At 59.8% G+C, this 55410-nt stretch carries 56 protein-coding genes and 1 riboswitch (1 of these 57 only partly in view); of the genes, 33 read left to right on the top strand and 23 right to left on the bottom strand.

The genetic code is table 11. The features are described 5' to 3' along the window. Positions 1 to 197: 197 nt before the first annotated feature. Complete coding sequence (locus tag JIN78_RS00005; RefSeq protein WP_200389861.1) at positions 198 to 539, bottom strand: hypothetical protein; 342 nt, start codon at positions 537 to 539, stop codon at positions 198 to 200. A gap of 279 nt (positions 540 to 818) precedes the next feature. Beyond that, positions 819 to 1262, bottom strand: a complete 444-nt coding sequence (locus tag JIN78_RS00010; protein ID WP_200389862.1) for a hypothetical protein — start codon at positions 1260 to 1262, stop codon at positions 819 to 821. Positions 1263 to 1354: 92 nt separating this feature from the next. Between JIN78_RS00010 and JIN78_RS00015 the strand changes: the two genes are divergently transcribed. Next, positions 1355 to 1642 carry a hypothetical protein gene (locus tag JIN78_RS00015; RefSeq protein ID WP_200389863.1) on the top strand — a complete coding sequence of 96 codons (288 nt, stop codon included), beginning with the start codon at positions 1355 to 1357 and terminating at the stop codon, positions 1640 to 1642. 99 nt (positions 1643 to 1741) lie between these two features. Here JIN78_RS00015 and JIN78_RS00020 read toward each other — a convergent pair whose 3' ends face one another. Then, positions 1742 to 5437, bottom strand: coding sequence for an Ig-like domain-containing protein (locus tag JIN78_RS00020; protein WP_200389864.1), 3696 nt, complete (start codon positions 5435 to 5437; stop codon positions 1742 to 1744). 204 nt (positions 5438 to 5641) lie between these two features. Here JIN78_RS00020 and JIN78_RS00025 point away from each other — a divergent pair, with 204 nt between their 5' ends. Then, on the top strand, positions 5642 to 6256 hold the full coding sequence (locus JIN78_RS00025; protein ID WP_200389865.1) for a DUF4126 domain-containing protein: 615 nt from the start codon (positions 5642 to 5644) through the stop codon (positions 6254 to 6256). A gap of 61 nt (positions 6257 to 6317) precedes the next feature. On the opposite strand, the gene JIN78_RS00030 is transcribed toward JIN78_RS00025, so the two are convergent. Beyond that, positions 6318 to 7007 carry a YiaD family glycine zipper/OmpA-like lipoprotein gene (locus JIN78_RS00030; protein ID WP_200389866.1) on the bottom strand — a complete coding sequence of 230 codons (690 nt, stop codon included), beginning with the start codon at positions 7005 to 7007 and terminating at the stop codon, positions 6318 to 6320. A 111-nt stretch (positions 7008 to 7118) separates the two neighbouring features. Here JIN78_RS00030 and JIN78_RS00035 point away from each other — a divergent pair, with 111 nt between their 5' ends. The 3 genes from JIN78_RS00035 to JIN78_RS00045 all read left to right on the top strand — a co-directional run bounded on the left by JIN78_RS00035 (position 7119) and on the right by JIN78_RS00045 (position 8844). Beyond that, positions 7119 to 7643, top strand: coding sequence for an NADPH-dependent FMN reductase (locus JIN78_RS00035; RefSeq protein ID WP_200389867.1), 525 nt, complete (start codon positions 7119 to 7121; stop codon positions 7641 to 7643). 191 nt (positions 7644 to 7834) lie between these two features. Further along, positions 7835 to 8284, top strand: a complete 450-nt coding sequence (locus JIN78_RS00040; RefSeq protein WP_200389868.1) for a DUF2383 domain-containing protein — start codon at positions 7835 to 7837, stop codon at positions 8282 to 8284. A gap of 137 nt (positions 8285 to 8421) precedes the next feature. Further along, entirely contained in the window at positions 8422 to 8844 is a 423-nt protein-coding gene (locus JIN78_RS00045) for a PEP-CTERM sorting domain-containing protein (protein ID WP_200389869.1), read from the top strand. Between the two features lie 30 nt (positions 8845 to 8874). Here JIN78_RS00045 and JIN78_RS00050 read toward each other — a convergent pair whose 3' ends face one another. Next, positions 8875 to 10230 (bottom strand): sigma-54 dependent transcriptional regulator, encoded by a 1356-nt coding sequence (locus JIN78_RS00050; RefSeq protein ID WP_200389870.1) that lies wholly within the window; start codon positions 10228 to 10230, stop codon positions 8875 to 8877. A gap of 73 nt (positions 10231 to 10303) precedes the next feature. On the opposite strand from JIN78_RS00050, the gene gmk reads away from it, so the two are divergent. The 3 genes from gmk (at position 10304) to JIN78_RS00065 (ending at position 12316) form a co-directional block, all read left to right on the top strand. Further along, positions 10304 to 10900: a guanylate kinase gene (gene gmk, locus JIN78_RS00055; protein ID WP_200389871.1), complete on the top strand. Its 597-nt coding sequence runs from the start codon at positions 10304 to 10306 to the stop codon at positions 10898 to 10900. A gap of 7 nt (positions 10901 to 10907) precedes the next feature. Next, complete coding sequence (locus tag JIN78_RS00060; RefSeq protein ID WP_200389872.1) at positions 10908 to 11438, top strand: flavoprotein; 531 nt, start codon at positions 10908 to 10910, stop codon at positions 11436 to 11438. 239 nt (positions 11439 to 11677) lie between these two features. Beyond that, positions 11678 to 12316: a phosphopantothenoylcysteine decarboxylase domain-containing protein gene (locus JIN78_RS00065; RefSeq protein WP_200389873.1), complete on the top strand. Its 639-nt coding sequence runs from the start codon at positions 11678 to 11680 to the stop codon at positions 12314 to 12316. On the opposite strand, the gene JIN78_RS00070 is transcribed toward JIN78_RS00065, so the two are convergent. Further along, positions 12304 to 13809: a trypsin-like peptidase domain-containing protein gene (locus JIN78_RS00070; protein WP_200389874.1), complete on the bottom strand. Its 1506-nt coding sequence runs from the start codon at positions 13807 to 13809 to the stop codon at positions 12304 to 12306. The two genes, JIN78_RS00065 and JIN78_RS00070, sit on opposite strands and share 13 nt — an antisense overlap. Positions 13810 to 13933: 124 nt before the next feature. On the opposite strand from JIN78_RS00070, the gene ffh reads away from it, so the two are divergent. Both ffh and JIN78_RS00080 read left to right on the top strand, forming a co-directional pair. Beyond that, complete coding sequence (gene ffh / locus JIN78_RS00075; RefSeq protein WP_200389875.1) at positions 13934 to 15352, top strand: signal recognition particle protein; 1419 nt, start codon at positions 13934 to 13936, stop codon at positions 15350 to 15352. Positions 15353 to 15471: 119 nt separating this feature from the next. Continuing rightward, a complete protein-coding gene (locus JIN78_RS00080; protein WP_200389876.1) occupies positions 15472 to 15912 on the top strand; it encodes a DUF5069 domain-containing protein in 441 nt (146 codons plus the stop codon). Between the two features lie 185 nt (positions 15913 to 16097). Here JIN78_RS00080 and JIN78_RS00085 read toward each other — a convergent pair whose 3' ends face one another. Together JIN78_RS00085 and dgt are read right to left on the bottom strand one after the other, a co-directional pair. Then, positions 16098 to 16589 carry a hypothetical protein gene (locus tag JIN78_RS00085; RefSeq protein ID WP_200389877.1) on the bottom strand — a complete coding sequence of 164 codons (492 nt, stop codon included), beginning with the start codon at positions 16587 to 16589 and terminating at the stop codon, positions 16098 to 16100. Positions 16590 to 16598: 9 nt separating this feature from the next. Next, positions 16599 to 17381: a dGTP triphosphohydrolase gene (gene dgt / locus JIN78_RS00090; RefSeq protein ID WP_200389878.1), complete on the bottom strand. Its 783-nt coding sequence runs from the start codon at positions 17379 to 17381 to the stop codon at positions 16599 to 16601. Positions 17382 to 17479: 98 nt separating this feature from the next. On the opposite strand from dgt, the gene pdxA reads away from it, so the two are divergent. The 5 genes from pdxA to JIN78_RS00115 all read left to right on the top strand — a co-directional run bounded on the left by pdxA (position 17480) and on the right by JIN78_RS00115 (position 21175). Then, positions 17480 to 18460, top strand: coding sequence for a 4-hydroxythreonine-4-phosphate dehydrogenase PdxA (pdxA, locus tag JIN78_RS00095; protein ID WP_200389879.1), 981 nt, complete (start codon positions 17480 to 17482; stop codon positions 18458 to 18460). Between the two features lie 203 nt (positions 18461 to 18663). Then, positions 18664 to 19221, top strand: a complete 558-nt coding sequence (locus JIN78_RS00100) for a hypothetical protein (RefSeq protein ID WP_200389880.1) — start codon at positions 18664 to 18666, stop codon at positions 19219 to 19221. 110 nt (positions 19222 to 19331) lie between these two features. Continuing rightward, positions 19332 to 19874, top strand: coding sequence for a hypothetical protein (locus JIN78_RS00105; protein ID WP_200389881.1), 543 nt, complete (start codon positions 19332 to 19334; stop codon positions 19872 to 19874). A gap of 101 nt (positions 19875 to 19975) precedes the next feature. Continuing rightward, a complete protein-coding gene (locus tag JIN78_RS00110; protein ID WP_200389882.1) occupies positions 19976 to 20359 on the top strand; it encodes a hypothetical protein in 384 nt (127 codons plus the stop codon). 360 nt (positions 20360 to 20719) lie between these two features. Next, positions 20720 to 21175, top strand: a complete 456-nt coding sequence (locus JIN78_RS00115) for a hypothetical protein (protein WP_200389883.1) — start codon at positions 20720 to 20722, stop codon at positions 21173 to 21175. A 69-nt stretch (positions 21176 to 21244) separates the two neighbouring features. On the opposite strand, the gene JIN78_RS00120 is transcribed toward JIN78_RS00115, so the two are convergent. Then, the gene (locus JIN78_RS00120) at positions 21245 to 22927 is read right to left on the bottom strand and encodes a PQQ-dependent sugar dehydrogenase (RefSeq protein ID WP_200389884.1); all 1683 of its coding nucleotides are present in this window, start codon (positions 22925 to 22927) and stop codon (positions 21245 to 21247) included. Positions 22928 to 23061: 134 nt separating this feature from the next. Between JIN78_RS00120 and JIN78_RS00125 the strand changes: the two genes are divergently transcribed. After that, positions 23062 to 24909: a sulfatase-like hydrolase/transferase gene (locus JIN78_RS00125; RefSeq protein WP_200389885.1), complete on the top strand. Its 1848-nt coding sequence runs from the start codon at positions 23062 to 23064 to the stop codon at positions 24907 to 24909. A gap of 48 nt (positions 24910 to 24957) precedes the next feature. Then, positions 24958 to 25419: a C1orf50 family protein gene (locus JIN78_RS00130; RefSeq protein ID WP_200389886.1), complete on the top strand. Its 462-nt coding sequence runs from the start codon at positions 24958 to 24960 to the stop codon at positions 25417 to 25419. Between the two features lie 18 nt (positions 25420 to 25437). On the opposite strand, the gene JIN78_RS00135 is transcribed toward JIN78_RS00130, so the two are convergent. Beyond that, positions 25438 to 26259: a hypothetical protein gene (locus JIN78_RS00135; protein WP_200389887.1), complete on the bottom strand. Its 822-nt coding sequence runs from the start codon at positions 26257 to 26259 to the stop codon at positions 25438 to 25440. A gap of 193 nt (positions 26260 to 26452) precedes the next feature. Here JIN78_RS00135 and JIN78_RS00140 point away from each other — a divergent pair, with 193 nt between their 5' ends. The 5 genes from JIN78_RS00140 to JIN78_RS00160 all read left to right on the top strand — a co-directional run bounded on the left by JIN78_RS00140 (position 26453) and on the right by JIN78_RS00160 (position 30052). Next, entirely contained in the window at positions 26453 to 26977 is a 525-nt protein-coding gene (locus tag JIN78_RS00140) for a gamma carbonic anhydrase family protein (protein WP_200389888.1), read from the top strand. Between the two features lie 21 nt (positions 26978 to 26998). After that, positions 26999 to 27472, top strand: a complete 474-nt coding sequence (locus JIN78_RS00145; protein WP_200389889.1) for a bifunctional nuclease family protein — start codon at positions 26999 to 27001, stop codon at positions 27470 to 27472. Between the two features lie 139 nt (positions 27473 to 27611). Continuing rightward, positions 27612 to 28820 carry a M29 family metallopeptidase gene (locus tag JIN78_RS00150; protein WP_200389890.1) on the top strand — a complete coding sequence of 403 codons (1209 nt, stop codon included), beginning with the start codon at positions 27612 to 27614 and terminating at the stop codon, positions 28818 to 28820. A 116-nt stretch (positions 28821 to 28936) separates the two neighbouring features. Next, the gene (locus tag JIN78_RS00155) at positions 28937 to 29320 is read left to right on the top strand and encodes a cupin domain-containing protein (RefSeq protein ID WP_200389891.1); all 384 of its coding nucleotides are present in this window, start codon (positions 28937 to 28939) and stop codon (positions 29318 to 29320) included. Between the two features lie 9 nt (positions 29321 to 29329). Next, positions 29330 to 30052 carry a methyltransferase domain-containing protein gene (locus JIN78_RS00160; RefSeq protein ID WP_200389892.1) on the top strand — a complete coding sequence of 241 codons (723 nt, stop codon included), beginning with the start codon at positions 29330 to 29332 and terminating at the stop codon, positions 30050 to 30052. A gap of 46 nt (positions 30053 to 30098) precedes the next feature. Here the strand turns inward: JIN78_RS00160 and JIN78_RS00165 are convergent, their stop codons facing one another. From JIN78_RS00165 to JIN78_RS00175, 3 genes are read right to left on the bottom strand one after another with little or no spacing between them, the layout of a single operon-like run. Further along, the gene (locus JIN78_RS00165; RefSeq protein WP_234037683.1) at positions 30099 to 30680 is read right to left on the bottom strand and encodes a ribonuclease H-like domain-containing protein; all 582 of its coding nucleotides are present in this window, start codon (positions 30678 to 30680) and stop codon (positions 30099 to 30101) included. A 15-nt stretch (positions 30681 to 30695) separates the two neighbouring features. Then, entirely contained in the window at positions 30696 to 31607 is a 912-nt protein-coding gene (locus JIN78_RS00170; protein ID WP_200389893.1) for an RDD family protein, read from the bottom strand. A 14-nt stretch (positions 31608 to 31621) separates the two neighbouring features. After that, the gene (locus JIN78_RS00175) at positions 31622 to 33205 is read right to left on the bottom strand and encodes an FtsX-like permease family protein (protein WP_200389894.1); all 1584 of its coding nucleotides are present in this window, start codon (positions 33203 to 33205) and stop codon (positions 31622 to 31624) included. A gap of 153 nt (positions 33206 to 33358) precedes the next feature. Between JIN78_RS00175 and JIN78_RS00180 the strand changes: the two genes are divergently transcribed. The 3 genes from JIN78_RS00180 to JIN78_RS00190 all read left to right on the top strand — a co-directional run bounded on the left by JIN78_RS00180 (position 33359) and on the right by JIN78_RS00190 (position 37813). Further along, complete coding sequence (locus tag JIN78_RS00180; RefSeq protein ID WP_200389895.1) at positions 33359 to 34174, top strand: PEP-CTERM sorting domain-containing protein; 816 nt, start codon at positions 33359 to 33361, stop codon at positions 34172 to 34174. Between the two features lie 120 nt (positions 34175 to 34294). Further along, positions 34295 to 37180, top strand: a complete 2886-nt coding sequence (locus tag JIN78_RS00185) for a hypothetical protein (protein ID WP_200389896.1) — start codon at positions 34295 to 34297, stop codon at positions 37178 to 37180. 6 nt (positions 37181 to 37186) lie between these two features. Continuing rightward, positions 37187 to 37813: a c-type cytochrome gene (locus tag JIN78_RS00190; RefSeq protein WP_200389897.1), complete on the top strand. Its 627-nt coding sequence runs from the start codon at positions 37187 to 37189 to the stop codon at positions 37811 to 37813. A gap of 81 nt (positions 37814 to 37894) precedes the next feature. On the opposite strand, the gene JIN78_RS00195 is transcribed toward JIN78_RS00190, so the two are convergent. From JIN78_RS00195 to JIN78_RS00205, 3 genes are read right to left on the bottom strand one after another with little or no spacing between them, the layout of a single operon-like run. After that, positions 37895 to 38776, bottom strand: coding sequence for a hypothetical protein (locus JIN78_RS00195; protein ID WP_200389898.1), 882 nt, complete (start codon positions 38774 to 38776; stop codon positions 37895 to 37897). A gap of 2 nt (positions 38777 to 38778) precedes the next feature. Next, a complete protein-coding gene (locus tag JIN78_RS00200; protein ID WP_200389899.1) occupies positions 38779 to 40761 on the bottom strand; it encodes a TonB-dependent receptor in 1983 nt (660 codons plus the stop codon). Positions 40762 to 40780: 19 nt separating this feature from the next. Then, a complete protein-coding gene (locus tag JIN78_RS00205) occupies positions 40781 to 41422 on the bottom strand; it encodes a PEP-CTERM sorting domain-containing protein (protein ID WP_200389900.1) in 642 nt (213 codons plus the stop codon). 143 nt (positions 41423 to 41565) lie between these two features. Beyond that, positions 41566 to 41686, bottom strand: a riboswitch (cobalamin riboswitch). Positions 41687 to 41825: 139 nt separating this feature from the next. Between JIN78_RS00205 and JIN78_RS00210 the strand changes: the two genes are divergently transcribed. After that, complete coding sequence (locus JIN78_RS00210; protein ID WP_200389901.1) at positions 41826 to 42476, top strand: hypothetical protein; 651 nt, start codon at positions 41826 to 41828, stop codon at positions 42474 to 42476. A 15-nt stretch (positions 42477 to 42491) separates the two neighbouring features. Then, positions 42492 to 43832 carry a hypothetical protein gene (locus JIN78_RS00215; protein ID WP_200389902.1) on the top strand — a complete coding sequence of 447 codons (1341 nt, stop codon included), beginning with the start codon at positions 42492 to 42494 and terminating at the stop codon, positions 43830 to 43832. A 24-nt stretch (positions 43833 to 43856) separates the two neighbouring features. Here the strand turns inward: JIN78_RS00215 and JIN78_RS00220 are convergent, their stop codons facing one another. Further along, positions 43857 to 44723 (bottom strand): hypothetical protein, encoded by an 867-nt coding sequence (locus tag JIN78_RS00220; protein ID WP_200389903.1) that lies wholly within the window; start codon positions 44721 to 44723, stop codon positions 43857 to 43859. Between the two features lie 115 nt (positions 44724 to 44838). On the opposite strand from JIN78_RS00220, the gene ispG reads away from it, so the two are divergent. Genes ispG through JIN78_RS00235 form a run of 3 tightly spaced genes read left to right on the top strand, consistent with a single transcriptional unit; the run spans position 44839 to position 47449 of the window. Beyond that, positions 44839 to 46620 carry a (E)-4-hydroxy-3-methylbut-2-enyl-diphosphate synthase gene (ispG, locus tag JIN78_RS00225; RefSeq protein WP_200389904.1) on the top strand — a complete coding sequence of 594 codons (1782 nt, stop codon included), beginning with the start codon at positions 44839 to 44841 and terminating at the stop codon, positions 46618 to 46620. Beyond that, positions 46617 to 46913 (top strand): ATP-dependent Clp protease adapter ClpS, encoded by a 297-nt coding sequence (gene clpS, locus JIN78_RS00230; RefSeq protein ID WP_200389905.1) that lies wholly within the window; start codon positions 46617 to 46619, stop codon positions 46911 to 46913. Before ispG ends, clpS begins: the two co-directional genes overlap by 4 nt. Beyond that, positions 46910 to 47449, top strand: a complete 540-nt coding sequence (locus tag JIN78_RS00235; RefSeq protein WP_200389906.1) for a hypothetical protein — start codon at positions 46910 to 46912, stop codon at positions 47447 to 47449. The genes clpS and JIN78_RS00235 overlap by 4 nt, the downstream gene beginning before the upstream one ends. Before the next feature lie 20 nt (positions 47450 to 47469). On the opposite strand, the gene JIN78_RS00240 is transcribed toward JIN78_RS00235, so the two are convergent. From JIN78_RS00240 to JIN78_RS00255, 4 genes are read right to left on the bottom strand one after another with little or no spacing between them, the layout of a single operon-like run. After that, a complete protein-coding gene (locus JIN78_RS00240) occupies positions 47470 to 49923 on the bottom strand; it encodes a c-type cytochrome (protein WP_200389907.1) in 2454 nt (817 codons plus the stop codon). Positions 49924 to 49937: 14 nt separating this feature from the next. Further along, positions 49938 to 50378 (bottom strand): acyl-CoA thioesterase, encoded by a 441-nt coding sequence (locus tag JIN78_RS00245; protein ID WP_200389908.1) that lies wholly within the window; start codon positions 50376 to 50378, stop codon positions 49938 to 49940. Between the two features lie 51 nt (positions 50379 to 50429). Next, positions 50430 to 51890, bottom strand: coding sequence for an arylsulfatase (locus JIN78_RS00250; RefSeq protein ID WP_200389909.1), 1461 nt, complete (start codon positions 51888 to 51890; stop codon positions 50430 to 50432). Positions 51891 to 51938: 48 nt separating this feature from the next. Continuing rightward, positions 51939 to 52205 (bottom strand): HPr family phosphocarrier protein, encoded by a 267-nt coding sequence (locus JIN78_RS00255; protein WP_200389910.1) that lies wholly within the window; start codon positions 52203 to 52205, stop codon positions 51939 to 51941. A 161-nt stretch (positions 52206 to 52366) separates the two neighbouring features. On the opposite strand from JIN78_RS00255, the gene rpmH reads away from it, so the two are divergent. The 3 genes from rpmH to JIN78_RS00270 all read left to right on the top strand — a co-directional run bounded on the left by rpmH (position 52367) and on the right by JIN78_RS00270 (position 53939). Next, positions 52367 to 52552 (top strand): 50S ribosomal protein L34, encoded by a 186-nt coding sequence (rpmH, locus tag JIN78_RS00260; protein ID WP_200389911.1) that lies wholly within the window; start codon positions 52367 to 52369, stop codon positions 52550 to 52552. A gap of 78 nt (positions 52553 to 52630) precedes the next feature. Beyond that, entirely contained in the window at positions 52631 to 52996 is a 366-nt protein-coding gene (gene rnpA / locus JIN78_RS00265) for a ribonuclease P protein component (protein WP_200389912.1), read from the top strand. A gap of 46 nt (positions 52997 to 53042) precedes the next feature. Continuing rightward, on the top strand, positions 53043 to 53939 hold the full coding sequence (locus JIN78_RS00270; protein WP_200389913.1) for a polyprenyl synthetase family protein: 897 nt from the start codon (positions 53043 to 53045) through the stop codon (positions 53937 to 53939). Here the strand turns inward: JIN78_RS00270 and JIN78_RS00275 are convergent. Then, positions 53933 to 54916 carry a hypothetical protein gene (locus JIN78_RS00275; protein ID WP_200389914.1) on the bottom strand — a complete coding sequence of 328 codons (984 nt, stop codon included), beginning with the start codon at positions 54914 to 54916 and terminating at the stop codon, positions 53933 to 53935. The genes JIN78_RS00270 and JIN78_RS00275 overlap by 7 nt on opposite strands. A 137-nt stretch (positions 54917 to 55053) precedes the next feature. After that, on the bottom strand, positions 55054 to 55410 hold the 3' portion of the coding sequence (locus JIN78_RS00280; protein WP_200389915.1) for a hypothetical protein. It continues 609 nt past the right edge of the window; the window shows 357 of its 966 coding nt (coding positions 610–966); its start codon lies beyond the right edge, outside the window; the stop codon is at positions 55054 to 55056.

Below are 55410 nucleotides of genomic sequence, written 5' to 3' on the forward strand. Positions count from 1 at the left end.
ACGTCCGACCCCGCTTACACGTCCGACCCCGCTTACACGTCCGACCCCGCTTACACGTCCGACCCCGCTTACACGTCCGACCCCGCTTACACGTCACGGACCGACCCCGTCTGCGACCCCATCAAGAATCTCACCAAAAAATTTGGCAATCCAGTACGATGTCAAAGTAGTGCGCTACACGGAGATTCCGCGTCTGACTAAATTTCTTCGTGTAGCACATCCTCAATTAACGAAAGTAATTTGGTCCCTCTTAAATCGTCCCCTCTAGACTTCACTATATATTTGAAGAAATCAATAAATACATCATCATAACCATCCACGCACTCCCTTAAATAAAGAACAATTATTTCAGCGTAAAACAAAAACCCTTCTTTTCCTAAGTGCAGGAAATCATTTAAAAAATAATCAGGATTAGATAAAAACATCTCATAGGACTCCGGTATCGACTTGCCAAAAAAATGCTCAGCTGCAATTTTTTCATCTAAATCACGCCCATCAGTAGGAGTTAGCTCTTTAAACGATGGATAATCCTTTTCCATTACTTCACTTCTAATTCTCACATGTTTGAAGAGCTAGCGTGCATTTTGCGACATGTTTTATGGCCTTGTTCCGCTCCTCTTTATGATCTTTCTCTTGCTTTGCTGATCCCTTTGCTATCGCCCCGGGAAGGATATAGTCACACTTCTTCCCTAAATATTTCTTTCTTCCAGCAGAAACAGAGGACCAACAAGTTATATTCTCTCTCACTTTATTACACCTCATACAAGGTTTACATTTTTCGCACTTATCTTCCATTTGCTTGTAAGCGGCATGAAGAGTCACACATTCAGATATTTTTTTGCACGTTTTCTCAATTCTTGCTCTGCTCGTTTCCTTGCTGCTTTTTGAGCCGCCTTCTTCGCAGAAGTTTTAATAACTTTCTTGATTACAACTCTCCCAACGACGACAGCGACAGTTATACACACACCTCCGCATAAGGCCTCTCCGAGAATATCAACTTCATTTACAGACCTATTGCTCACGAAAGAATAAACATTATACTCCCCTGTTTCAAAATTTTCCCCGATCGGGTCCCTACTTGGCCAAAGAGGAATACCCGACGCGGTTTTCGTAATGGTAGCACGATTTTTCCAGCGTGGTTGTGGGCTTTGCAGACGATTGCCCGGGCGCGATCTGCTCGGGTCCACAGAAAATCCCCAGATGCAGTTTTCTGGCGTGGGGCCGCCCTCTAAGGCGTAGGTTGATGTCACGTAATAGGACACTTTTCACCCGTAGTGGGTAGCAGCTTTTAACAGGGAATGGAAGAGGCGATTTTCAATCGAATATGGTCGTTCCTTTTCATATTCAGCGCTCAATGCCCGACCGCGCAATCTACCAATCGTTTCCCGAGGAGGCTCGTTTGACGGCGGAAAACAACAGGAGGGACCGCTCATCGCTGTTGGCTGCCACTTGCGTCCTGGGCTCCGACCTCTTCGACTTGCCCTTGCCGATTATTGGCTGGGAATGGGAATGTCACGACTCCTTTTGTGAGAGAGTCTCCTACGGCTTTGCCGCTTATCAGTTTATTCAGCAAATCCAGGTGCGACGACTCGTTTTCCAGCTCTGGCCCTTCTCCTTCTCGGCCTCCTCTGGAGCACGATAGCAAACCGCAGATAACAGCCAGAGCGATCATTTGCGGTAAGCTGGGCATACCAGAGTAGAACCTGCAGGCTCGACGCCGTCAATTGCAGGGTGACTCCCCCTACTGTTGCACGACCCGGAGGCGGGCAAAAATCCGACTTTGCCCCTCAGGGAGAGAGCAGGAGATTTCTTCATCGGTCTCGATCGAAGCCTCCACCGTGGTCCAAGGATCCTGCAAATCCGGCGAGGTCTCGATGGTGTAGCGCAAATCACCATTGGCCGCCGCCTCCGCTCCCTTTGCGAAAGAGAGCACGCCATCCCTTAAGGTGCCAGGCGAGGGTTCGGCAGCCTGCGGGTCGAGCCCGAGGGCATATTCGACCAAGTTGCTCACGCCATCGCCATCGTCATCCCCTTGGGGGCCGGTGGTGACCTCGTGCTCGCTCGACCAGTGGGAGTAGCCCCCGGGCAGGGTGGTGAAGCTGGCCGTGCTCCCCCAACCGGTGCCGGCGCTATTGCTGGCGGCGACATTGTAGTAATAGGTCTTTCCAGGAGCCAAGCCGCTGAGAGGGACAATGGTAGAGCCCTCGCCCCGCGAGCCCAGGAAGACACTCGTCGACCAGTCCCCGGCGACGGTGGTGCCATCGCTCTGCCCATAATAAAGGGTGACCGCCGGAGTTTCTCCCCCATCATCAACCACGTTGACACTGAGATTGACGCTGGTCTGGGTGAGACCGGAGAGGGAGCCGCTGGCGACGGCGGGCGCTTGCGGACCGAGCGATCCCTTCCATTCGAGGCTCATGCGCGTCACCACCCAGTTCGGGTCGGAGCCGCCACCATCGGAGAATTCGAGATTGAGCTCGCCATCGCTCACCGCGACTTCGCCGCGCACGTAAGGATAGGCCCCGGCCTCGGAGTCCAGGCCGGGCTCCAGCAGCACGCCCTCGGCTCTCACCACCATGTCATCATGAGGATTGAGCCGATCGCCCATATTGAGCGTGATGGCCCAATTGCCATTGGCCAGCTTGTGATTGAGGACGGTGGTGCCACTACCAAAGACGAAGTCACGATTGATGTTGTTCACCCCTCCGCCCAAGTCGCGGTCGGCGGACTCGATGGCGTCGCCACTCCAGGAGATTTCACCCGTGGTATCCGGCCAAATCGGCGTCCAGCCACTTTGCACCACCGAGTCCTTGGGGCCGATGTCGTAGTCATATCGGGTTTTGCTGAGGTCCACGATTTCGCTTTTTTTGATCAGCGAGAGACGGGTCACCACCCAATTGAGATCGGCTCCTCCGCCATCGAAAAATTCCAGGTTCAGCTCGCCATCGGTCACCGTGACATCGGCGTTCACGTATGGGAAAGAGCCAGCTGCGGAGTTGACTCCCGAGCCGATGAGCTCGCCCTCCGCGCGCACGCCCATCTGGTCGTGGGCCACGGTGCGGTCGCCCATATTCATGGTGATTCCCCACACCCCGGGGGTCAATTTGTGGTGGAGAGTCGCCGCTCCCGAGCCGGTGATGAGGTCGCGGTTGATCTCATTGGTGCCCTCCTGCCCGCGGTCGAGACCGGTCACAGGGGCCCCACTCCAGTAGACCGCGCCCGCGCTTTCGGGACTGATGAGGGTCCAGCCGGGACGAATGACGGACCCGGCAGGCCCCAGGTCATGATTGTAGCTGTAGCGCGTGCCATCGACAATCTCGGCCACTTTTTCCAGGGAAAGCCGGTTGATGACCCAGTTGGCATCACTGCCCCCCTGATCGAAGATCTCCAGGTTCAGTTCTCCATCCCGCACTTCCACTTGACCATTAACATAGCTGAATTCGGCAGCAGCAGAGTTCACTCCCGAACCTATGGTGATGCCTTCGGCGCGCACGCCCATTTGGTCATGGGCATGGGTGCGATCTCCCATGTTGATGGTGATCTTCCAGACGCCATTCCCGATTTTATGATTCAAAGTCGCAGAGCCGCTACCGGTGACGAAGTCGCGATTGGCATCATTGACGCCATCGCCCAGGCCGCGATCGCGGGCTTCGACTGCCGCTCCGGTCCAGTTGATATCTCCCGTGGTTTCCGGACCGATGGCCGCCCAGCCCGCCAAAACGGGGGAATCGAGCGGTCCCAGATCGTAGTTGAAGGAAGTGGTGTTGGTATTGACGGTGACCGGGCCCTGATTGATGACGTAGACCGTCCCCCAATCTGTCAATCCCGTGGCGTCGCAGACCGTGTAGCTAAAAAAGTCCGGCCCATTGTAGCCGGGCGGTGGGGTGTAGATCACCTCGTTGCGCCCTCCCGGTCCCGTTCCCTGCGAAAGGGAGAGGGCCCCTCCCTTTTGGCTCACGGTATCGAGCAAGCGCAGGTCGAGGACGTCATTGTTGCAGTCGTAATCGTTTTTGACGGCATCGATGGTCACCGGGTCGCCAAAGGAAACCGCGCGATCGCGAAAGCCGAAGGGAGGAATAGGCCCCGGATTGGCAATCAGATCACCATGATTTCGCTTCTGCTGCTTCACATTGTAGACAGCCTGGGCTTCGTCACTGGCCATGCGGCCGATATTGTGGTCTCCCCCGCCGTGCATGATGCTGACGAAAAGGTGCTTGCCCCCGGCCGAGCTGGCACCCGAACCACTGCGAGGCTTGGACTCATAGAACGAGCCGGGCGGGATGTGCCCCGCATTGTATTGGTCCTCATCATATTGCGTGATGGGCGCATCTCCCGTGTGACGCAAGCTCCAGGAATGGCCAAACTCGTGCACAAGCGTGCCATCAGCCCAGCTGGTAGCCCCATTACTGGCGCTCAATGCATAACGGCTCCCGGTGCCTACACTATTCACGTAGGCTAGGCCGGAAGGGGAGGCCCGCACATGGTAGACCGCGAGGTCGTGGGTCGTCCCCACTTCGGCAGGGTGATTGTTCCAATAATCGCGGAAAGCACTCAAGCCTCCGCTATGGGTGCCATTGTTCACTTGGCCGTCCAGAGGATCATTTGCCGCCGAGGTGCGAATGATGACCGTGCCCAGGCGATGCTTGATGCCCGTGGCCCGCAAATAGCGCGAGTCGAGATTTCCCGGGATGCCCTGGGCCACCGATTGCGCATAGCTGAGGTCACCGCCGTAGTTGTTGAGGAATGCCCGCGAGCTGATCTCCACCCCGACCTCGTATTCGAGGACATCCATCACCCGCTCGGGAGCGAGAGTCGCGGTGGAAGCCTCTTCTGCCCCGCTGCTTTTGGCCGCAAATACAGTGAAAGCGGTCGTGATGGGCAGAGGCGTGGCACCCAGCTCTTCGCCCTCCGCCGTGATGATGGGTCCCGGCAAGGTCTCTTCCGTCCCGCAGGCCTGCTGCTGATCGTGGTCGAGGGAGAGCTCGTGGATACCCTCCTCCCCGGTCGGACTCACAGTGATTGTGACCTCCCCGGGCCGAATGATATTGGCTATCAGCCCTTCTTCAGTCAGCACGGCACTCACCGCGTAGTCAGCATTCTCTCCCACCTGACCCAAGTAAGAGCGGTCTGGCCCCGGATCAACCGGAGTGAGAGCGCCCGCCCCATCACTGACAAGAAAACGGGTGTTCGCTCCAAAAACCCGATTCTTTTGCAAATGCAGGTGGTAAATTTCCCCTCCCAGGGCAAGCGGGAGAGTAAAGGACTCTGGCAGACCATCGGGGAGGTCGAGAGACACCCGGGCCTTGACCGCGTCTGGACCGGAAACAAGAGGGGGATGAGACGAGCATCCGCAGGGTAAACTCGCTTCCGCTCCAACTCCGCCGGCCATCGCCAGTGCCGCCCCCAAGGTGAGAGTAAATTGCTGAATGACAGTCATGGATTTTAAGAAAACGACCGCCCCGCACTCATATTGCCCGCCCGAAAAGCGGCTTTTTTAGAAAACAGACCTACTCCCGGACGATTTTCAGGCGAAAGAAACAAAATAGTAACCTTCGCCGAAAATCCGACTCTCGCCAGCATGAGAAACCGCAGGGGATTTTCCCATCGCTGCTTCTCGCGGAATGAGCTAGCCTCTCACACCATGGAAATCCTCGAACATCTGGGCCTCGCCCTGGGTTTTGCCACCTTCGCGGGGGTCAATCTTTACCTCACCACCTTTGTGGCCGGACTCGCCATCCGCTTCGACTGGTTGGCGCTGGCCAGCAAACACGAGCAACTGGCCATCTTGGGCGACCCCTGGATACTGGGCGTCGCCGCCACCCTCTTTATCGTCGAATTCTTTGCCGACAAAATACCCTGGGTCGACTCCACCTGGGATGTTCTCCACACCATCGTGCGCCCGGCAGGGGGCACCCTCCTCGCGCTGGCCGCCTTGGGCGAGCTCGATCCCGTGGTCTCGGTCATCGCGGGTCTCCTGGCCGGGAGCACTTCTCTGACCACCCATCTGGCCAAGACAGGAAGCCGCCTCTTTCTCAACCTTTCCCCGGAGCCAGTTTCCAATATCGCAGCGAGCTCTGCGGAAGATGTCACCGTCCTTGGAGGCTTGGGGCTGATGGCCATTGCTCCCGTGCCCGCCCTCTTCCTCTGTGTCCTCCTCGTCATCGCCGCCGGTTGGATCGTTTGGAAAACGAGCGGCCTCCTCCTCCGAGGCTGGCGGAAATTCCGCGGTCGCCCCAGCCTGGAGGCCACCTCTTAAGCAAAAAAACCCGGGCTTTGCAGGCCCGGGCTTCTTCATCACAGATTCGAGGAGGCGTCCCCTATTGCTGGGGCACGATGTGGATTTCCACCCGACGGTTTTGCGCCTTGCCGGCTTGGCTGGAGTTGGAAGCGATGGGCTGGCTCTCGCCATAGCCGCGCACAATGAGACGCTGGGGATTGACCCGACGACTGCTCAGGTAATTGGCCACGCTCAGCGCCCGCTGCTCGGAGAGATTCTGGTTATAGGAAGTGCCCCCATCGGAGTCGGTGTGGCCTTCCACAGTGACGAGGGTGCGGTCAAACTTATTGAGCACCAGCGCTACCGAATCCAGGGTATTGGTCACCCGAGGTTGCAGATTGGCGCTTGCCACGCTGAAGGTGACGTCGTTGGGCATATTCAGGATGATGTCGTTGCCCTGGCGGGTGACGCTGACTCCGGTGCCTTGCAGCTGACGACGGATGAGGGCTTCCTGCTGGTCCATGTATTGCCCGATCCCGCCCCCAGCGAGGGCCCCGATGCCAGCCCCAATCAGGGCGCCACGTCCGGCATCCCCATCGCCGACATTGTTGCCAATGATGGCTCCCAGGCCAGCGCCCGCGAGAGTGCCGAGACCAGCTCCGGCGGCGGTCTTGGAAACCTGTTGCTGCCCGGTGTAGGGATTGGTGGTGGTGCAGCTGACGAGGGCGAAGAGGACGCTGAGCGCACTTGCTTGCACGCCACGACGAAGGATTGCGGTCTTATTTTTCATAACTGGAACAACAGTATTCATGGCCCCTGAAACGTCAACGAAGGGACGTGTATTCGATGTTGCCAGCCTCTTTCATTGCCACCCCGTTGCCAGGAGGCCAGTCTGTCAGGGATGAAGATTCTTTCCTTCGGGGCCTCGACCAGTTCCCAATCCATCAACCGGCAGCTGGCCCGCTATGCCGCCAATCTCGTGCCAGGTGCAGAGGTGACGGATCTCGATTTGCGCCAATTCGAATTGCCGCTCTTCTCGGTCGATGGGGAAGAACAAAATGGCATCCCGCCTAGCGTGGAGGAGTTTCTCGCCCTCATCGATGGCCATGAGGCCCTGGTCATTTCCTTGGCCGAGCACAATGGCAGCTACGCCGCGGCCTTCAAAAACCTCTACGACTGGGCCTCGCGCCAGCGCTACGAGGTGTGGGGCCACAAGCCCCTGCTCCTGATGGCGACCTCACCGGGGGGACGGGGGGGAGCCAGCGTCTTGGCTGCCGCCGAGGCCACCTTTCCCCGCATGGGAGCAGAGCTCAAGGCCACCTTCAGCCTCCCCAATTTTCACGACAACTTTTCCCCCAAAGAAGGTATCCAGGATGAGACCCTAAAGGAGAAGCTGAGTTCGGCGGTCGCCAAGCTCACTGCCTGAAGCCGCAAAAACGGAGAGGCAGCTTGCAAGGTCGGGGTTGCAAGCTGCGGGGTTTTCCCCCTCCTGACCCGGTGCTAACTGGGCAAAACAAACCTAAGTCGCTGATGTCCTGTGGTTGGCACAGAGACAGCGAAGGGAGAGAAGAGAGTCCCTTGAGAAGAGAGGCTCTCTCAACCCTTCAAAAAAACATCATGACTGAAACCATTCTGAATCGAGATTGTATCCGTGCCTGTAACGAATTGCTGAGAGGTGAAATCTCAGCAGTGGAAACCTACGGCACAGCCATCGACAAGTTCAAAGACGAGCCCGAGGTCGCGACCCTCATCCAGATCCGCGACGGCCATCGTGCCAGCGTGCAGACCCTCACCGAGAACGTCCGCTCCATGGGCGGGCAACCGGATCACGATTCCGGAGCTTGGGGCACCTTCGCCAATGCGGTGCAGTCCGCCTCCGCCCTCTTCGGCGAAAATGCGGCCCTCACTTCCCTCATCAATGGGGAGGAACACGGCATCCACGAATACGAGTCCGCTCTCAATAGCGACGACGTGATGACCGAGTGCAAAGCGATGATCCGGAGCGAGCTGCTCCCCCGCCTGCTGGAAAACAAGGCCACTCTCGAACAATTGCGAGATCGCGTCTGACGCGTTTCCCCCACTCCCCCCCGAGAAAAGAAAAGCGGACCGGCAAGGTCCGCTTTTTTTGCACCCCAGCCTCCCGTCGTCTTCTTACCACTCGCATTGCCCTTGTAGAAAAGACAGCGGGGCCCCACGTTGACGTGATGAAGATACTCGCTGTGCTTTTCCTTTTTCCCACCCTGATTCACGGCCAAGCTCTCTTCGAAATCGCTCCTTACCAAGAGGAAGCCGAGCCGCACCCCTCGATTTTAGGGTCCGTCTCAAGTTCTTATTCTGCAAGCATCGTGGAAGCTTGGGCTGCGAGGGAGCCTTCTGCCGCCCGCGGATGGCTCAATGCAATCTTCGCACAGAACGAGATTAATCGGGTTCCAATCGAATCCACCGAATGGGAACAGCAGATTCGTGACCGGCTGCTTGACCAAATCCAGCGCGATCCCGAGAACGCAGCGAGATACGAAAGGATTCTTGCCAACCGCTTTGGCATCACCTCCATTCCCGAGCCTGGCACGACCTTCATCCTGTCGTTCGCAGGCCTCCAGGGACTTTTGCGGAGAAGACGCCTCTAACGGCGCACGAACGGAGCCGTCTCCTCTCCCTCACTTCTTCAATTTCTCCCGCAGCGTCAATCGCGTGATGCCCAGCCAACGGGCGGCCTTGGATTGATTGCCCCCGCTGCGTTCCAAAGCCTGCCGAATGGTCGCCCTTTCCGCCTCGGCCACCACTTGGCGCAGAGCATTGCCTTCCCCCGCTTCCTCGGCCTCATCGAGAGCGGCGCGAGCCAGTTCCGCCAAGTGATGATCCACCGCCGGCTCCCTCGCCGGGGCCAGAAGTTCGGCGATATCCTCACGACTAATGACCAGGTCGCGCCTTTTGAGGAGGGCCCGGCGGAGGACGTTCTGCAGCTGGCGCACATTGCCCGGCCAAGGCTGACGGGCGATGAGAGAGAGGGCCTCGCGGGAGATTTTCCCCTGCACCCCCAGTTCTTCCCCGAGATGGGCCAGGAAGTGACGGGTGAGCAGCTCGGCATCGCCCATGCGATCGCGCAGCGGAGGGAGGACCAGGCTGGCCGCCTGCAGGCGATAGAGCAAGTCCTCGCGAAAGGTTCCTTCTTCCACCATTTTTTCCAATGGCTGATGGGTGGCGGCGATGACCCGCACATCGATGGCAATCTCACCCCGGCCGCCCACGCGTTCGATCCGCTTCTCCTGCAGAACCCGGAGCATCTTGGCCTGCAGGGGCAGACTCATGTCCCCGATTTCGTCGAGAAAGAGGGTGCCGCCATTGGCTTGCTCGAACTTCCCCTTGCGCGCCACGGTGGCCCCGGTGAAGGCCCCCTTCTCGTAGCCGAAGAGCTCGCTCTCCAGCAAATTCTCGGGGATGGCGGCACAGTTGACCACCACCAGGGGCAAGTGGGCGCGGTGGCCATGGGTCCAGAGAGCGCGGGCGGCCAGCTCCTTGCCCGTACCGGTCTCGCCCCGCACCAGCACCGTCACCGGGGTGGCGGCCAGCTTGGCAATGTCGCGGTAGACCTTGCCCATCGCCCGGCTGGTGCCCACCAGTTCGCCCGAAGAGCCCTCGATCGCACCCAGCTCGAAGTTGTCCTCATCATGGGCACTGGCCACCGCCTCGGCCACCAGCGAGCGCAGCTCCGCCCCATCGAAGGGCAGCGGCAGGAAGTCATAGGCCCCGGCCTGCACGGCCTCAATGGCCCCCGCACTGCCCTCGGCCTGGTCCACCACCAGAACCGGGATGGTGGGAAAATCGCCCTGAATCCGTTGCAGCGCGGGCAAATCCAGCGGCATCACCACCAGGGCCAGTCCTCCCTCCTGCAAGGCCGCGAGCGCTTCTGCCAAGCTGGCGCTCTCCCGCACCTTGTAGCCTCCCTCCCGCAGACAAGCGCTCACCGGCTCGCCCGCGGCAGGGCTGCTTGCCCAATTCAAGACCCACCTCATCGCGGAAAAGCCTATCCATTCGCGCCCGAGTGGTCCAAAACAGAATGCGCCCACCGGCATCCTTTTTGTCCCTATGACTTCCACTGGCATCCTCTACCTCGTCTCCGGACCCTCCGGTTCGGGAAAAACCACTCTCTGCCGCCGTCTCGCCCTCGAGGGCCTGGCTCATTACTCCACCTCCTGCACCACCCGCTCCCCACGCGCGGGCGAGGTCAATGGTCGCGACTACCACTTCCTCACCGTCCCCGAGTTCCAGGCCGAGATCGCGAACGGAGCTTTCCTCGAGCACGCCGAGGTGCACGGCAACTTCTACGGCACCCTCCTCAGCGAGGTCCTCACTTTTCTCCAACAAGGCAAGGACGTGGTCATGGACATCGATGTGCAGGGAGCGGAGCAAGTGCGGCTCCATCCCGACCCGGACATCCAGCGCGCCCTCGTCGACCTCTTCGTCATGCCGGCCACCGACGAGGAGCTGGAGCTGCGCCTGCGCGGCCGCGGCACCGACCCCGAGGAAGTCATTGCCCTGCGCCTGAAAAATGCCCGCGAAGAAGTCCCGCACTGGCCGAAATACAGCTACCGCCTCCTTTCGACCGACAAAGAAACGGACTACACTCTCTTCAAGAACCTCCTCCTGACCCAACGCCTGCGCACCACGCGGCAGAAAGACTGATTTCCCCATGAACATCGTGCTCGGCATCACCGGATCCATCGCAGCCTACAAGGCCGCCGACCTCACCTCGCAACTGGTCAAGGAAGGTCACGAAGTGCATTGCGTGATGACGCAGGCCGCCACCGAGTTCATCACCCCCCTCACCCTGCAAGTCCTTTCCCGGGAGCCGGTCCTCGTCTCCCTCGAGGATGAGAAAAACTCTTGGAAACCCGGTCACATCGAGCTTGCCGACGAGGCCGACCTCTTCCTCGTGGCCCCCCTCTCGGCCAATACTCTGGCCAATTTCGCGCAAGGTCTTGCCCCCGATCCCCTCTCCTCCATCTACCTCGCCCTGCCTCGCGAAACCCCCGTCCTCCTCGCCCCGGCCATGAACGGCAAGATGTGGCAACACCCCGCCACCGTGCGCAATGTGGCACAGCTCAAGGAAGACGGCTGTCAATTCATCGAGCCCGCCAGCGGCGACCTTGCCTGTGGCTATCAGGGAGTCGGCCGCCTCGCCCCCGTGGAAAAAATCCTCGCCGTGGTGGCAGGGTGTTAGTTGGAAGAAGCCTCAAGATACAAGACGGCAAGATTCAAGATTTCAGTCGTAAAGTTGAGGTGGGATACTTTGGGTCTTGGTGTTTTTGGGACAACCGCTGAGAAGTGGAGGGCGGGGAGATAGCGCGGAGGGCAAGAAGTGTCTCACTAATTTTGCTTTCACCGCAAAGCCGCGGAGTGAGTTGATTTGAGGAGGTTTAAATCTTGTGTCTTGCCTCTTGTCATCTTGTATCTTTACCCATGACCATTCTCATCACGGCCGGACCGACCCGCGAAGCCATCGATCCGGTGCGCTACCTCACCAATCGCTCTTCGGGCAAGATGGGCTACGCCCTCGCCGAGGCCGCCGCCCGCAAGGGCCACCGCGTCATCCTCATCTCCGGCCCCACCACCATTGAGGTGCCCGATGGCATCGACTTCATCCCGGTGGAATCCGCCGCCGATATGCACCAGGCGGTCAAGCACTGGATCGGGAAAGCCCAGGTCGCCCTCTTTGCCGCTGCCGTGGCCGACTACCGCCCGGCGCGGGTGGAGGAGCAGAAAATCAAGAAAACCGGCGACACCCTCACCCTCGAACTCGTCCGCACCCCCGACATCCTGGGCTCCGCACGAGCGGAATTCGGCTTCACCGGCTACCTGGTCGGCTTCGCCGCCGAGACCGAAAAGGTGGAAGAAAACGCCCTCGCCAAGCTGGAGCGCAAAGGTTGCGACCTCGTCATTGCCAACGACGTCAGCCGCTCCGACATCGGCTTCGACTCCCGCGAGAATGAGGTCACCCTCCTTTTCCGCGACCGGGTGATGCCGCTGGAAAAAGCGAGCAAAGAACACCTCGGCCACGAAATCATCGCCATTCTGGAGGAAGAAAGTCAGCTTTCCTGAAGCCGTGGCAAGGTCACCTTCAGCGCTTGCGGCCCCCGCCGGATGACCAGTTCGGTCTCCCGGCTCGGCGCGGAGGAAATGAGGCGAGCCAGCAGCTGGGTGGCCTCCAGCATCCGCCGGCCATTGATCGCGAGGATCAGATCGCCCTCGAGCACCCCGGCCTCGGCAGCCAGACTGTCGGGTAAGATATCCACCACCAGCACGCCCTGGCCACCCCGCATGCGCTCCAGCACGGAGAGCTCCCGCACAAGGAGCCCCACCCGCTGAAGCACCTCCCGGCTATCGGTGGGCGGACGCTCGCTATCCTGCCCCAAGTTCGAGCTCCGCCACTCATCGTAATCCGCAATGGTGGCCACCAGATCCAAATTTTCGCGGAAGCGCCAGACCTCCAGCTCCACCTCCTCGCCCACCTGAGTGCGCTGGATGAGGGAAATGAATTGCGCCAGACTCCCCACCACCTGCCCTCCGTAGCGGCGCACAATATCGTTGGGCTGGATGCCAGCGAGCTCGGCCGGACTCCCCGGCACCACCTCATCAATGGCGATGCCCGGGCCCTGGGGATAGCCCAGCTCGTAGCGCACCCGGGAGTTCAGGTCGCTGCCCATAAGACCGAGGAATCCGCGCACCGGACGCCCGCGTTCCAGAATCTGGGTAAAAGTCTCGCGCACATCGTTGGACGGAATGGAAAAACCCACCCCCGCGAAGGCCTGATTCTCTTCATCCGGCGAGTAGATGGCGACATTGATGCCGATGATTTCGCCGCGATAATTCACCAGCGGCCCGCCGGAATTACCGGGGTTGATGGCGGCATCGGTTTGGAAAAGATCACGCTGGCGATCGGAGAGAGTGCGCTCCTTGGCCGAGATGATCCCCTGCGTCACCGTCTCCCCCAGGCCGAAGGGATTGCCCACCGCAAAGACCATCTCCCCCGGCTGGACGACATCGGAATTCCCAAAATTCAATGCCTCAAAAGGACCCTCACCCTCGATGCGGAGCACCGCGATATCCAGCGCCGAGTCCTTCCCGATCAGCCGGGCCGGGAAGCTGCGCCCGTCATGCAAAGTGATTTTCATCCCCACCGTGCCATCGATGACGTGCTCGTTGGTCACCACATGCCCTTCCTCCGACACGATCACCCCACTGCCAATGCCCGTCGTTTGTAGGCTCCGCTCGTAGACCTGACCCAGATAACTGAACTGCTCGCGCTGCTCGCCCACCGTATCGATACTGACCACTGAGGGCACCACGCTCCCCACCAGTCGGGTGTATTCGGAGTTCAGCCGCGCCAGCAACTCGACGTCCCCATCCCCCAGCCGTGGCATTTCCTTGAGGGTGTAGTCCTCGGGGCGAAATTGACCTCGCCGCAACTCGGACAAGCCCGCCGCCGCTCCTCCTCCCCGGCTTTCCTGCCATTGGCGAATGAGGAGAACCGTCCCGAAGGCCACCAGAAAGACCAGCAGCAGGGCGGCGAATCGCGCGAAAACGGCTTTCATGAACGCGGCGATCTTGCCTCCGACCGCCCCCGCGAGCCAAGCGAAAAGCGGCCTGGCCTCGCCCCGGGACCATCTCCACTCTTGATCAATTGGCCCTGACAACCCACTTTGGGGGCCAGAAGCCATGTTTTCCAACCTCTCCGACGCTCTCGACAAGTCCTTCCGCAACCTGACCGGAACGGGCAAAATCACCGAAGAGAATATCTACGATGCCCTCCGCGAGATCCGGCTCGCCCTCCTCGAGGCCGACGTGGAATTCTCGGTGGCCAAGAACTTCATCGAGACCGTGCGCGAAAAAGCACAGGGTGAGGAAGTGCTCAAGTCGGTCAAACCCGGCGAGCAAATCATCAAGATTTTCCACGACGAGCTCGCCGCCCTCCTCGGAGGCGACCAGGCGCCCCTCGACCTCAATCCCCCCGCCCACATCCTGCTCTGCGGACTCAATGGAGCCGGTAAGACCACCACCGCCGCCAAGCTGGCCCGCCGCCTGAAAAAAGAAGGCCGCCAGCCCCTCCTCGTCGCCTGCGACCTCTATCGCCCCGCCGCCATCGAGCAGCTCGCCCTGCTCGGTCAACAGGTCGACGTCCCCGTCTACACCCCCGAACCCGGCGAAAAGGACCTCGTCAAAGTCGCCAAACAAGCGCTCAAGTCCGACCTCGCCCGCCAAGCCAGCGTCATCATCTTCGATACCGCCGGCCGTCAGGAGATCGACCACGCCCTCGTCGAGGAACTCAAGAAGCTGCACAAATTCGTCAAGCCCAAGGAAACCCTCCTCGTGGCCGATGCCGCCACCGGCCAGCAGGCCGTCTCCGTGGCCCAGCACTTCGACGACGCCGTCGGCATCACCGGCATCATCCTGACCAAGCTGGATGGCGATGCCCGCGGGGGTGCCGCCCTCTCCATGCGCCAGGTCACTGGCAAGCCCATCAAATACATCGGGGAAGGCGAAAAGATCGAAAACCTCGCCGAATTCCACCCCGACCGTATGGCCGACCGCATCCTCGGCATGGGCGATGTGGTCAGCATGGTGGAAAATATTTCCGAGAAAATCGACCATGAGAAGGCGGAGAAAGCCGCCAAGCGCATGGCCAAGGGCAAGTTCGACTTCGAGGACTTCCTCGAGCAAATGAAGATGCTGCAGAATCTCGGCCCCCTCGAAGGCATCCTCGGCATGATGCCCGGCTTCAACAAAATCAAAAAGCAGCTCCCCAGCGGGGCCCTCGACGACAAGCGCCTGAAGCACATGGAAGCCATCATCCTCTCCATGACTCCCAAGGAGCGCCGCCGCCCGCAAATCATCAAAGGGACCCGCCGCAAGCGCATCGCCAAAGGCAGCGGCCGCACCCTCATCGAGGTCAACCAGCTCATCAAACAATTCGGTCAGATGCAAAAAATGATGGGCTCCAAGTCCAAGATGAAGCAGATGATGCAGCAAATGCAGGCCCTCAGCGACGAAGACGGCGGTGGCGGTCTCGGCGGCCTGGGCAATCTCCTCGGTGGCGGCGGCAAAGGCGGTAAGGGCGGCCCCCGCCTGCCCTTCTAACGCGCAGGCTCGAATGGAGCGGCGGAGACCCGAAACTAAAATCCCCGTTTGACAGCTGGTGGGGCGAGAGCAGTTTGCGGGGCGGCGCCCCTGAGCCCGCCTTTCAAATCCAAGTTATCATGCCATCCATCACCGCTCTCGACCTCAACAAAGAAGCTCCCCGCAGTCCTCGCGAAACCCTCGGCGGCTACGTCGTCGCCGCCCGCACCCTCGACAAGTGCCGGGCCGAAATCGCAGGCACCGCCGGCGACTACCACTTCGATTGCCCCCTCGACCAGCTCTTCCTCGAGTTTGTCGGCCTCTCCGGCGACCAGTTCCGTGAATTCGTAGCCACCGGGGCCGACGATGAAGCCGTCGTCCAATGGATCGCGGAAAACGGCCAATCACACACCAAAGAAGAAATCGTTCTCTGGAATAACGATCTCCGTTACAAGCGCATCAGCGAAATGAAGCCCGAGTTGCAGGTCTTCCTCGAAGACTACATCGCGGAATTTATCCCCAAAGACAAAGTGGTCTCTTATTGGTTCGACGTCTACGACTACGAGGAAGGCCGTCTCTAAAAGCGAGATAAGCGCTCTATTTTTCCTTGTCACCCCTGCACTTTTCCTGTCATTGAATGAGTCGATGATCCGTTGACCCTGGTGTCCGCGAGTCATTGAAAAATCCATTCCGCAGGCAATCTTCCGGCGTCAACGTTTGGTCGCGGTGGCGCCGGGAGATTCCATTTCTTTCCCTGCGGAAAAAACTACACGAGATCTCCGATCGAGCCGAAACCGGGCTCGAAGAGGCGTCGATACATCCGCACCGCCGAGCCATCGGTCATCGCCGCGAGGAGATCACATATCAGGCGAGCCCGCAAACGCTCATCTTGAGCCGCCGCTAATTCCTCCTCGTCCGCTTCCCGAAGAATTTGAAAATGCTGACCATCGATGGCCTCCCCACGCACATAACGCTTCTCCAACAACTCCCACAACCTTCGCAAGACATAACTACCCTTGTGCTCCAATTGCTTTAATTCGGGAGAGAGAAAAACGATGTCAAAGGCCAGCTTCTTAAAGAGAGCGCTCTCCTCCCGCTGAGCTTCCTCAATCACGAGTTGATAACGATAACGGTTCGACTCCGCGCTCATGAAATTAGTGCGCTCCTCCAGCCGGGTGGCACGAATGGCACTCCCGATGCGCGCGCCCGCGAAAGAATCGACCCGCCCCCGCCGGATGGCCCGCTTGAGACTACCCAAGGGCGTCTCCTAGCCAGTGTCGTGACCATTTTTTTCCGCCCAAGCCTCCAGCTTCTCAATAGTCAGGAATCCCGCCCGGGTGGCATCGGCCAGGTCATTGAGGGAGTAGGCCGTGTCGTCGGCCCAATCCATAATCTCACACTCGATGGAGCGAAAGCCATTGCGCTCCCGCCCCGGGGACAGCTCGATGGGAAAATCCCGCCCACCGAGCACGAAGTCGAGATAGCCATGCTGAGCATCGTAGAGAAAATGATGCTCCGGCCGGCTCCCCTCCGCGCTCAACTCGCTCCAAAGGGATTTATACTTGAGCACCCCATCAAGGAAGGCCCGGGAAGGGTCCATCCCGGCCCGCTTCTCGGAAAAAATCCGCTCAGTCAGCAGCCGCAAAGTCTGCGCATTGCCCTCAAAGCCGCCAAAATCGCACATGAAGTGATTGAGCGAGCGCTCACCGGCGTGCCCGAAGGGCGGATGCCCCAAGTCATGGGAAAGGCACACCGCCTCCACCAGATCGGCATCAATGAAGAACTCATCGTGCAGCAGATCGCTCGTCTTCTGCAACCAATCGCAAAGGCCCCGGCCAATCTGGGCCACTTCCAGGGAATGGGTGAGCCGGGTGCGGTAAAAATCGTATTCCCCACTCCAGAAAACCTGGGTCTTACTTTGCAGGGAGCGGAAGGCCGGGGTGTGCAACACCCGATCGCGATCGATCTGGAAGGGACTGCGATAATCCCCGGCCGTCGACTGACCCGAGAGCCGCTCCTGGTCAAAAGCGCGATAGAACTGGTTCTGCACCGAGACAAGCTGACTGGTTTGCCCGCCGGTGAAAACCCTTCATTGTGGCGATTTGATTGCCAGCGCCCGCTCTCTTGTCCATTTTGTCCCTCCAGCTCATGAAACTCGCCCTCACCCTCGGAGACCCCGCCGGCATCGGCCCCGAACTGGCCCTGCAAGTGCTCGCCCGCCCCCTGCCCGGAACCACGCCCATCCTGGTGGGCAGCGCGGCCCTGCTCCAGCGCGTAGCCGCCGCCACCGGACTGCCCTGTGAGGCTCCCGTTTTGAGCAAAGAGGACTTCCTCACCCGGTGCCCGGGCCACCCGGCCATTCTCGACCTTCCCCTGCCCGGTCTGGATCAGCTGGCACCCGGAGCACCCACCGCCCTCTCCGGACAAGCCGCCTACCATTGGCTCACCGAAGCTATCGACTTGACGCAGGCAGGAAAATTCGACGCCATCGTGACCTGCCCCCTCTCCAAGGAAGCCCTGCACCTCGGCGGGCACTTTTACGACGGCCACACCGAGATTCTCGTCGAGCGCTCGGGGACTACCCGCCACGCCATGATGCTGAGCGCTCCGGAAGTGACCGCCACCCTGGTGACCACCCACATCGCGGTCTCCGAGATTGCGCCACGCCTCACCCTGGAGCGCATTTGCGAAGTCACCCGGCTGACCGCCGCCGCCCTGCCGCTTTGGAAGGACCGCGACCGCCCCCCCCGCCTGGCCATCTTGGGTCTCAATCCCCATGCGGGCGAAAACGGCCTCTTTGGTGATGAGGAAGCCCGCCTCATTCAGCCCGCCATGGACCTCCTCCGTGCGGAAGGACTCGATTTGGTCGGACCCCTCTCCGCCGACACGGCCTTCATCCCTGCCATCCGCAAAGACATCGACGGCTACATCGCGATGTATCACGACCAAGGGCTCATCCCGCTCAAGACCCTCGCCTTTGATGAAGCCGTTAATATCACTCTCGGGCTGCCCTTCATCCGCACCTCCGTCGACCATGGCACCGCTTACAACCTCGCCTGGCAAAAGAAAGCACAAGTCACCTCCCTCTACGCCGCCTGCGAAGCCGCCCAACGCCTGGCGAGGAACTGACAAAGGCTCTCAAAACAGAATCCGGTAGGGAGGGTCTCGCCGAGCCCTCCGCGATGCGCCCCCTTTCGGCTTGCCCAAGCAACGGAAACTCAGCTACTCTACTAGTAGATTCAAAGCTGAGACCTGTCGAAAATGCCTATTTCCAAGCCTCTCACACCGGTCGCAGCGCAATCCAAGCGAAACTTTCCTTCTCACGCCACATCATGAAAATTTATGCTTCCCTTATAGCTTCAGCTCTTTTTTTGACATCTTGCTCGATTTCCAAAGATATCGCTGATAGCGATACACTTGCGATTGGCTTGGTCCTCTCTGAACCGGGAAGATCGGATAAAGCATTTGAAGTCGTTGAAAAACGAATTGGCGAGAGATTAGAGTTTAAGGACCAACGCGAATTTCTTTTTCCAACCAGCTACACCCCGGCAAATGTAGAATCGTCAACACCTCCAATTCCTGATGAATTCGCGTCCACCAAAACTGGGTTAAAGGCTGAATTCACAACTCGAAGACAAGGAGCTGAAATTATTATCCAAGGTGGAGTGAGCTTGAGAGAATTTCAGGGCTTTTCTAAGATGAATAGAAAATGGACGCAGCCCATTGAAGACGCTGAAGCCAATCAACTACTTGAAAGCCGTATCGAGATGCCAAAGTTCGAGACATATTACACCCCAATTTTTCTGACACTGAAAACCGGCGAATCTACAAAAGTGGAAGTTGCTCATCCTACGAAAGGGACGGCGTTAACGATTACCCTATCAGAATAGCTTGCCTAACCGGCAAGACAATGGGCTCCAAACCCATCAACCCAAACCAAAAAAACATTCTGCCCCAACTGGCGCGGCCTCTTTTTTACAGAAACTGTTCAACCAGAATTATGAGCGATAAAATGCCATTCCTCTCGCCGTGGCTGCTCAGTTTTTTCCTAGTTCTCACCACTAGCTTAGCCATCCTCATTTGCAATCGAATTACTGACAATCAAGAGGCAGGCGAAAGACAAAAACCAAATAACAGAAAGGATATTCCTGTCGGTGAAATAGATAAGAAATTAGTTGGTCGATGGGAGGGTCAATCGAAGAGAATTGGTGATGGGAAACTCCACGAATACATATGGTCAATAAATCTACTCCCATCAGGAAAATTTGAACTCTCGATCGCATTTAGAGGCTCGAACAGCGAAGCCAAACTTGTGGGGTATTGGAGTGTTACAGAGAATCTATTCACATTTTTTCCCGAGAATTCTAGCGCCGAATTATTTCCCGTCTCTTCTTTCGAGAACGAAGCTGAAATTGGCATCCTAGGATATCAGGCCTCCTTAACAAGATTGAATGACAATGAGCTAGAGTTTCACCTTTCCTGTGTGGACTCTTTGGGCTGTGATCATAAACTTACAGGGAATCGGGCCGAATCGACTCGGTGATAGTCTCCACCCCTATCGGCTCAATCCAAAAAAACGCTCTGCCCCTATTGTCGCATCTTCGCATTAATAGCCCTATTCGCTCAAAGTATTCTTGTGACGTAATGACTAAGCCTGAAAATAATTCAGATCTCTCAGGAACACCCTGGGAAAAGAATCCTGGCCACTTGCAAAAAACGAGTAATGAGCCAAAGCAAAAACCCGTTTGGTTGAAAAGAGCGGCATTCTCTTTAATAGCGACTGTATGTGGTGCTTTTGCCAGCTTCCACAGTTATCAAGGCGTTGAAGGTCCCGGAGGTATGGTGGATATTTCAATTCTATTTTTCCCAGTGATCGTTATCTTCGTTGGCGGCCTCGGAACGTTGATTCTTTCGATTATCTCATTGACGGAGAATGAAAAGCATTCCGGTTTAGCTTGGGCCACATTGGCAATCTCAGGTATTGCCCTTCTGATTTTGGCTTCTGCAATTTTTCCGGGAGCTTTTTGATTTCCTTTGTCAATCCGGCCCTCAATCGAATCTGGTTAGGTTAGTATTGGGCCCTAACCATCCCACACCACTGGACAGGCACCTCCTCCTCCCTTTCGCTCCGGCTCTCCAGATAAAAATGGACCTCCATCGCTCAAGCCCCTCTTTATCTCAGGAACTAAAACGAGCGGTCACAATGAGCTACCACGCTCCTCTTCACTGCTTTCTTCTTTATCATTTGGCGCCCTATTCGCGACTCACCACCACAAACCCGACCGAGAGTAGTCTTTGAGCTTCGACTGGTGAAAGAAACGTGATAAACCTAGCGAGAGTGCACTGAATCGGACGGATTGGGTGTGCTTAACGTTCGCTAGTAAGTAAATGCAGTTCATCTCAGCCAAACCCCTTGTTGATCGTTTTCAATCTGGTGAAATTTCAGAATCGGAGGTTGGTCCGTATTTCATGGCTTATATGATTCTCATGGCCTTTACTTCGTCTTTTCTAGTAGGGGACTTGGATTTTTGGGACGTCACGATGGGATTTTCATCCGTTGTCATTACACTTTTCGGGGTTTTGTATCTGAAGCAGCAGAATGGAGATACCTTTGGGGACCAATTTCTTCTGAAATATTTCTGTCTAGGATGGGTTGTTTCGGTGAGAATCTACCTTCTGACAATTCCAGCAATGGCGATTGTTTTTTCGCTCACAGCACTTTTCAAAGGCGTTCACGCCTTTTGGCCCCTTTTGACTCTCCTCGGAATTACTTTAGAGGTTCTGTTTTTCTGGTGGCTAGGAAAATTGTTCAGCGCTTCGAAGCTCCAACCGGCTCAATCATGATCGAATCCGGTCGGTAACGGGCTCTAACCACCGGATATCCAGCTCGCCATCCGGCTGCGCAATCACTCTTTACTCAGTGTGCTCTTCAGGGGCGAGGGAGAGGATGGCATCGACCATTTGGCTCAGTTGCTCCTCGTTATACTGCGGATTGGGCGGCATGGGAACTTCGCCCCACACTCCCACTCCGCCTTGGGAAATCTTCTTTGCCAGCAAGTCGACAGCTTGCTCGTCACCACGATACTTCATGGCCACTTCCGCGTAGCTGGGGCCAATGGATTTTTCCTGCGTCTGGTGGCAGGACAAGCAGATGGCCTCGGCCAAGAGTCCGTAGCCGGGGTGGTCACTGGAGATGCCGGCGAGGCGGGGATCCGCTTCCTCCGGCTCACTCTGCAGGGGTTCACTGGAATAGGTCACCCGCTTGAGCTTGCCATCGGTGCCGTCATACCACTTCGAGCCGTATTCGAGAATGTAGAGTGAGCCATCGGCGGCCAGCTCGACGTCGCTGGGATGAACGAATTTTTTGCTGTGGAGCCAATCCGTTTTCCAAAGCAAGGACTCATCCTCCGCCAGCTTGCTGAGCTGCATGTGGCCATTGTTCCAGTCGTAGGTGATGAGGCAGCGGTCGAGAGCGGGGGGGAGCTTGCTCTCCGCTTCGCGAAAATCATCGTGGTAGTAGACGGGACCGGCGCAGTAGCTGGAGCGACTGACAAACCAGAAGGGCTCGCGAGCGGGCGGGAGCTGCTCCAGCCCATCATTGAGGCGGGATTCGTTGAGGGGCTTGGCGGGATCGAATTTTTCACCCACTTTCTCGGCCGCAAAGTCGTAGCGGGCATAGGCCTCATTGGCTCCCACGAAGTAGGGCCAACCGTAGTAGCCTGCGGTCGCGGCCTGATTGATCTCGCAGTAGCCGTTCGGACCCCGGCTGGTGGTCTTGCGGGCATCGGGCCCGACATCGCCCCAGTAGAGAGTGTTGGTGCGCTGGTCGACGCCGATGCGCCAAGGGTTGCGACAGCCCATTGCGTAGATTTCCGGACGGGTCTTTTCCGTGCCAGGAGGGAACAAGTTGCCCTCCGGAATGGTGTAGCTGCCGTCATCCGTGGGCGTGATTCGCAGGACCTTGCCGCGCAGGTCGTTGGTATTACCAGCGGTGCGCTGGGAGTTGATGGACTCGTTGCCCTCGCGCTCGTCGAGAGGCGCATATCCATTGGATTTGAAGGGATTGGTATTATCCCCAGTAGAGAGAAAAAGATTGCCCGCGCCATCGAAGGCCAGGGAACCACCTTCGTGGCAGACGCCCACTTCGCGGCTTTGCTCCATGGTGAGGAGAACTTTTTCATCCTCCAGCCGACCATTTTTCAGGGTCCAGCGCGTGAGCCAGTGTTCGGACGGCTCCTGAGGTGAGTAATAGCAATAAATCCAGCCATTTTGGGAGAAATCCGGATCAGCGGTCACCCCCAAAAGACCGGTCTCGCGGGAGGTGCCGGCCTTCTCGTTGCGCACCGAGACCTCGAAGTGGTGGACGGTGCGGGCCCCTTGCTCGCCGGGGGTGTAGAGTTTCAGGGCCCCCGTGCGCTCGGCAATCAGGACCCTCCCATCGGGCAGTGGGGCAATCTCCATGGCGTCAACGAGACCGGAGACGAGGGTCTCCACCCGGAAATGGTCATCGGAGGGGACTGCAGCCGAATCAGCGGCCGGGCTGGCCGAGGTCCAGAGCATTCCCAGAAGGGCAGCGGAAGTGACTTTGCGAAACATCATGGGGCAAGATGGCAAGAGAGGGAAAGGCAGGCAAACAGAATCAACAGGGCAAGCAAGCCGGACGATCTTCCCCGTTCCGAGCTGATACTTTTCTTCAAAGACTCCCGTATGGCAGACATTCCCCGATTCTCATGAAATTTTTTGTCTTCCTCTGTCTCGCCCTGACTGCCTTTTCGACGGAAAAGCCCAACATCCTCTGGATCACCTCGGAGGACAATGGTGCCGACTGGCTGGGTTGTTACGGCAATGAGCAAGCGCGGACTCCCCACCTGGATGCTTTGGCGGCCCGGTCCGTGCGCTTTGCCAATTTCTACTCCAATGCCCCGGTCTGCGCAGTGGCCCGCTCCACCATCCTCACGGGCGTCTACGCTCCCAGCCAGGGGACCCAGCACATGCGCAGCCGCCACCCCATCCCGGCCAGCCATCTCCCCTACGTTAGCTACCTGCGCGAAGCGGGCTACTATTGCACCAATGCCTCCAAGACCGACTTCAATCGCGAAGGGGACGATAAAACGGTGTGGGATGCCTGCCATGGAAAAGCCCACTATAAGAACCGGGCCGAGGGTCAGCCCTTCTTCGCCATCTTCAATCTCACCGAGAGCCACGAGAGCTCCCTCTTCCCCGCGCGCATCGCCCAACGTCGCAAGAGCGGTCAGCTTCCTCCCGAGCCCCGACTGGCCTTGGCCGAGGTCGAGGTGCCTCCCTATCTCCCCGATTTGCCGGAAATCCGTTCCGACATCGCCGACTACCACGACACCCTTACCTTGATGGACCGCAAGGTGGGAGAAATCCTCGCTGAATTGGAAGAACGGGGACTGGCCGAGGACACCATCGTTTTCTACTACTCCGACCACGGAGGAGCCCTTCCCCGGGGCAAACGTTACCTCAAGGATACCGGGGTCAAGGTCCCGCTGCTCATCCACGTGCCCGCCAAGTGGCAGCAGCTTGCGCCCCATGCCAATGGTGAGGTGGTGAGCGAAACCGCCGCCTTCATTGACCTCGCTCCCACCCTGTTGTCGCTGGCCGGGCTGCCCAAACCCGCGCCCATGCTGGGTCGCGCCTTTCTGGGTCAACACCGTGAGGAGGGGGACCCCTACGTCTTTCTCTTTGCCGACCGCTTTGACGATATTTACGGCATGCGCCGGGGCCTCACCGATGGCCGCTTCAAGTATATCCGCCGCTTCAGCCCTCATCTCCCGGCGGCTCCCTACAGCTTCTATCAATTTGGTCAGAAGGGGTGGCAAGCCTGGCGCCAGGCTTGGCAAGCGGGCGAGCTCAGTGGTCGCCACGCCGCCATCTGGGAGTCGGACCAACCGGTGGAAGAGCTCTTCGACACTACTGCCGATCCTTGGGAAGTCACCAACCTGGCCGACGATCCCAGCTATCAGGTGCGGCTGCAGGCCATGCGTGAGGCGCTCGCCGCCCGCATGGTGCGCTACCGCGATACCGGCCTCATTCCCGAGCCCATGTTCCCCCAGCTGGCCCCCGGCAAGCCCATCGCGGACTTCGCCCGCAGTCACCAAGAAGAATGGCCCGAGCTGGTAGAGCTGGCCTTCCTCGCCAGCGCCCGGGAGGTGGATCAAGTGCCTCTCCTGCGGCAAAAGCTGGCCGCCAAATCGCCGCTGAAACGCTTCTGGGCCGCGCAGGGCTGCCTCATCTTGGGGAAACAAGCGGCCCCTGCCGAACCTGAGCTGAAGGCCTTGCTGAGCGATCCTTTCTCCGCCAACCGCATCGTTGCGGCACAAGCGCTCGCTGGTCTCGGCCAACGCGAGGCGGCCGTGAAGCAGTTGCTCGCAGAACTCGCCGACTTCGATCATCCCTACACCCAGCAATTCACCTCCAATGTCTTGCAGTCAATAGCAGCGCTGGAAGAAATCCCGCAGCAGTGGGTTGAGAAAGCCCTCCGGCTCAAGGAAAACGCCCAGAATGAATACATCATCCGCTTGGCCAATCGTCTGGTGGAAGAGCGCGCGGAATGAACACTCCGCAAGCACCCGCCCTTGCGCGAGTGCCGAATCAGACGAATGATGCCCGGTATGACCGAGCCCACCCGAGACCAGTCCGCCGTGCCCGGCATAGGGAGCGATGAGAAGCCCTCCAAGGCCTTTCTTCCCTACCCCGCCTCCACCCTCTCTCCGACCATCATTCCCACCGACCTCAGCAGCTTCAAGTCCCGGGGCATCGCCCGCGTCGAGCGGGATTTGCAGCAAAAGCTGACCGAAATGCGGGAAGAATACATCGCTACCATCACCCACTTCAATTGGAACAAGCTGGCCTACGAAGCGGACATCAGCTTCGAGCCCGTGGTGGGGGAGATCTATCACCTCTACGAGGCCAATGGCCGGCACCTCCTCTCCCTGATCGAACCGGAGAAATGGCACCAGAAGCACCTCGCCAGCCTCCGCCTGAACGTCGACCGCCAATTCGAACTCATCCGCCGGGGAGAGGGCATCGACGAGCGCCAGCTCTTCGGTGAAGCTTCGCCGTGAGACAGCCTCCGGCCCAGCTCAGCAAAGGCGGACCATGTCTTTGGCAAATTGCCACCAGAGAAAGAAGAGGCCCTTCCAGGAATAGCGGAATTCGCCTTCGCCCACGGGCTCAAGATAATTCCGCGCGAGATTGTACTCGATCTGGTGGCGCATCTCTTCCTCGATTTCGCTCACCATCTCATCAGGATCGGGCATCACGAGCTGCGCCCGGGGCACCTTCATCCGCTCCAGAAAGCGCTGATGGTCAGCGAGCATGTAATGAAAGCAACAGCGCTCGCAAGGAACGTGGTTCCAATGGAATTCCGGCGGCTCCTTCAGAGTAGTGGAAAAGGGAAAATTGGTGGTGCGATAGATCTGGCCATCCTCACCCCGGGAGGTGATGGAGACGAAGGCGAAGGTGATGCGCTCCTGCTCGCAGAGGCACACCGCCGCCGTAGCCCGCTCTTCCGGATTCCAATGGAGGCGGAAGAACTGCTTCATGCCCGCCCAATTCCACGCAGCATCACCCACATGCTCAAAGTGGGCATCGCACATCTCGTCAAGAGCCCGGCTCGCATTGGGAAAGAGCTCGTCGGAAGGAGCGGAGAGACTTTGCAAGCGGTTCTCGCGGGGTAGACGCATCTTGCGAATGCGCGTGAGCAGCTCGATCCAAGGAAGGAGAAACAACCCCGCGACCCCCAGCAGCCCCACCCACCAACGGTTGCTGAGGAAGTAGAAGGCACAGAATGTGGCGGCGAGAAAAAAGAAGGATCCCAGCTTGCGTGACCAGTTCCGACGACACGCCCGAAAGGCGATCGCGAAAAGAATCAGGGCCACAACAATGAGGAGTTCTCTTACCATATCACTTTCTTTCCTCCAAGGCGCTCCGGCCCGGATCTCCCAGTAGAGGTGCAGCCAAATCGGCCTTCCGTCCAGTCGCGGATGCAAATTTTTCTCTTTTCCCTCCTCTTGCGAAGGCCATGACTACAAGTTCACTGCCATTCTGCAGCCATTTTCAAATCGAGCTTTTCCCGCCGCAGGGTTAGGCTTGGCCATGGCCATCGAACAATACGAAGGAAGCTCTCCCCAGCTGGGCGAGGGTGTTTTTATCGCTGCCAGTGCCGACGTCATCGGCCGCGTCACCCTCGGCCCCCGGGCCAGTATCTGGTATCAGGCCACCCTTCGTGGCGACATCAACGACATCGTCATTGGCGAGGATTCCAATGTGCAGGACAACGCCGTGCTCCACCTCTCCGATGACCTACCCTGCATCATCGGCCGCGAGGTGACGGTGGGGCACTCCGCCATTGTGCACGCGGCCACCGTCGAGGATGGAGCCCTCATCGGGATGGGCGCGATCGTGCTCGATGGCTCCGTCATCGGGGCCGAATCCATCGTCGGCGCGGGAGCCCTGGTGACAGGAAGGACCATCGTCCCCCCCCGTTCCCTGGTGCTCGGCTCCCCCGCCCGCGTGGTGCGCACCCTCAGCGAGGAAGAGGCCCGCATGGGACGCAATCTGGCAGCGAAATACGTGGCCCAGAGCCGAAAGTTTCTCGCCCGCGGAGGAGAACCGCGCTAAGGCTGGAGTCCCGCCCATCTTATGAAAGTCGAGCTCATCCAAGTCGAACCCATCGCCCTCTTGCCCACCCAAGCCGGATGCGCGGTCTTCCTCGGCGACGGCAAAAAAGTCATCGTCTTCTACATCGAACCCGGCATCGGAGCCTCCATCAATGCCGTCCTGGCCGGCCAAAAGCCCCCCCGCCCCCTCACCCACGACCTCTTCGCCCAAGTGCTGGAAGCCTTTGGAGCCACCGTAACCCACGTCGTGATCTCGAAAGTGGAAGACGAAATCTTCTACGCCCATCTCCATCTCAGCGCCCAGAACGAAATTATGGAAAAAAAAATCATCGAGGCCGATGCGCGCCCCTCCGACTGCATCGCCCTCGCCGTGCGCCAGGACGCCCCCATCATGTTCGTCAAGTCGGTCTGGGAAGCGCAGCCCGATATGTCTCACGTTCTGGAAGAACTGCGCAAGCAGGGGATGTCCGACGAAGGCGAAGACATCCCTTTCTGACATCAATTGAGACTGATTATTTCATCCTTTTTTACTAAAAAATCATCTTATCTCAATAAGCTATTATTCGAGACTAGCTCATCGGAGGAGAGAAAAGTTCCCTTGCGCGTGGGGCAATTCCTCCTAATTTCAGGGCATCATGCCCCATCCCACGAGTTCTGTCGTTCCGGAATACCTTAGCGAAGAAATCCTTCTCAACCCCGAGAAGAGAGAGTTCCCCCCCTTCAGCCTGAGTCGACTGCTTGGCACCGTGTTCAAGCCCACCCAAGGATGCAAGGTCTGTATTCTGACGGACTTTGAAGAGCCGGAAAACCTCATCAAGGACTTCCATTTCCTTTCGGAGGAGGGCTTCGAGGTGCAGAAGAACGCCTACCACCATTTTTACCAGGGTCTTAAAAACGGGGTGCTCGATGAACTGGGAATGACTGGGGGCGAAATGTTTGCCTATCGCTACACCTACGGCTCCAATCTCGATCTGAAAGACGAAGTCTGGGACACCACTGGCAAGCAGCTCTCTCTCGACCGCGATATTTATCCCGAATACGACCTCATCCTCTGTATTTCCACTTGGTCGGCCACCGCTCCTCTCACCGCCAAGTGCAAGGAATTCAATTTCCGCGGTGCCACCATGCACGGGATGAATGACGTCATTCTCAACTCCGGCTTGGCCGTTGATTACGAGGAAGTCTCTGCCGATGCGGAGAAGATCCGCCTGGCGATGAACCATGCCGATTCCATCGAGATCGACTTTGCTCTGGAAGACGGCACCGTGCTGACCGCCACATTGGAGTTGGAGGGGCAGGAAGCGCAGAAATCCCACGGGCTCTGTCAGGGGACCGCTCCTGATATCGCCAACCTTCCGGCAGGTGAAATTTACTACGTCCCCCGTGATGCCAACGGCAAATTCCCGATGAAATACGAGGATGGCACCTTGGGCGTGCTCGACGTGGTCAATCGCAATGTCATCAAATCCACCCTCATTGCAGGAGATCAGGCCACCATTGATGAGCACAACGCCCGCTTGGCCGACGATCCGATGACCGGCACCCTGGGCGAACTCGGATTTGGCACCCAGGTCCTACCTGTTTCCTATCAGGATATTCAGGATGAGAAAGTGCTCGGCACCTGCCATCTGGCGACGGGCCGCGACGACCATCTCGGAGGTGACATTGTGCCCGAGATGTTCAAGAAGCACGAAAACTCGACCCACGACGACATCCTCTTTGCCCCGCACAAAACTCCCAACTTCAACGTCAAGGAAGTGCGCATGAATCGAGGCGGGCAGCAGGAAGTGATCATCGAGAACTTCCGCCCAAGTCAGTTCATTATCCATGCGATTTCCGGATGATTGAACCCAAGCAGCTGCACCGCAGGCCTGTCCCCAGGGGCGGGCCCCGGTCGAGCGTTTTCCCTCCGGCGCGGCCTTTTGGAAAGAATGGCGGGGGCCAGCCCGTTTTTGAAAGCATGCCCGAAACCCGTTTCCACAAAGTCCAGCTCGACGAATTGCCTGAAATCGAATGCTGCTGCGGCACCACCCGCCGTGGCTTCGCCCACCTCCCGGATGCCCCGGCCTCCATCCACCTCCTCGACGTCAAGGACGAGCCCACTTGCCACTACCACCAGAAGACCGCCGAAATCTATCTCGTGCTCGAAGGCGAAGGCCATCTGGAACTCGATGGTGAGCTTATCCCCGTCAAACCCCTTTCTTCCGTCCTAATTCAGCCCGGCTGCCGCCACCGCGCCGTCGGACAGCTCAAAATCATCAACATTCCCGTTCCCAAGCACGACGAGAACGACTTTTTCTACGAGGAGAACGCCGTGGCCCCGGGAGAAAGGCCCGTGCACTGAAATCACCCCATGAACATTTACGAAAGCGACAAACTCCTCGCCGAATACCTCCTCTTTCACTTCGCCCGCCCGGAGGAAATCCTTCCCTGGGAGTTCGGTCCGCGGGAAGCCCTCGACTACCCGGTGCGGGTCACGCAGCATTTTTCCCCCGGCCAAGGGGGACGCGCACTCGACCTCGGCTGTGCGGTGGGACGCTCGACTTACGAGCTTTCTCGTAGCAGCCAGGAGGTGATCGGCATCGACTACTCCCATGCTTTCATCACGGCGGCCGAAGAAATCAAGGCAGGTCCCCGCCGCATTGCCCGCCTGGAAGAAGCCCATCGGGCCACCGAACTGTTGGTGAGCTTGCCTGCGGGAGTGGACCCCTCGCGCTGCCAGTTCGAACAAGGTGACGCCATGAACTTGCGCGCGGATCTGGGTCGTTTCGACCGGGTGCTGGCCGCCAACCTCATTTGCCGCCTGCCCGAGCCGGAAAAATTCCTCGCCCGCCTCCCCGACCTTGTGCATCCCGGCGGAGAAGTGGTCTTGGCCACTCCCTGCACCTGGTTGGAGGAATTCACTCCTCCCGGGAATTGGCCCCCGGGCCACACTCTCGATTGGCTGAAGGAAACCCTGTCCCGCGACTTCGAGCTACGGGCGGAGGCTGACGAGCCCTTTCTCATCCGCGAAACCGCCCGCAAGTTCCAATGGACCGTCGCTCTGGTGACCAAGTGGCAACGGCGCGAGGGGTAGCACCCGCCCGGGTTCGATTCCGCCCGGAGTCCGCCCGGGGGAGAGCTCACTCCCCTTGCCAATCGACCGCCACTTCCAAGGGTTCGGCAGAGCCATCGTCGATTTTGACGTGGCCATGGGCGACGCCGTATTCGTAGACGCATTTGGTCACTTTCACATCCACCGCACAATATTCGGCGATGTCGATGAGGGCTTGGTCGTTGCCGGTCTTGAGGTAGTCCTGCCACCATTTGAGGGCGTCCACTCCCGAGGCGCTTTTGCCAATGCCCAGCGATCCGGAGGCCACCGCGTCGAGCTTCCAGCGACGGCCGGTGATGACTTGCAGGTCGAGCATGGTATCCAGATTGAGGGTTTGTTCGGCGAGCTCGAGGACAGTGTATTTTTGCAAAACCGGGTAATCGAACTCGACATGATTGTGCCCCACGACGAGATCGGCCCGGAGGAGTTGCTGCACCAGCGCATCCATCTCATCTTCCCCGTAGATGAAGTATTTCCCCGCCTTGGTGGAATAAGTCACCGCCACGGAGACCCCCATTTTGCTCTTGTCGCCCTTCACATCATTGAAGCTGCGTTGGGTCTCGAGGTCGAAATAGACGATATCGCGCACGGCCTCACCCTGCGCGGTCATCCGGGTGCTGACAAGTCAGCTTTCTGGCTTGGCCTCGCCGGTCCCGGTTTCCTTTTCGGGTAAGGGGCCGAGGATGCGTTCCAGTCGTTCCTGCACCTCGCGCTCCATGCGGACGCGCTCTTCCAGGGGCATCTCGGCAAGGGCCAGTTGGCTGCTGAGGACGAGCACCACGGTAAGGAAGGCCGTCAGCCCGCCGCCGAAGAGGACCCACTTGGCGGGTGACGATTCCACCCTCTCCAGCCGGTTCCCGGTCGCGGTATCCCAAAGAACGATTTTCTTTTTGCGAGCCATCCAAAAGGCGACGAGGTGGCAAAGCTCGCGCAGGATGGGTTGGCCGAAGCCCATGCCCAGGATCATGACGCGGCAAGTGCGCATAAACGCCGGGCCGGGGCTCAGCTTGTCCCCACTTGGCCCGACCACCTTGAGGCCGACCAGCCACTTCCCGGGCGTGGTCCCCCAGTAATGAAGTAGGAGCGCCTCGAAGAAGATCCACGGCAGCACGAAGACGAAAGCAAAGAGGGCATTGGCAGTCAGGTCGGTGAGGCGATTACCGGAGAGGACCACCCAGATGAGAAAGAGCATGCTGTAGGCGAGGTAGTCGAACCAGCGCCCTCCGAAGCGCCGCCAGAGATGCAGCTGGGCTGGGACGGGAGGGGGCGTGGGCGGGAGCGGCCGGGCCTCTTGTTCTTCCTCCTCAACCTTTTGCAAATACTCTTCGACGTTCTCGGCTGTCACCACCTCTTGCCCGGCAGCGGAGGAGAATTCGTCCGCAAAGAGCTCGACCTCGCCCAGCGGGGTCCACTGGTCCAGCGTGCTGAACCACACTTTGCGCTCGGGTGCCAATTCGCCGGAACGGATGCGGGAGCGGAGCTCGAAGTCCAATAGAGGACCTTCTTTTTCGCCATCAGTAATGAGCCAGAATTCCATGGAAAAGTGAGAGATTAGAGATTGCGCAAAGATTTGGCGGCATCGTTGCGGGCGGCCTTCAGGGCGGGCAAAAGAGCGGCCAGTCCACACAGAAGCCAGGCCGCAATCGCCACAAAAATCATGAACCCGGGCATGATGCGGGCCGGCAGCTCGGAAAAGCCCTGGAAGTCGGCAGGAAACGGATCGAAGCCCACGCTGGCCAATCCCCGCTGGATGGGAGCGCGCTGCCAGATGATGAGAAGGGCGAGCGCAACGCCGCCGAGGGCGCCAAAGAAACCGACCACCAGGCCCTGCCAGAGGAAAACCCAGGAGATTTGCGGGCCGGTCGCACCAAGGGCCTTCATGACCCCGATTTCCTGCTTTTTCTGAATGGTGACGGTATACATCACCGCCATGATGGAGAAGGCGGAGATGATGCCAATGAAAGAAAGGGCAAAGGTCATCATCAGGCGCTCGGTCCGGATGAGAGCAAACTGGGCGACATGCCGATCCATCCAGGTCGCCGTTACGAACTCCTCTCCCAGCGCGGCCTCGATTTTTTCCGCGCCCTGGATGGCATGGAAGGGATCCTCCAGGCGCACGGCCACGGCTTGCACACCGTTGGTGAGGCCGGTGAGCTCTTGCCCAATGGGCAGGGGGATGAACATTTGGGGCCCGGGAGTGCGCTGGGAGTCGCCGTATACCCCCCACACGGTCAATTTCTTTGGCAGCACGATCTCCTTGATATTTTTCAAGGTGGCCAAATCGGCGGCATCGACATCGAGTTCGCTCACCGCTTGGAGGGCATCCGCCACCTCCTGCCAAGTCTCCCCGGGGACGAGGTAGGCATCCTCGGCAGCATTGCGGTCGACCGCACTGAGCGCGATGAGCGCCTGGTTAAGGGACTCCAGCTCGGCCTCCCGCGCCTCTTGGGTGCGCAGTTCCTCAATGGTGCCGTAGAAGCCCTGCAACTCCGCGAGGGCAACCTCCGGGGCTTCCCGGTGGCGGGTGATGAACTCCTGCAAAGAAGCCAGCTCCCCTCCGAAACGCTCGCGGAGGGGTTCCACATTGATGCGCTCAAAGGCCTCCTTGACCACATCGAAATTGCGCGAGGCATAGACCTCCACCTCGTCACCCACCGAGAGCATGAGGTCCTGAGCCAATTGGCGGGAGATGACGGTGTATTCGTCGATGCCAATATCCGCGCGGCTGCCGGGGTAGCCTTCTTGATCAAGCAATTCCTCCAGAGCCTCGATCTGGGCTTGGTCATCAGTATCGATGGCGCGAAAGGCCACCGGTTTGCGATAACCCGGAGCATCGACCAAAACGAAATCTTGAATGAGCGCGTAGCTGCCCGTCACTCCTTCGACCGCATTGAGCTGGTCCTCGAGCTGGTCCCAATCGCTCACAAAGCCGGTCACTTCCTGCACCTCCACATGGGGGGCGAAGCCGAGGAGCAGCTTCTTCACCTCACGCTCGAAGCCGGCATGGATGGAGAGGACCACAATGAGCACGGCCACCCCCAACATCACACCCACGAGGGAAATGAGGGTAATGGCCGAGACGTGGGAACGCACCGGGTTGAGATAACGGCCTGCCAGAAGTCGACTGAAGTTCATGTTGCGGGAAAGAGCGAAACCGTCCCTGCCTTTTGCCCAAAGCGCAACCCTTAAGCAACCGCCAGGGATGGCGAGGAACAAATTCCCGCTTTTTTTTGCACGGGCGAAAGCAGCCCCGACATCCCCTCTCCGGTCAATCAACCCGGAAAATCCATGAAAAAATCACTCCTTTCTCTTCTCGCAATCGCCCCCCTGAGCCACGCGGCCACCTACACCACCAGCTTCGACGCCCCGACCTATTCGGCAGGGCCCTTGTCCTTTCAAGACAACTGGCTGTCCCAAGACCAGTGGCAAGCGGACGGAGCGGGCAATGTGACCACCTCGTCCGGGGGCTTCATCCGAATGCAAAACTCGACCGTCGGCCACGACAACTCGGTAGGCAGTACCGCCTCCATCTCCTCCACCTTCACTCTCCTCGGCGAATACGACGCCACTGCCGACGCGCCCCAGATCGCCAACATTACCATGGACTGGCAGGAAGGGATTTTCGTTCACGGCCTCAGCGATCAGACAGACCAAGCTGCTCCGGACTTGCGAGGCTCGACCGTTGGCCTCTACTTCGAGCCATCCGGCACTGCCGATCCCGACACTCTTGAACTGCGTGGGGCTGGCCTGACTACAGTAAGCCTCGGCAGTGCGAGTCTCTACAACGGCCACACCTGGACCCTGGCGGTGGACTACACCCACACTGGCGCGGGCAGCTACACTGTGACCGCCAGCCTCGACAGTCTGAACGATGCGGCACCCGCCTTCACCGCGACTGGCACCGCCACTCTCGGGGATCTGGCCGGAGCCTCCCTCTTGCACGGAGTCTCACAGTCCCTCCCCGTAGGGGGCACCACTGGCGGCAACCGCAATGTCTATGATGGCATTTCGGTGAGTGAATACAGTTTCACCGGCGTTCCCGAGCCCTCTTCCCTCTTGCTCTGCGGCTTGGGGGCTCTCGGCCTGCTGCGCCGCAAGCGCTAGGGAGGCCCTTTCCCCCATCTCTCGCAATCCAAAAAGCCCCGTCCCTCGCTGGCGGGGCTTTTTTTGGGCAAAAAATTTTACCGATAGGAATCGGGCGGAGAATCGCTAGATTAACGAACGATGCGCGGACTGCTCTCCCTGGCCTTCCTCCCCCTCTGCTCCCTGGCAGAAGAGCTGCCCCTGCCCTCCGATCCAGCGGAAGCGCGGGACCCGGCCCCCACCTCCCTCGCCCCTAGTGGGCTTTTTCCCCAACTGCGCATACCAGTCGGCACCACCCTGGCTCCACAAGAACGCGCTTCCCCTGGCGCGGCCGCCTCCCCCACCCTGCTGGATTACCAGGGGGTGAGCTACTTCGCACGGGGCCGCTCGCTCGTTGCCGCTTCCGATTTGAATGGCGATGGCACTCTAGGCAGCGAGGAAGAAGTGGTGCTGGGAGAGGGATTCCACCCCGTGGCCCTCACCTTGGGGCCTGATGGCCGACTCTACGGAGTCACCGATGGAGAAGGCCTCACCTTTAGCAGCCAGGAGGGGGTGAGCTACCGCTTTCCCGATCAGGGAGTGGCCTTCCGCTGCGAGCCCGAGGGCAGCGGCTTCGAGGTCTACCATAGCGGACTGCAAAATCCCGGCAAAATCGCCTTCAATGAGCAGGGCGATCCCTTCACCGTCGTTCGCCAACCCGCAACCGGGGAACTCCAGCTCATCCCCCTTTTCGCTGGTGGGGACTCCAGCCGCCTCTCTCCCCCGGAGGCAGAACCCCGGCCCGCACCGGCCGTGGATTTGCTTTTCCAGCCCGGCACGGCCTTGGGTGGCCTCGCCCGGGGCCGCTTCCTCCTGACCCAAGACACCGGCAGCGATGAACAATCGGGCCTGTGGACCTTTGCCATGGAGCGCTACCGCTGCAGCTACCGCATGATGGATGCCCGCCAGTTTCTCTGGGGCCGGCGCATCACCGCCCTCGCCTTTTCTCCCGCTGGCGAGTTACTTTTGACCGAGGCCGCCACCCGCAACCACCGCCTGCTGGTGATGAGCGCGCCGGAGATTGGCGAAGGCGAGGAGGCCGCAGAAGTGGCCACCCTCCTCGCCGCCGGTTTTCACCACCGCGAGGCCGCCGAGCTGGCCGGGCTGCTGGGCCACCGCGACCAACGGGTGCGCCTGCACGCCCAGATCGCCCTCGCCGACCATCCCCAGGCCCTGGCGACCTTCTACCAACAGCTCCACCTGCGCGATCGCTTGCTAGATCTGCCGCCGGAGAATCTCCTGCTCCCGGCTCTGGAAAATAACGACCCTCTGCGCGCGGACAACACCCCGCTGGCCCGCCTGCACGCCACCTGGGGCCTAGCGATGCTGGCCCGCAGAAATGACGACCCCTACGCCACCGCCGCCCTGCTCGGCCTCCTCAGCAGCCCCGACCCGGAGCTACGGGCGCAGGCCGCCCGGGCCCTCGGAGAAGCCCCTCCCAGCGATCCCGCCCGCCTCATCGCAGCCCTCTCCGATCCCTCGGACCGAGTGAGCTTCCAGGCAGCCCTCTCCTTGGGGCGACTGCGCGTAGCGGAGGCCCTGCAACCCCTCCTCACCCTGGCCCTGCATGCCGCCGACCAACAAGATGGCGAGCTCTTGCAAGCAGCCGTCATCGGCTTGGCCGGTTGCGCCCAAGAACTCGACCTGCTCGGCCTCTCCGGCCATGCCCTGCCCGAAATGCGACTGGCCGTCCTCCTCGCCCTCCATCGCCTCCGCCACGTCGGGGTCAACCGCTTCCTCTTCGACCATGTGCCCACCATCCGTCTGGAAGCCATCCGCCTCATTCACGATACCCCCATCGAATCCGCCCGCCCGGCCCTGATGGCCGTGCTCGACGAACTCCTTGCCAAGAAAGACGCCAACCCCGCGCCCGCCATCTGGCACCGCCTGCTCCACTCCGCCTACCATCTCGGCACGGCGGAGAATGCCCGCCGTCTGGGAGAGCTCGCCCTCACCGAACACGTGCCTTTGGACCAACGACGGGAGGCTCTGCGCCTTTTGCAAAACTGGACCCAACCTCCGTCTCCCCAGCCCGCCCGGCCTCGCGCGGAGGTCCTCCCCCTCTTGTCACACTCCTTCCTCCCCCTGCTCCAGGCAGAGAGCCCCCTCGTCGAAGAAGCTCTCGCCCTCCTGGCCCACTATGAGGTCAACCCCGAAGGCCTGGGCACGGCCCGCTGGCGGACTCTCCTTGCGCAGGAAAGCTGCCCTCCTCTCCTCCGCACCTTCGCCTTCGAAAATCTCGCCGCAAGACTGAGCGAGAAAGAGCTACGCCCCCTCATCGACGAACTCCTGACGGCAGAACGCCCTCTCCCCGTCGCCCTCCATCTCGCGATCGTGCAAAAACTCACCGAGCTCTCTCCCGAGCAGTCTTTTTCCGTCCTCACCGCCGCCCTGGCCGCTGACGACACCAGGCTCCGGCAAGGGGCCGCCATTCAGCTGGCCACCCACCCCCACCCCGGGGTCGCCCCCCTCGTCCGAGACTACTTCCAGCAACTGGCGCAGGGTAAAAGCGTGGACCGGACCATCGAATTGGAGATGACCAAGGCCGCCCAGGTCAGCCCCCATCACGAACCCCACCAGGCCCTCGCCGACTACCGCCGCGCAGTGGCCCACGACCCCCTGGCCTCCCACCTGGGATCGCTCTACGGGGGGGATCTCCAGCAGGGCCGGGAAATTTTCCACACTCACCCAGCGGTCCGATGTGCCAGCTGCCACCCCCATCGCCCCGAGCAGCCGGGAGGGGAGTTCCCGGGACCTCATTTGTCCAAAGTCGGCAAACAGCCCGTCACCAGCCTCCTACAAAAGCTCCTCGCCCATGGCTCCTCCCCAGCCGACCCGGCCTCCCCCCCCGCTCTCCCCGCCCTCCTCACCGGAGAAGAAATGCGCGATTTGTTGGCCTATCTCGCCACCTTGCAAGAAGCCCCTTTCCCCAAAAATCAACTTGCCCCCGAGGCCAAAGAAGCGCATCCCTCTTTCACACCCTATTGAACCGCCATGGCCGAAGAAACCACACCTGCTCCTGCTGACAATGCCGCCGCCGCCGGTGGCGCACCCGAAGGCATCGATCCCGCCGTTTGGGAAATGGGCAAACAAGTCTACGAAACCCCCGGGGGCTGCATCACCTGCCACCAGGCCGATGGCAACGGCCTCCCCGCCGCCTTCCCCCCCCTCGCGGGCTCGGAGTGGGTCACAGGCCCGGCGGAGAACCTGATTCGCATCCAGTTGCGCGGCCTCACTGGTGCCATCGAGGTCAAGGGAGAAACTTTCAACAGCGTCATGCCTCCCAGCGTGACCCTCAATGACGAGCAAATCGCCGCCGTGTTGACCTACGTGCGCAACAACTTCGGCAACGAAGGCTCCCCGGTCACCCCGGACATGGTGGCAGAATTTGCCGGAGAAAAAGGCCAGCCCATGCTCACCGTGGCCGACCTCAAGGATCCGTCGGAAGCCGTCGAGGAGGAGAAGCCCACTACCGTCAGCCCCGAGGAACTCAAGGGCGCGGTCCAAGGCAGCATCCCCAAAGCCGACAGCTACCTGAGCTTCCCCGGCGGAATCGCAGCCATCGTCTTTCTCGTAGTGATCGCCGGTGCCGCGGGCAAACTCCTTTTGGGCAAAAGCTAACGCCCCTTCTTACCAATCGCCCAAGCCATCCAGCCAAGAGAGCTGGATGACCCCGGGGAGGCGCCCCCCGGACCAGTCAGCTCACTTGACTGCAATGCGGTAGAGGCCAGCAGTCTGCTGCATGGAGACCCGGCCTTGGGTCTCCTCGCCAGTGGCAGTCACCTCGGCGACCTCACTCCAGTCCCCGCTGATCGCATCCCTTTTCATGATGGCGTAGGTCGTGCCCGCCTGAGAGCGCCAGCTGATCACGAACTCCTCTTCCTCCACTTCCGCCGCCAGGATTTCCAGCAGCGCGACCTCACCGGCCACTTGCAGCACCCCAACCCCATCCAAATCGAATCCGGCGGATCCGGTGGTCGGATAGGGATCGTAGATAGGATCTTCCGAGCTATCGAGGCTCAGCCCATCGCCCACCACATCGACGAGGCGGACAAAGGAGACCTGCGCCAAGCCCAGCTCCGCCAAGTCAAAAGGCGTGCCGTAGCCTGCGCGGTATTTCCCTGCCAAGCCCGTGATGTTGGTCGCATCCACGGAGCCAAAGGCCGGCACCGGAGCGGCAGTGAGCGAATCGCTGGCAAAACGCATGAAATGAACGCCATCAACCGAAACCTCAACATAAGCCAGCTCGAGGAAGGTGTCCGAAAAACTATTCTCAAAAACCGCGAAATCCGGGCCCTCACCATCGCCAATAGGCTGCGCAAAACCCAGCACGATAGAACCACCCCGCCCCAAGGTCACGATGGAACTGTAGCCCCCCACCGGGCCGAGGGCATTCTCCGGCGTCTGGAAGCTCGCACTGACCTCCGCCCCCACCTGATAGGAAACGACCTCGCTGGCCCACGCCACAAAGCGCATGTCGCTGGCGGATAGAGCGGTCGAGCCCTCGCGAGTAGCGGGCGGCTCGTAGGGCCCCGCCAGAGCCGGGGAAATGGTCAAAGCAATTGATAGCAGTTGTCTTTTCATCATTAAAATCGAAGGCGCAGTCCGCACTGCCACTGGCGGCCGGGCGCGGGGTAAAATTGCGTCGCCGCCGCATAGCTCGCGTAGTGGCGATCCAGCAGGTTGGTGACTTTTCCATAGAGCAGGCAATCCTCGCTGAGCTGCCAATCCACCCCGAGATGAAAGACCGCCCGGGCCGGAAGCCGCTGCCCCTCGTTGCCAAAGTCATCCCCCTGCCAGCTGGAACTGAGAAACTGCCCCCCCAAAGAGACCTCCCAATCAGCGGCAGGCGCAAAGGCCAGATTGCCAAAGAGAGAATGCCGGGGAACTAGGGGCAACTCCCGATCCGCGAACTCCCCCTCGCGCAGTCGGGCCTCCGTCCAATGATAGCGCAAGTCCGCCCGCCAGCGCTCGCCCTCCCACTGAGCAAAGAGCTCGCCACCAATCCTCGCGGTCGCCGCCAGATTGCGATTCAAGTTGTCTTGAAAAGCGATTTCATCCTCCAGCCAAGTGCCAAAAAGGGCCATCCCTCCTTGCAGAAGCCCCCATTGAGCGGAAAACCCCGCCTCCACACTGTGCCCCCACTCCGGCTCCAGTGCGGCATTGAAAGGAACGTCCAGCAGAAAGCCCTGATAGCCCGCGATCTCATCCAAAAGCGGGAAGCGATAAACCCGTTCGTAGCGCAACCAGGCCGACGACTCGGGCGCAAACTCATACTCCAATGCCGCCTCGGCAGCCCACTGCAACTCCCGGCCTTTTTCCGAAAAAGTTTCCTCCGGACTGGGGAAAGCCCCCAGGCCCCGGGAGTCTGCCCGCAATTGATAGCCCTCTCCACTCGCCCCCGCGCGCAGCGACCAGCCCCCCCCCAACTCGTAGCGGCCCAGCAAAAAGAGCGCGGCCGACTCCCGCGCCAGCTCCGCCCGCTGCCGGGGCAGTTGCCGCTCCTGGTCCGAATATCCCCGGAACTGCAGGCGCTCCGCCCGCCACCGCACCCCTCCCTCTAGCTCCAGGCGAGCCCCCTTCCACTCCCCCACCATTTCTCCCTGCCCCTGGCCCACCTCGTTGTCGGCGAAGAATCCGCCCTCGTTGATGAGGCGCTCCTCCCACGAACCGCTGGCCCGGGCACTCCCCTGCCAGGCCCCCGCCCCTTGCCAGCGCAACAGCCCGTCGAGCTGGCTCGTCCTCCGCTCCGTCACATACAAGTCCTCAAAGCCAGTCACATAGACCGCACTCTGTCGCGGATCGGACTGGAAGCGGTCGAAACCCAATCCACCTGGATTCTCAAAGCGCACCTCGCTCGCGCTGAAAGCCAAGCGGCTTTCGACCGCCGGTCCGGAGGAATGCTGCAGAGACAGCGAAAAGCTCCCCTCCTCCCGTCCCGAGTGGTCCCGATAGCCCGCACTCCGGTAGTCCTCCCCGCGGAAGGTCCAGGCACCCTCCGCGAGAGGCGCTTGCAGGGACAACGCGCCCGAGCGAGTGCTCTCGCTACCCAGATAGGCCGAAAGCTCGCCTCCCCGCTCGACGGGCCCGGCCTCGGTTTGCAGGGCAATCACCCCCGCGAGGGCCGCGCTGCCATAACGCACCGTGCGGCTTCCGCGCAAGACACTCACCGACTCGAGACTTTCCAATGGCACACGCCCCCACTCCGGGGAAGACAAGTCCGGCCGATTGAGCGGCAAGCCATCGAGCAAAATCAGAGTCTTGCGCAAAGAGCCATCCCCAAAGCCCCGCATAACGGGAGACCCACTACGGGAATTCCCGTAGACAGAAAGAAAGGGAACACCCGCCTGCGCAGAGAGGAAGGAGAGCACCGAATCCGAACGGGAGTCTTGCAACTCTTCCCGCCCGAAGCTCTCCCCACTCCCTGGAAAGGCAAGGGAATCCGTAAGCCCTTCTTCCTCTGCCACTGCGGCCACAGTAGACGGCGGCAGCGACACTTGGCCCGGGAGTAGAGCTCCCGAACCCACCCAGCAAAGGAGAGAAAGGCTGAATCCAGTCAGCCGAATCATGGCGCGATCTTGATGAGGGCTAGCGGCGGCGACGGAGCAAACCTGCCGTCGCAGCCCAGAGAAGAAGAGCCCCACTGGCGGGCTCGGGCACGGCCGCAGCCGCAGCGTCCAAGGTCAAATCGGGCCGGTAGGCACCGAAGCTCCAGACATCCCAAGCCCCATCACTCAGGAGCCGGCCGGAATCGCCGAAAGCAACAGCCTCCGCCCCACTGGGGGAGAAGACCCAGTCCGTGGGCAAGCTCTCTCCCCCCCCGGCGATGGCCACCGGAGTGTCCACCAGGCCATTGTTCGGGTCGTCATCACCCGCAAAGCCACCAGAAAGATAGTAGCCCCAGAAATCGCTCCCACTACTAGCCGCCGTGTAGGTGCTCCCATCCTGGGAATAGCTGACCGAAGAAAGGAAGCCGGAGAAGGAGACGGAGAGAAAAGGCACGGCCTCAGCCACCGCCAGAAGCATCTCCGCCCCGGAAGCCTCGCCATCCCAGCGGTAGCCCCAAGCGAAAGTATCAGGCGCGAGGGCATCGCCAAAATCGAGGATCAAGGTCGCTTGCTTGGCGCCCGTTCCCACAATGGTCAGGAGGTCATCGGTCGTTGCTACTGTCGCTGCCGAAGCCAAGGAAGAAGCGGCGGCCCAAGCCGTCAAAGTCAGGGTCAATTTCATCAGTTGTTCTCGTTGTTAGAATGGTCCGAGCGAGAACGGGAGCCCGCAAAAGCTCCTTTCCCGTTTGCTCTCTGAAGTCGCGAGAGAGCCTCTCGTCCCGCGCCTCGGGGTTCGCGGAACTCAACGGAGATCGAAAGGATGAAGTATTCGGACTCCTGGCTCAAACCGCCGTCCCGCCTTCACCTCCAATCATTTGGAAATTGGCTGATGGGACTTTGTCACCAGTTACCGCAGCGCGTCTGTTCCGGATTCGCACCGGATTCCATGCACCCCTGCATCAACGTTGCGGCTGTGCTAGCGGAGCTTCTCCCCCCGGGCAAGGGAAAAAAGACCTTTCCACTTTCAGGGTCATCAACAGGGATTTGGAATTTGAAGCCGCGCCGCAATCTGCTACCCCTTTGCCATGGCGGAACGGTCCAAACGGCTTCAATCGGCAGTGCTCCTCTTCGCATTGGCCCTTCTCATCTTCCTTTTCACCGCAATCACCCTGTCCTTTCTCCCCCAGGATTTGTCGGATTTGGCGGGGCGCGATGAGGATGGTCCCACCGCGACCCCGGCTCGCAATCTCAAGCGCGTGCTGGAAAATGCCGCCGACCAAAGCATCAAGGTGACCCTCACCGAAGAGGAGATCAACCAATGGCTCGCCCACGAAATCAAGGGCCAACAAGAAGGCCTCCTCGCCAGCGGCGTCAGCTACGACGGCACTTGGGTGCGACTGAAAGAGGGCTCGGTGGACCTCATTTTCGAGCGGGAAGCCTTCAATCGCAAGCACACGGTAGCGATGAATGTGGAAATCGAGCAGCTCGTCGAGGACAATAACCAGATGAGCAGCAACATCCACTGGCGAGGCGGACGCCTGGGCCAAATGCCTGTGATGCAGGGCTATCTGACGCTGGTGATGAGCAGCTACAAGGAGCTCGCCGAGGTCATGGAACCCGAGGTCGCCGCCCTGCGCAGCCTTTTGGAAGGAAAAGCCCTCGTGAAAATTGAGGAGGGCAAAGTGACCTTCGAGCCCCGGGCCCAACAAGACAATCTGGGCCTGGACGGCTTTTAAGAAAGACCGCTCACCATGCTCTCCCGCTTGCTCGCCTTCGCCCTTCTGCTGACTCCCCTGAGCTGGGGACAGGAGGAACCCGCACCCGTGCCGGGTCGCAACCGGGTGATCTCAGCCGACCAGCGGATTCTCGTTTTTGGAGAAGACACCGCCGCCATCACCGCAGTGCTCAGTCTCGCCACCGAACTGCGGGAGGAGCTCTACTACGTCATCCGCGATCCCGAAGCCCGCAATGCCGAAAGCTACTTCGAGCTACAAAACGACCTGGTCCTCACCCTCTTTGGCCAGCCGGGAGACCAGGCTCCCCCGCGCCGCTATGTGCTGCAGCCCCGCCGAGTGGAGGGCTCGCAACGCTTCCGCATCGAGCTCAACATCCACTTGGCGCGAGGGCTCAATCGCGGGGAATTGCGGGAAAAGCTCATCGAATGCTTTCTCATGGATCGGGCCCTGGGCCCCCAGGTGCGGGACGAACAACCCGTGCGCGTCGCCCCCTGGCTGATCATCGGCTTGCTGGAAAGATTGGCCTGGCGCAATGATGAAGCCGACCGCTCGCTCTACAAATCCCTCTTTGAACGCGGGCTGATGATGGAGATCGAACAGCTCGTGATGCTGGATGATCCGGACCAATTGGACGCCGCCGAACGAACCACTTTCCGCGTCTCCTCCGGGGCCATTCTCATGGCCATGCTCAACCAGAAAGATGGAGCCCGCACCTTTCTCAGCTATTTGGAAAAAGCTGCCACCCACGAGGGCGACCGCTTTTTACTTTTTCGAAACACCTTCTTCACCACTGGCTTGACAGAAGAAGGCCTCGCCAAGTGGTGGGCCCTGCAATTGGCCAATCTGACGCAGGACTTTGTCACCGAGACCCTCTCGGTGCTAGCAACCGACCAAGCGCTGGGCGAGGTTCTGCAAGGCACTCTGGAAGAGGAGGACGGCAGCGAACGCATCTATCGCTTGGTCGCCTACCACGATATTCTCGCCCTTCCCGAGGAAAAACGCCGTCTTCTTCTCTCGCCCATGCTCGAGCGCATCAACCTCCTCGCCTTTCGCTGCTTCCCCTCCTACCGGGAGATGCTGGTCGGCTATGCCCGGGTGGTGAAGCAGCTGGCCGAGGGCGATGAGAAGGAAGTGGGAGAAATCCTCGCCTTTCTGGAAGAAAAGCGTCTTGCCCTGCGCGCCGTCGGAGAGCGGACCCGGGACTACCTGGACTGGTATCAGATCAACTCCGCCAGCGAGCTCACCGGCGAATTCTCTGACTATCAACGCCTGAAACGCGAGTTGGAAAGCGAAGAGCCCAGCCAGATGGGACCCGTGGAGCGGTATCTCCAAGCGGTGCAGAACCTCTACGACTGAACCGCGCCGCCCCTGGCCCCGCTCTCATCGAGGCTTCTCTTCCTCGCCGCCTTCGGGCTGGGGCACCTCCCAAGCCGTCAGCCAGCGGTGGCTGCGGCGGGTAAAGCCGTCGGCAAGAAGACGGCGCTCCATGTCGGGCAAGTGAGCCGCTCCGTAAAAAATGGCCACCTTCTCCTCCCCGGCTTTGCGCTGCTCAGCCAGCACTTGGAAACACTTGTCATTGCGATCGCCGATAATGAGATTCTGGCCCGTGATGGCAGCTGCGGACTCATCACCCTGCTCCATGAGCTTCATGTATTCCAGCTTCAGGCCGGTGCCATCGCCCGAGAGCATGGCCCGCATGACGAGGCTCATGTTGAGCCCTCCGAAAGGTTTGCCCGTCAGCTCGGTAGCCTTGACGTTGCTTTCCAGGGCAAAGGCGAGCAGATCGTCATCCCGACCGGCGGTCACTTTCTCATACTCCTGGCGGGTTAAGTCGGCGTGGACAAAATGGCTCTTACTATAATCTACGTGGTGAATTTGTTCCACCAGCTGCATCGTGGAGGCAAAGGAACCGTAGAGACCGCGCAGACCTGCGACAGGTCGGCCATCAACCCGAGCCTCCTGGCCACCACCCTTCCCGGTCAGGAAGCGGGCCGCGTCCTCCCCGCCAATGAGCTCGAAGAGCACCACCGGATGACGATCGAGCTCCTCATTGATTTCCGCGAAATAAGCTTCGTCGGCAATATGGATGGCCCCCACGAGAGTGACCCGAGCCTCCCCTTTTCCGTAAGTCGTCACCGCCGTCTGCAGCAGAGCCCGCCCCTCCTCTTCCGCAAGGCGGATGAAGTTGGTCGGTTCGGCGGCAAACAAGGAAGAGCAAGCGACCCAGAAGAAGAGAAACCATTTCATTTGCCCGACAATGAAGCAGCAAAGGGGAGATTTGGCGAGGCAGAGAACGATTTTTCCCACTCTCGACCAGCGGCAGTCTTGTCTGCCCGCGCGATTCGTTTAGAGTCCGGCCCTCATGAGCGAGCTTTTGCAGTATTGCCCCGACCTGTTTCACTACCAGCGCCGCGAATCGCGGGAGGTGATGATTGGCCACGTGGGGGTGGGTGGCGACAATCCCATCCGCATCCAGTCCATGATCACCAGCGACACCCGGGACGTGGAAGCCAGCGTGGGTCAAGTCCTCGCCCTCGCGGAGGCCGGCTGCGAAATCGTCCGCATCACGGCGCAGACACGCAAGTATGCCGAGTTCCTCGCCCCTATCTCGGAGAAGGTGCGTGCCGCCGGAGTGGATGTGCCCCTCGTCGCCGACATCCACTTCAAGCCTGACGCCGCCCTCGAAGCCGCCAAGTGGGTCGAAAAAGTGCGCGTCAATCCCGGCAACTATGCGGACAAGAAAAAGTTCGAAGTGCGCGAATACACCGACGAGCAATACGCCGCCGAGTTGCAGAGAATTCGCGAGCAATTCGTCCCCCTGGTGGAGCTTTGCAAGGAGAAGAACCGGGCCATGCGCATCGGCACCAACCACGGCTCCCTGAGCGACCGCATCATGAACCGCTACGGGGACACGCCTCTCGGCATGGTGGAGAGCGCGCTGGAATTCGCCCGCCTTGCCCGCGAGCTGGACTACCACAACTTCGTCTTTTCCATGAAGGCCTCCAATCCCAAGGTCATGATCGAGGCCTATCGCCTGCTCGTGGCCCGTCTCTATCAGGAGGGTGCAGATTGGAACTATCCCCTGCACCTGGGAGTGACCGAGGCCGGCGACGGGGAAGACGGCCGCATCAAGTCCGCCATCGGCATCGGCAGCCTGCTCGCCGACGGCATCGGCGACACCATCCGCGTCAGCCTGACCGAAGACGCCATCCACGAGATTCCCGTGGCCCAGGCCTTGGTGCGCACCGTTACCAACGCCCCGCAAGAAAAGGAAAGAGAGATCCCCCCCACCTGGAACCCCTTCGAATATCGACGCCGCGAATCGCAGGTGGTCACTTGTGGGGACGTGGCCGTGGGAGGCACCGAGCTCATGCGGGTCTTCACCTCCCGCCAGAAATTCGAAGCGGTGAAGCACAAGCTAGCCGGCCTGGGGGACTTTCAACCCGAAGTGGTGGTCGAGGATGCCCCCGTGCTGGCCGTCGATCCTCGGAACGACGAGGAGATGACCCAAGCCAACGCCTGCGAAGAAAGCCGCGTGATCACGGTTCGGGACGGCCTCGAGATGGACGTCATCGCCGCCTTCCGCCTGCTCGCCGCCCGTCTGGAAAAGCCGCACCCCATCCTCCTCAAGGACGTGCTCACCCCTTCCAAGGACGATCAGAAGGACTTCCTCGATACCCTGCTGGTGGCGGCCAAACACCTCGGCTCCCTCATTTGTGACGGCATCGGCGATGCCATTCTCGTGCAAGGCGAATCCGCCCCCGGCCAATCCCTGCGCCTGAGCTACAATATTTTGCAAGCTTCCGGAGCCCGCATTTTCAAGACCGACTACGTGGCCTGCCCCAGCTGTGGCCGCACTCTCTTCGATCTCCAGGACACCACGCAAAAGATTCGGGCCGCCACCGGCCACCTCAAGGGCGTCCGTATCGCAGTGATGGGTTGCATCGTCAACGGCCCCGGCGAAATGGCCGATGCCGACTTTGGCTACGTGGGCGGAGCCCCCAACAAGATCAACCTCTACGTGGGCAAGACCGCGGTGAAGTTCAATATCCCGGAGGCCGAAGCCGTGGACCGCCTCGTCGACCTCATCAAGGAGCACGACCGCTGGGTGGAGCCCCCCGAACCCGTTCCCGAAGAAGTATGAACAACGTCACCGTCGACAAACCCCGCACCCGCTCCCAGACCCGCTCCCGGCAGCAGTTGGACCTCCCCTGGAAGGTGGTTGTTTACGACGATCCGGTCAACCTCATGGACTACGTCACCAAGGTCTTCCAGAAGGTCTTCGGCTACTCCCGGGAAAAGGCCGAAAAGCTGATGCGCGAGGTCCACGAGGCCAAGCGCTCGGTGGTCTGGACGGGTAATCGAGAAAAAGCGGAACTCTATGTGCAGCAGCTGCACGGATTTCAACTGCACGCCGGATTGGAAAAAGAGGAATGACTATTTTGTCCGACAAGGAAGGAAGCCTGGTCATGCAGATCAGTGCGGAAGAGGATTGGCGGCTCTTCACCCATCTCCTCGCCGATGCCCGGGGGCAAAAGCCCGATTGGCTGGCCAAGCGCTTCGGGGTCCTGATGGACGACGAGGACTGGGACGAACTCATCGCGCCCGAGCTATCGGCCCGCTTTCAAAAAGAAATCGAAGAAGTGGAAGAGATGGTGAAGGCGGCTTACGAAGACTACCAGAAGCAGCTCGCCGCCGAGGAAAAGGGTCTTTTGAAAGAAGAAGTCGAGTCCGCAGAGGAAGAGCTTCCTTTTGGAGAAATTTCCTTCAATCGCGAAACGAGCAGCGCCTGGTATAGCGTCCTCAATCAGGCCCGCCTCTTTCTCGAAGGCCGTTGGAAGCTCGCGGCGTTGGAAGAAGCGGAAGAGATCACGGCTGAGGACGTGGATCCCGACCGGATGGGGGCCTACATTCGCAGCCGGTTTTACACCCGCTTGCAGGCTCTGCTACTAGACTTCACGCTGGAACTCTAGCAGCAGGCCCGGAGGGCGGCTTACTTCTTGAGCAAATAGCCCAGGAAGTCGCGCATCTCTTTCTCATTGAACTGATTGACCAAAGACCCGGGCATGGGCGAGGTCGGAGAGGGCTCGATGGATTTGATGTCCGCGCGGGAAATTTCGATCGTTTCCTCAAAATTGAAGGGATTGACCGCGATGACAAGGATCTCGTCTCTCTCGTCGAGCATCTTGCCCACCACCGAGCTACCATCATGGCGGGTGATGAGGGAGAACTCGTATTGATCGGACACCTCGCGGCTGGGCTCGAGGATGGCGACGGCAAGCTCTTCAGCCGAGAAGCGGCCAGCGACATTGGTAAGATCGGGTCCGGCGGCTCCCCCCTGGGTGCCGTAGCGGTGGCAGGCCGCACAGAGCGCGGCGCGGAACATGCGCTCGCCATTCTCCCGGTTGGCCCCGGAGAGGTCTTTGGCCAGTTCCGCAATCTCCTCCACTGTCCAGTTGCGCCCGGGGCCTTCCGCCCGGGGCAGGTTCTCGAAGGGGTCGCGCTTCACTTCCAGCCCCCAGCTCTCGATCATTTGCCGCTCTTCTTCGGTGGCATTGGCCAGGGTGTCTTGCTTCAAGCGAGCAAGCCCGAGACGGGCGCTTTCCACCGCCTTACCCTGCTCTTCGCGAGCATACCAATCCATCAGCTGGCGGCGCTGACCCTCGGTCCAAGGCCCCTTCACCACCCGTAGACAGTAGGCAAAGTGAACATAGCGGGGGGAACCCAGTTCGCGGATGACCTGCGCGGCCGTCACGCCGTAGTCTCCCTGACTGCGGCTAATCAAGCGCGCCCACTCGGGCACTTCCTTCTCCACCGGCTGAGCCATCAAGGCCAGGGTGCGAGGCACGATATCGGGCGCTTGCAAGTAACAAAGGAGACGCAAGAGCTCATCCTCCACTTCGTCATCGGCATTGGGAAAGTCATCATTCACCAAGGCCAAGAATTGCTCGCGCTCGGACTCCCCGGGCTCACCCAAGCGGATAAAGAACAGAGAAGCCGCCCGCAACCAGGCCAATTTTTCGTCTTTGGAAAACTCGCTCCAAGGCAGGCCGAGCAAACCCTCGGCAATGGTCTCCCGATCGGACTCTTCTCCCACGCGGGCCAAGCCAACGAGAGCGATGATTTGGTCCATGTGATCCCCTTTGCCAACCAAGTCGCGGACCGCGGCCACCCCCGCCAATTCCGCCTCGGTGCGTTTTTGGAAGCGAGTCCAGCGATCGGCCTCTGCAGCAGCCGGTTTCTCACCGTCCTGCCAGACATCCTTGGTCGGCTCGGAGCCCTCGTAGCGCACGCGCCAGAGCTTGGAAGACTGGCGACGACCACCGGTGGCGAAGTAGAACTCTCCGTCCTCACCAACGATGGCATCCGTCAGCGGAAGGGCTTTGGCCGTGAGAAATTCTTCCCACTCCCCCGTGTAGCCGCCCCCTTCGGACTTGATATCGACTGCGTAAATAGTGGCAAAGGTCCAGTCGAGGCAGTAGATCGCCCGCTGATACTTGGCCGGGAACTTGGCTCCGCGACCACTAACCACCCCCACCGGGCTCCCGGGACCAAAGTCCACTACCGAGGGCAAACTATCCACATAGTATTCCGGCCACTTGCCGGTGCCATTGCGCCAACCGTATTCCGAACCCGGCAGGGCCCAGCAAAGACGGGTGGGACGATACCAAGGCATGCCCAAGTCCCATTCCATGTCAGCATCGTAGACAAAAAACTCACCATCCTCATTGAAGGCGCCATCGAAGGGGTTGCGGTAACCTACGCTGACGTATTCCCAGTTGCTGCCATCGGGATGAAAGCGCATCACCCGCCCAGCCGGAGCCATCACATTCGAGGCATGGCCGCGCCCATCGGGATTCCGCGGCAAAAGGTGATCCTCACCCCAGACCTTGGGCACCAGCGACTTTTCGATACCCTCCTCTTGGGACATGTTGCCCGCGACCATGTAAAGCCACTGGCCGTCAGGTGATGGCACCAGAGAGTGAACCCCGTGCTCGCCCCGGGCTTGGAAACCCTTCAGCAACTCCACCGTTTCCAAAGAACCGTCGCCATCGCTATCGGTGGCCCGATAGACTCCCGGATCATTGCCCGCGGGCTCATTGACCACCACGTAGAGGGCGTCCTGGAACCAGAGCAAGCCGTGGGCACCCCGGATATCCACCGGCAACCGCTCGACGGCTACTTTTTTGCCCGCAATACTGACTTCATAAATGTCTCCGTATTGGTCGGCGGCAGCCACCCGCACGGTCTCCCCCTCGCTGGGAAGGGCAGTGAGCGCCACCCAGCTGCCCCAGTCCTTGGGGACCGAAAACACTTCTTCAAATACAAATCCGTCCGGCACGGTGGCCACTTCATCACGCTGTTCGATCTGGCCTTCCCGCACCTGCCCGTTGGACAGCAGACAAGTCGCGGTCAAGACACCAAGAACTCCTAGGGTTTTTCGCATCCCTGACATTACGGTTAATCGGCGTCGATTTTACAAGATCCTTCAACTCCCCTTTTTGGGTGGGGCGGCAATCGCCGCACTTTGCCCGCGGGCATTTGCACCAAGGCCAGGGACTGGCGGGCAGTGACAAGCAATTCTTCGCCCCGAAGGACCTCGAATTCACACCAGAAACGGGCCGCTCCCCACTCGGAGAGCCAGCCCCTGATGGTCAGCTTGTCAGCCAACTTACCAGGGCGCTTGTAGGCCGCCTCCGTGCTCACCACCACGGGAAAAATTCCCGTCTCACCCATTGCTCGCAGCTCGAAACCGAGCCGGGCGGCAAGGTGGGTCCGGCATTTTTCGATCATGCGCAGATAAGCCAGATTATGCACCACGCCCCCGCAATCGGTGTCGTAGAACATCACCTCTTCCTCGATCACGTGCTCATATTCCGGCGGCAGGGTCTCCTTGGTCATGGCCCCAGCCTAGACAGAGGGAGCCCGGGTTGGCGACCCTGCAACAGGCCATCACTCCCCCAATCCAGGGTAGCGCTCGGTGCTCAGGCGCTGCCCGCGCCAAAAGGCCTGCAGCTCCTGCAATTTTTCGGGATGCTCAGCGGAAAGGTCCACCGCCTCCGCCGGGTCCTCAGCCAGATGATACAAGGCCCACGAGCCAGGCTTCTTCCGTTGAAAGCCCTGCCAGACAGCCTTCCAAGCACCATCAATCACCGCCACTTGTCCCCCGTAGCCGTGGAATTCCCAAAGCAAGGGCTGCTCGCGCGCAAATTCCTTTTCGCGCAGCAAAGGCAACAAATTCTGCCCATCAAGCCCAGCTGGCGAAGCGACCCCCGCTGCGGCACAAAAGGTCGGAAACCAATCCGGGAAATAACTGGGCGCCGACTCCTGGAGGCCTGCCGCCACCTTACCAGGCCACCGCACGATCGCCGGGACCCGCAGCCCGCCTTCGTAGACCGAGCCCTTGAGCCCGCGCAAACCCCGGGTGGAATTGAAGAAAGCAGAATCCACCCCGCCGATGCCGAACTCCGGATCGCGGCCTCCGTGCGTCGTGCCATTGTCGGAAGTAAAGACCACCAGGGTCTTCTCCCGCAGCCCCAGCTCTTCCAGCTTTGCCAAAACCGCGCCCACGTGCTCATCGAGGTCCGAAATCATGGCCGCATAGCCCGCCCGGGGCCGGGGATGAGGCAAGTAGCCATTCTGCCCGCGGTAAACTCCCTTCTCCTCGTCCCACTCGGCAGGATACTGGTCCACCCACTCCTGCGGAGGATGCATGGCCACATGGGGCTCCACAAAGGGACAGTAGAGAAAGAAGGGCTCCTCGGCATGCTGGTCCATGAACGCCAGAGCCTCCTCCAGAATACGGTCGGGGGCATAGACCTGGGCCCGGTAGTCATCGGCAAGGACGTCACCCTCCGGCTTGCGGGCATGACCGGGAATGGCGGGCTCGTTGAGGACTACGATGCCCTCGTCATCATCTAAAAAGGGCGGATAGAACGAGTGCGCATTGCGCTGACAATTGTAGCCATAAAAGCGATCAAAACCCTGCTTCATGGGCGAGCCCTCCGTATCGGTGGGACCCAGCCCCCATTTCCCAAATCCGCCCGTGCGGTAACCGACCTCTTGCAGCACCTCGGCCAGAGTCACCGCTCCGGCACTCAGCGGCGTCTGCCCCGGAAAGGGACGACCATTGCCCGAGTCGCCATTGTTGCGGATCTCAGCCCGCGCAAGATTTTTCCCCGTGAGCAACACGCAGCGGGAAGGCGCACACACCGGGGCCCCCGCATAGTGCCTCATCAACATCGCACCCTCGGCAGCGAGTTGATCGAGATGCGGCGTCTTGATCTTCTCCTGCCCGTAACACCCCAGCTCACCCCAGCCCAAGTCATCGGCCAGAATAAAAACCAGATTGGGACGCTCAGCGGCGCCAAGAAAAGAGACAAAAGTCAGAAAGAATAAACAAATGCGCTTCACGGATGGGAATTAAGCCCCTCCGTCGCCAGAAAGCAATTTCCCTTTGTTTTATTCCTCGAAATTGCGGTTCACGAGCTCTTCGAGGGCGGCCAAAGCCTCCTCCTCATCGCTGCCTTCCGCCGTCACTCGCAATTGCGAACCGTGACCTGCGGCCAACATCATGAGTCCCATAATGCTCTTTCCATCAATTTCTTCCTCATCCTTCTCGACTCGGATATCGCAATCGAAGCGGCTGGCAATCTTGACGAATTGCGCCGCCGGACGGGCGTGAATGCCAAGCTTGTTATTAACCGTGAATGTTTTTGTAGAGGCCATGAATCGCGCGGAGCCTAATCGCCGAGACGGGCGCGGGGAAGAAATATTTTTTGGCAAGTGTTTCTCCTGTCTTGACAGGCATCGCTCGCTGACTAGTCTTCCGCCCCTTTCGCCCCCTGGGGCGGCGCCAACTGGCAAACAACTTTTAACCACAGACTATCATGAAGCGCACCTTCCAACCCTCCAAACGCGTCCGCAAACGTCAGCACGGCTTCCGCGCCCGCATGGCAACCAAGGCTGGCCGCGCCATCCTCTCCAAGCGTCGTCGCAAGGGCCGCAAGCGCCTTCTGCCCAAGGGGGCCGAGATCCACTACAAGCGCCACACCGTCCAGAACAACACCAAGTAACGGACCCGGCGGTCGCTCCGTCTCCGACAGATCCTTTCTCCGAACCGGGGCGGTCGAGCCGCTCCGGTTTTTTTCGTGATGAAATTGCCCCGCAAACTGACCCTCACCGACCGCGCCGACTTCCAAGCCGTGCGCACCCGGGGAAAATCAGCCTCCAGCAAGCACCTCGTGCTCGCCACCCACCCCTACCCGGAGCTGGACCACTGGCGCTACGCCCTCATCACCTCCAAGAAAGCCGCCGCCCGGGCCCATGAGCGCAACCACATCCGGCGCCTCATCCGCGCCGTTCTCGTGGCAGAAGGCCACCGCATCCCCCCCGGCCACCACCTCGTCTTCATCGCTCGCTGGCGAGCCAAGGACGCCAGCTACGAGGAAATTCGCAGAGACATCCTCTATCTGCTCAAGAAACTCGGTCTGCGGCAGGATTTGCCCGTCAACGAGTGAAGCGCGCTCTTGCTTCTTTTGGCCAAAGAGCCAAGTATTTCCCGAGATGCCCCGCGACGACTTCAAAACCTACCTCCACGAGCGCAAAGAGCTCATCGACCGCCATCTCGACCTCCACCTCCCCTCCGAAAAGGAGTTGCCGCCCAAAATCCACGAGGCCATGCGCTACCCGGTCTTCGCCGGGGGCAAGCGCCTGCGCCCCATCCTGACCCTCGCCGCCGCCGAGGCCTGTGGCGGGCGCGAAGAAGACGCCCTCTTCCCCGCCTGCGCCACCGAGCTCCTCCACACCTACTCGCTGGTCCACGACGACCTGCCCTCGATGGATGACGACGATCTGCGCCGCGGCCGTCCCACCACCCACGTCGTTTTCGGCGAAGCAGTGGCCGTCCTCGCCGGAGACGCCCTCCAGGCCGAGGCCTTCCATTTTCTCTCCCAAGCCCCTCCATCCCGCACCCACGGGATGGCCGACTACCTCAAGGAATTCGCCCTCTGCGCCGGTTCCAAACACCTCATCGGGGGACAAATCCTCGACCTCGAGGGCGAGGGCGCGGACAACTTGCTCAGCCAGGAAGAACTCATCGCCATCCACGAGCGTAAAACCGCCGCCCTCCTGACCACCTCCATCCGCCTGGGAGCCATGACCGCCGGAGTGAGCGAGCAGGATCTCTTCGCCCTCACCGACTTTGGCTACAATCTCGGCCTCGCCTTCCAAGTCATCGACGACATCCTCGACGTCACCGCCGACACCGCCACGCTGGGCAAAACCGCCGGCAAGGACGAAGCGGTGAACAAGTCCACCTACCCCGCCATCCTCGGTCTGGCGGAATCGCGCGCCGAGGCCAAGCGCCTCACCGAGCTCTCCCTCGCTGCCCTCGCCCCTTTTGGCAAGAAAGCGACCCGGCTCTCCCAGATCGCCCACTACCTCCTCGACCGCGATTATTGAGGGCTACTTCCCCTCCGCAAACGGCTCCCGAGGAAAACAAGCACCGCGCCAAGCAAGAGTGCCACGGCCGCTTTCAGCCAGGGATTGGCCAGGGAGGGAGGCTCCTTGCCCTCTTCAGAGCGCGCCATCAGCCCGGCCAACTGTTTCTCCTTCTGACGACGCACGCTGCGGGGCTGCCAATCCGGGCCCACCGGACCCTCGGCATTGTAGCGAACCGGGTCGCCCTCGAATTGAAAGACCCTCTCTCCAGCCAAGACCTCCTGCCACCATTCCTGCCAGGGAACGATCCAATTGTGTGTATAATAACTGGCCTCATAGTCACTCAGGCCCGACTCAGAAATGGGATTATTCACCACCCCCATACGGTTTAAAGCTCGCAGAGCAATGGCAGCCACAGGCTCCCACTCCCCCTCCAACGTCTGCCCGGGATAACTCCCTTGGCGAGAAAGGCGTAGCATTCCAGGAGAATTCGGTTCCTCCAGAAGATAACTATAATCTTCAGAAACATGAAGCCAGCCTTTCTGATCAGAAAGAAGGTCAACTAAGACCGAAACCGACTCAGGCGTCCTTAAATTGTCTAACTTTGACACACTTCTTGATATTTCATGATGAGCTATAGACCACGAAAAATTGGAGTTCGGCTCATTTAGGATCAAACCAATCGCCTCTTTGAAGTGAAGAGCATGATTATCATCTTCATAAAGACGACTCGTCATTTCCTCATACAGAGAGATATACCTATCCCTAATCAATCCTTCTGATTTAGCAAAACCAACCCGCAGACCAGCCAACTCAGAAGCCAACTTTTCGATATCCTCTCCCTTCAAATCGCCACTGGGCAAACTATCTAGGTGAGTTCGACATCTCGCAATCCTCGAAAGAGCCGATTCCGTGACTGCCCTAGAAGGAGTAGAAAAAACTAAAAGAAAAACAAAAATCAAGAACCACCCCCTCTCACTCTCAAAGAACTTTGCCATACAATATACACAGCATCAAAAGAATATCCGTTCACCACCAGTCGCTGACTCCATTCGGAATCCACGTGACTTACTTTTACCTCTTTCGCTTAAATATCCTCACTTTTCTTAAGAGCGGCAAGCGCTGAACTTTCTGTTCAAGAAGCCCTCCGCAAACGGCTTCCGAGGAAAACGATTATTGCGCCAATCAACAAGATCACCGCCCCCTTTAGCCAGGGATTGGCCAGGGAGGGAGGCTCCTTGCCCTCTTCAGAGCGCGTCACCAGCCCGGCCAACTGTTTCTCCTTCTGACGACGCACGCTGCGGGGCTGCCAATCCGGGCCCACCGGACCCTCGGCATTGTAACGAGCCGGGTCGCCCTCGAATTGAAAGACCCTCTCTCCATCCAAGACCTCCTGCCACCATTCCTGCCAAGCAGAAACAAAAAAATCTCCCCCATATCCATAGCCGAGTTTGACTTTTTGCCCACCTGGAAGGAGGACTTCTTCGGCTGC

Origin of the sequence: Roseibacillus ishigakijimensis, from assembly GCF_016595415.1 — a bacterium.
GTDB classification, from domain to species: Bacteria; Verrucomicrobiota; Verrucomicrobiia; order Verrucomicrobiales; family Akkermansiaceae; genus Roseibacillus; species Roseibacillus ishigakijimensis.

Bases quoted from the DNA above. Each gene is read 5' to 3' on its own strand.
- JIN78_RS00005 (WP_200389861.1), bottom strand. From the start codon at position 539: ATGGAAAAGGATTATCCATCGTTTAAAGAGCTAACTCCTACTGATGGG.
- JIN78_RS00015 (WP_200389863.1), top strand. From the start codon at position 1,355: ATGCCCGACCGCGCAATCTACCAATCGTTTCCCGAGGAGGCTCGTTTG.
- JIN78_RS00020 (WP_200389864.1), bottom strand. From the start codon at position 5,437: ATGACTGTCATTCAGCAATTTACTCTCACCTTGGGGGCGGCACTGGCG.
- JIN78_RS00025 (WP_200389865.1), top strand. From the start codon at position 5,642: ATGGAAATCCTCGAACATCTGGGCCTCGCCCTGGGTTTTGCCACCTTC.
- JIN78_RS00030 (WP_200389866.1), bottom strand. From the start codon at position 7,007: ATGAAAAATAAGACCGCAATCCTTCGTCGTGGCGTGCAAGCAAGTGCG.
- JIN78_RS00035 (WP_200389867.1), top strand. From the start codon at position 7,119: ATGAAGATTCTTTCCTTCGGGGCCTCGACCAGTTCCCAATCCATCAAC.
- JIN78_RS00040 (WP_200389868.1), top strand. From the start codon at position 7,835: ATGACTGAAACCATTCTGAATCGAGATTGTATCCGTGCCTGTAACGAA.
- JIN78_RS00045 (WP_200389869.1), top strand. From the start codon at position 8,422: ATGAAGATACTCGCTGTGCTTTTCCTTTTTCCCACCCTGATTCACGGC.
- JIN78_RS00050 (WP_200389870.1), bottom strand. From the start codon at position 10,230: ATGAGGTGGGTCTTGAATTGGGCAAGCAGCCCTGCCGCGGGCGAGCCG.
- gmk (WP_200389871.1), top strand. From the start codon at position 10,304: ATGACTTCCACTGGCATCCTCTACCTCGTCTCCGGACCCTCCGGTTCG.
- JIN78_RS00060 (WP_200389872.1), top strand. From the start codon at position 10,908: ATGAACATCGTGCTCGGCATCACCGGATCCATCGCAGCCTACAAGGCC.
- JIN78_RS00065 (WP_200389873.1), top strand. From the start codon at position 11,678: ATGACCATTCTCATCACGGCCGGACCGACCCGCGAAGCCATCGATCCG.
- JIN78_RS00070 (WP_200389874.1), bottom strand. From the start codon at position 13,809: ATGAAAGCCGTTTTCGCGCGATTCGCCGCCCTGCTGCTGGTCTTTCTG.
- ffh (WP_200389875.1), top strand. From the start codon at position 13,934: ATGTTTTCCAACCTCTCCGACGCTCTCGACAAGTCCTTCCGCAACCTG.
- JIN78_RS00080 (WP_200389876.1), top strand. From the start codon at position 15,472: ATGCCATCCATCACCGCTCTCGACCTCAACAAAGAAGCTCCCCGCAGT.
- pdxA (WP_200389879.1), top strand. From the start codon at position 17,480: ATGAAACTCGCCCTCACCCTCGGAGACCCCGCCGGCATCGGCCCCGAA.
- JIN78_RS00100 (WP_200389880.1), top strand. From the start codon at position 18,664: ATGAAAATTTATGCTTCCCTTATAGCTTCAGCTCTTTTTTTGACATCT.
- JIN78_RS00105 (WP_200389881.1), top strand. From the start codon at position 19,332: ATGAGCGATAAAATGCCATTCCTCTCGCCGTGGCTGCTCAGTTTTTTC.
- JIN78_RS00110 (WP_200389882.1), top strand. From the start codon at position 19,976: ATGACTAAGCCTGAAAATAATTCAGATCTCTCAGGAACACCCTGGGAA.
- JIN78_RS00115 (WP_200389883.1), top strand. From the start codon at position 20,720: ATGCAGTTCATCTCAGCCAAACCCCTTGTTGATCGTTTTCAATCTGGT.
- JIN78_RS00120 (WP_200389884.1), bottom strand. From the start codon at position 22,927: ATGTTTCGCAAAGTCACTTCCGCTGCCCTTCTGGGAATGCTCTGGACC.
- JIN78_RS00125 (WP_200389885.1), top strand. From the start codon at position 23,062: ATGAAATTTTTTGTCTTCCTCTGTCTCGCCCTGACTGCCTTTTCGACG.
- JIN78_RS00130 (WP_200389886.1), top strand. From the start codon at position 24,958: ATGCCCGGTATGACCGAGCCCACCCGAGACCAGTCCGCCGTGCCCGGC.
- JIN78_RS00135 (WP_200389887.1), bottom strand. From the start codon at position 26,259: ATGGTAAGAGAACTCCTCATTGTTGTGGCCCTGATTCTTTTCGCGATC.
- JIN78_RS00140 (WP_200389888.1), top strand. From the start codon at position 26,453: ATGGCCATCGAACAATACGAAGGAAGCTCTCCCCAGCTGGGCGAGGGT.
- JIN78_RS00145 (WP_200389889.1), top strand. From the start codon at position 26,999: ATGAAAGTCGAGCTCATCCAAGTCGAACCCATCGCCCTCTTGCCCACC.
- JIN78_RS00150 (WP_200389890.1), top strand. From the start codon at position 27,612: ATGCCCCATCCCACGAGTTCTGTCGTTCCGGAATACCTTAGCGAAGAA.
- JIN78_RS00155 (WP_200389891.1), top strand. From the start codon at position 28,937: ATGCCCGAAACCCGTTTCCACAAAGTCCAGCTCGACGAATTGCCTGAA.
- JIN78_RS00160 (WP_200389892.1), top strand. From the start codon at position 29,330: ATGAACATTTACGAAAGCGACAAACTCCTCGCCGAATACCTCCTCTTT.
- JIN78_RS00165 (WP_234037683.1), bottom strand. From the start codon at position 30,680: ATGACCGCGCAGGGTGAGGCCGTGCGCGATATCGTCTATTTCGACCTC.
- JIN78_RS00170 (WP_200389893.1), bottom strand. From the start codon at position 31,607: ATGGAATTCTGGCTCATTACTGATGGCGAAAAAGAAGGTCCTCTATTG.
- JIN78_RS00175 (WP_200389894.1), bottom strand. From the start codon at position 33,205: ATGAACTTCAGTCGACTTCTGGCAGGCCGTTATCTCAACCCGGTGCGT.
- JIN78_RS00180 (WP_200389895.1), top strand. From the start codon at position 33,359: ATGAAAAAATCACTCCTTTCTCTTCTCGCAATCGCCCCCCTGAGCCAC.
- JIN78_RS00185 (WP_200389896.1), top strand. From the start codon at position 34,295: ATGCGCGGACTGCTCTCCCTGGCCTTCCTCCCCCTCTGCTCCCTGGCA.
- JIN78_RS00190 (WP_200389897.1), top strand. From the start codon at position 37,187: ATGGCCGAAGAAACCACACCTGCTCCTGCTGACAATGCCGCCGCCGCC.
- JIN78_RS00195 (WP_200389898.1), bottom strand. From the start codon at position 38,776: ATGAAAAGACAACTGCTATCAATTGCTTTGACCATTTCCCCGGCTCTG.
- JIN78_RS00200 (WP_200389899.1), bottom strand. From the start codon at position 40,761: ATGATTCGGCTGACTGGATTCAGCCTTTCTCTCCTTTGCTGGGTGGGT.
- JIN78_RS00205 (WP_200389900.1), bottom strand. From the start codon at position 41,422: ATGAAATTGACCCTGACTTTGACGGCTTGGGCCGCCGCTTCTTCCTTG.
- JIN78_RS00210 (WP_200389901.1), top strand. From the start codon at position 41,826: ATGGCGGAACGGTCCAAACGGCTTCAATCGGCAGTGCTCCTCTTCGCA.
- JIN78_RS00215 (WP_200389902.1), top strand. From the start codon at position 42,492: ATGCTCTCCCGCTTGCTCGCCTTCGCCCTTCTGCTGACTCCCCTGAGC.
- JIN78_RS00220 (WP_200389903.1), bottom strand. From the start codon at position 44,723: ATGAAATGGTTTCTCTTCTTCTGGGTCGCTTGCTCTTCCTTGTTTGCC.
- ispG (WP_200389904.1), top strand. From the start codon at position 44,839: ATGAGCGAGCTTTTGCAGTATTGCCCCGACCTGTTTCACTACCAGCGC.
- clpS (WP_200389905.1), top strand. From the start codon at position 46,617: ATGAACAACGTCACCGTCGACAAACCCCGCACCCGCTCCCAGACCCGC.
- JIN78_RS00235 (WP_200389906.1), top strand. From the start codon at position 46,910: ATGACTATTTTGTCCGACAAGGAAGGAAGCCTGGTCATGCAGATCAGT.
- JIN78_RS00240 (WP_200389907.1), bottom strand. From the start codon at position 49,923: ATGCGAAAAACCCTAGGAGTTCTTGGTGTCTTGACCGCGACTTGTCTG.
- JIN78_RS00245 (WP_200389908.1), bottom strand. From the start codon at position 50,378: ATGACCAAGGAGACCCTGCCGCCGGAATATGAGCACGTGATCGAGGAA.
- JIN78_RS00255 (WP_200389910.1), bottom strand. From the start codon at position 52,205: ATGGCCTCTACAAAAACATTCACGGTTAATAACAAGCTTGGCATTCAC.
- rpmH (WP_200389911.1), top strand. From the start codon at position 52,367: ATGAAGCGCACCTTCCAACCCTCCAAACGCGTCCGCAAACGTCAGCAC.
- rnpA (WP_200389912.1), top strand. From the start codon at position 52,631: ATGAAATTGCCCCGCAAACTGACCCTCACCGACCGCGCCGACTTCCAA.
- JIN78_RS00270 (WP_200389913.1), top strand. From the start codon at position 53,043: ATGCCCCGCGACGACTTCAAAACCTACCTCCACGAGCGCAAAGAGCTC.
- JIN78_RS00275 (WP_200389914.1), bottom strand. From the start codon at position 54,916: ATGGCAAAGTTCTTTGAGAGTGAGAGGGGGTGGTTCTTGATTTTTGTT.